The organism is Lentzea aerocolonigenes (assembly GCF_000955955.1).
Taxonomy (GTDB): domain Bacteria; phylum Actinomycetota; class Actinomycetes; order Mycobacteriales; family Pseudonocardiaceae; genus Lentzea; species Lentzea aerocolonigenes_A.
This window is the reverse complement of record NZ_JYJG01000029.1, coordinates 1-57671: the sequence shown is the minus strand read 5'-3', so window position 1 is coordinate 57671 and position 57671 is coordinate 1. Positions and strand designations below refer to the sequence as shown.

At 66.4% G+C, this 57671-nt stretch carries 46 protein-coding genes and 1 tRNA gene (1 of these 47 running past the window's edge); 27 read left to right on the top strand and 20 right to left on the bottom strand.

Annotated elements, in window-relative coordinates; genetic code table 11:
• The 5 genes from UK23_RS06020 to UK23_RS05990 form a co-directional block, all read left to right on the top strand.
• On the top strand, nucleotides 1-2573 hold the 3' portion of the coding sequence (locus UK23_RS06020; RefSeq protein WP_045310355.1) for a DUF1156 domain-containing protein. It extends 148 nt beyond the left edge of the window; the window shows 2573 of its 2721 coding nt (coding positions 149-2721); its start codon lies off the left edge, out of view; it ends in the stop codon at nucleotides 2571-2573.
• A gap of 80 nt (nucleotides 2574-2653) precedes the next feature.
• Nucleotides 2654-5599 (top strand): DUF499 domain-containing protein, encoded by a 2946-nt coding sequence (locus UK23_RS06015; RefSeq protein ID WP_196777628.1) that lies wholly within the window; start codon nucleotides 2654-2656, stop codon nucleotides 5597-5599.
• A 985-nt stretch (nucleotides 5600-6584) separates the two neighbouring features.
• Nucleotides 6585-7496, top strand: coding sequence for a S1C family serine protease (locus UK23_RS06010; RefSeq protein ID WP_045310353.1), 912 nt, complete (start codon nucleotides 6585-6587; stop codon nucleotides 7494-7496).
• A 944-nt stretch (nucleotides 7497-8440) separates the two neighbouring features.
• The gene (locus UK23_RS48295; protein ID WP_052684397.1) at nucleotides 8441-9052 is read left to right on the top strand and encodes a restriction endonuclease subunit S; all 612 of its coding nucleotides are present in this window, start codon (nucleotides 8441-8443) and stop codon (nucleotides 9050-9052) included.
• Entirely contained in the window at nucleotides 9049-10998 is a 1950-nt protein-coding gene (locus UK23_RS05990) for an N-6 DNA methylase (protein WP_052684396.1), read from the top strand. The genes UK23_RS48295 and UK23_RS05990 overlap by 4 nt, the downstream gene beginning before the upstream one ends.
• A gap of 78 nt (nucleotides 10999-11076) precedes the next feature.
• Here UK23_RS05990 and UK23_RS05985 read toward each other — a convergent pair whose 3' ends face one another.
• Both UK23_RS05985 and UK23_RS05980 read right to left on the bottom strand, forming a co-directional pair.
• Complete coding sequence (locus tag UK23_RS05985; RefSeq protein ID WP_045310350.1) at nucleotides 11077-13677, bottom strand: hypothetical protein; 2601 nt, start codon at nucleotides 13675-13677, stop codon at nucleotides 11077-11079.
• Nucleotides 13674-15188, bottom strand: a complete 1515-nt coding sequence (locus UK23_RS05980) for a hypothetical protein (RefSeq protein WP_052684395.1) — start codon at nucleotides 15186-15188, stop codon at nucleotides 13674-13676. Before UK23_RS05980 ends, UK23_RS05985 begins: the two co-directional genes overlap by 4 nt.
• A gap of 200 nt (nucleotides 15189-15388) precedes the next feature.
• Here UK23_RS05980 and UK23_RS51285 point away from each other — a divergent pair, with 200 nt between their 5' ends.
• Together UK23_RS51285 and UK23_RS48290 are read left to right on the top strand one after the other, a co-directional pair.
• On the top strand, nucleotides 15389-15598 hold the full coding sequence (locus UK23_RS51285) for a hypothetical protein (RefSeq protein ID WP_156212837.1): 210 nt from the start codon (nucleotides 15389-15391) through the stop codon (nucleotides 15596-15598).
• A 266-nt stretch (nucleotides 15599-15864) separates the two neighbouring features.
• Nucleotides 15865-16494, top strand: coding sequence for a hypothetical protein (locus tag UK23_RS48290; RefSeq protein ID WP_156212834.1), 630 nt, complete (start codon nucleotides 15865-15867; stop codon nucleotides 16492-16494).
• Here UK23_RS48290 and UK23_RS05970 read toward each other — a convergent pair.
• From UK23_RS05970 to UK23_RS05955, 4 genes are all read right to left on the bottom strand, one after another.
• On the bottom strand, nucleotides 16485-17672 hold the full coding sequence (locus UK23_RS05970; RefSeq protein WP_045310349.1) for a hypothetical protein: 1188 nt from the start codon (nucleotides 17670-17672) through the stop codon (nucleotides 16485-16487). The genes UK23_RS48290 and UK23_RS05970 overlap by 10 nt on opposite strands.
• Nucleotides 17665-18759: a helix-turn-helix domain-containing protein gene (locus UK23_RS05965; RefSeq protein ID WP_052684393.1), complete on the bottom strand. Its 1095-nt coding sequence runs from the start codon at nucleotides 18757-18759 to the stop codon at nucleotides 17665-17667. The genes UK23_RS05970 and UK23_RS05965 overlap by 8 nt, the downstream gene beginning before the upstream one ends.
• A 191-nt stretch (nucleotides 18760-18950) precedes the next feature.
• A complete protein-coding gene (locus UK23_RS05960) occupies nucleotides 18951-20720 on the bottom strand; it encodes an ATP-dependent helicase (protein ID WP_082114439.1) in 1770 nt (589 codons plus the stop codon).
• Nucleotides 20717-22588, bottom strand: coding sequence for an ATP-dependent nuclease (locus UK23_RS05955; RefSeq protein WP_196777627.1), 1872 nt, complete (start codon nucleotides 22586-22588; stop codon nucleotides 20717-20719). The genes UK23_RS05960 and UK23_RS05955 overlap by 4 nt, the downstream gene beginning before the upstream one ends.
• Nucleotides 22589-22856: 268 nt before the next feature.
• Between UK23_RS05955 and UK23_RS05950 the strand changes: the two genes are divergently transcribed.
• The 8 genes from UK23_RS05950 to UK23_RS05915 all read left to right on the top strand — a co-directional run bounded on the left by UK23_RS05950 (nucleotide 22857) and on the right by UK23_RS05915 (nucleotide 34594).
• Nucleotides 22857-24245, top strand: coding sequence for a Wadjet anti-phage system protein JetD domain-containing protein (locus UK23_RS05950; protein WP_052684392.1), 1389 nt, complete (start codon nucleotides 22857-22859; stop codon nucleotides 24243-24245).
• Nucleotides 24246-24257: 12 nt separating this feature from the next.
• Nucleotides 24258-25595, top strand: a complete 1338-nt coding sequence (locus UK23_RS05945) for a hypothetical protein (protein WP_156212832.1) — start codon at nucleotides 24258-24260, stop codon at nucleotides 25593-25595.
• Complete coding sequence (locus UK23_RS05940) at nucleotides 25592-26140, top strand: hypothetical protein (protein WP_045310345.1); 549 nt, start codon at nucleotides 25592-25594, stop codon at nucleotides 26138-26140. The genes UK23_RS05945 and UK23_RS05940 overlap by 4 nt, the downstream gene beginning before the upstream one ends.
• Nucleotides 26141-26404: 264 nt before the next feature.
• On the top strand, nucleotides 26405-26881 hold the full coding sequence (locus tag UK23_RS05935; RefSeq protein WP_156212830.1) for a hypothetical protein: 477 nt from the start codon (nucleotides 26405-26407) through the stop codon (nucleotides 26879-26881).
• Complete coding sequence (locus tag UK23_RS05930; RefSeq protein ID WP_045310344.1) at nucleotides 26878-30054, top strand: hypothetical protein; 3177 nt, start codon at nucleotides 26878-26880, stop codon at nucleotides 30052-30054. The genes UK23_RS05935 and UK23_RS05930 overlap by 4 nt, the downstream gene beginning before the upstream one ends.
• A 184-nt stretch (nucleotides 30055-30238) precedes the next feature.
• Complete coding sequence (locus UK23_RS05925; protein ID WP_045310343.1) at nucleotides 30239-31066, top strand: hypothetical protein; 828 nt, start codon at nucleotides 30239-30241, stop codon at nucleotides 31064-31066.
• Between the two features lie 122 nt (nucleotides 31067-31188).
• A complete protein-coding gene (locus UK23_RS05920) occupies nucleotides 31189-33288 on the top strand; it encodes a UvrD-helicase domain-containing protein (RefSeq protein WP_196777626.1) in 2100 nt (699 codons plus the stop codon).
• A 133-nt stretch (nucleotides 33289-33421) separates the two neighbouring features.
• On the top strand, nucleotides 33422-34594 hold the full coding sequence (locus tag UK23_RS05915; RefSeq protein ID WP_082114438.1) for a site-specific integrase: 1173 nt from the start codon (nucleotides 33422-33424) through the stop codon (nucleotides 34592-34594).
• A gap of 81 nt (nucleotides 34595-34675) precedes the next feature.
• On the opposite strand, the gene UK23_RS05910 is transcribed toward UK23_RS05915, so the two are convergent.
• The 4 genes from UK23_RS05910 to UK23_RS54775 all read right to left on the bottom strand — a co-directional run bounded on the left by UK23_RS05910 (nucleotide 34676) and on the right by UK23_RS54775 (nucleotide 37203).
• Nucleotides 34676-34749, bottom strand: a tRNA-Pro gene (locus tag UK23_RS05910).
• 182 nt (nucleotides 34750-34931) lie between these two features.
• Nucleotides 34932-36047 (bottom strand): sensor histidine kinase, encoded by a 1116-nt coding sequence (locus UK23_RS05905; RefSeq protein WP_063778046.1) that lies wholly within the window; start codon nucleotides 36045-36047, stop codon nucleotides 34932-34934.
• On the bottom strand, nucleotides 36044-36676 hold the full coding sequence (locus tag UK23_RS05900; RefSeq protein WP_045310397.1) for a response regulator: 633 nt from the start codon (nucleotides 36674-36676) through the stop codon (nucleotides 36044-36046). Before UK23_RS05900 ends, UK23_RS05905 begins: the two co-directional genes overlap by 4 nt.
• A 35-nt stretch (nucleotides 36677-36711) precedes the next feature.
• Nucleotides 36712-37203 (bottom strand): helix-turn-helix domain-containing protein, encoded by a 492-nt coding sequence (locus tag UK23_RS54775; RefSeq protein ID WP_082114444.1) that lies wholly within the window; start codon nucleotides 37201-37203, stop codon nucleotides 36712-36714.
• A 134-nt stretch (nucleotides 37204-37337) separates the two neighbouring features.
• Between UK23_RS54775 and UK23_RS05890 the strand changes: the two genes are divergently transcribed.
• The 4 genes from UK23_RS05890 to UK23_RS05875 are packed head-to-tail and all read left to right on the top strand — an operon-like array spanning nucleotide 37338 to nucleotide 41204.
• Nucleotides 37338-37598, top strand: a complete 261-nt coding sequence (locus UK23_RS05890) for an acyl carrier protein (RefSeq protein WP_045310340.1) — start codon at nucleotides 37338-37340, stop codon at nucleotides 37596-37598.
• Between the two features lie 5 nt (nucleotides 37599-37603).
• Nucleotides 37604-38671 (top strand): acyl-CoA dehydrogenase family protein, encoded by a 1068-nt coding sequence (locus UK23_RS05885; RefSeq protein WP_045310339.1) that lies wholly within the window; start codon nucleotides 37604-37606, stop codon nucleotides 38669-38671.
• Nucleotides 38668-40029, top strand: coding sequence for an AMP-binding protein (locus UK23_RS05880; protein ID WP_052684390.1), 1362 nt, complete (start codon nucleotides 38668-38670; stop codon nucleotides 40027-40029). Before UK23_RS05885 ends, UK23_RS05880 begins: the two co-directional genes overlap by 4 nt.
• A complete protein-coding gene (locus UK23_RS05875; RefSeq protein WP_045310338.1) occupies nucleotides 40026-41204 on the top strand; it encodes an aminotransferase class I/II-fold pyridoxal phosphate-dependent enzyme in 1179 nt (392 codons plus the stop codon). Before UK23_RS05880 ends, UK23_RS05875 begins: the two co-directional genes overlap by 4 nt.
• A 3-nt stretch (nucleotides 41205-41207) precedes the next feature.
• On the opposite strand, the gene der is transcribed toward UK23_RS05875, so the two are convergent.
• The 5 genes from der to UK23_RS05850 all read right to left on the bottom strand — a co-directional run bounded on the left by der (nucleotide 41208) and on the right by UK23_RS05850 (nucleotide 45641).
• Nucleotides 41208-42626, bottom strand: a complete 1419-nt coding sequence (gene der, locus UK23_RS05870; protein WP_045310337.1) for a ribosome biogenesis GTPase Der — start codon at nucleotides 42624-42626, stop codon at nucleotides 41208-41210.
• A complete protein-coding gene (locus tag UK23_RS05865) occupies nucleotides 42623-43255 on the bottom strand; it encodes a lysophospholipid acyltransferase family protein (RefSeq protein ID WP_045310336.1) in 633 nt (210 codons plus the stop codon). Before UK23_RS05865 ends, der begins: the two co-directional genes overlap by 4 nt.
• Nucleotides 43252-43938: a (d)CMP kinase gene (gene cmk / locus UK23_RS05860; RefSeq protein WP_045310395.1), complete on the bottom strand. Its 687-nt coding sequence runs from the start codon at nucleotides 43936-43938 to the stop codon at nucleotides 43252-43254. The genes UK23_RS05865 and cmk overlap by 4 nt, the downstream gene beginning before the upstream one ends.
• Nucleotides 43939-44031: 93 nt before the next feature.
• A complete protein-coding gene (locus tag UK23_RS05855) occupies nucleotides 44032-44922 on the bottom strand; it encodes a hypothetical protein (RefSeq protein WP_052684389.1) in 891 nt (296 codons plus the stop codon).
• Nucleotides 44919-45641 carry an NUDIX hydrolase gene (locus UK23_RS05850; RefSeq protein ID WP_045310335.1) on the bottom strand — a complete coding sequence of 241 codons (723 nt, stop codon included), beginning with the start codon at nucleotides 45639-45641 and terminating at the stop codon, nucleotides 44919-44921. The genes UK23_RS05855 and UK23_RS05850 overlap by 4 nt, the downstream gene beginning before the upstream one ends.
• Nucleotides 45642-45735: 94 nt before the next feature.
• On the opposite strand from UK23_RS05850, the gene UK23_RS05845 reads away from it, so the two are divergent.
• Genes UK23_RS05845 through UK23_RS05835 form a run of 3 tightly spaced genes read left to right on the top strand, consistent with a single transcriptional unit; the run spans nucleotide 45736 to nucleotide 50281 of the window.
• The gene (locus tag UK23_RS05845; RefSeq protein WP_045310334.1) at nucleotides 45736-46767 is read left to right on the top strand and encodes a 5'-methylthioadenosine/S-adenosylhomocysteine nucleosidase; all 1032 of its coding nucleotides are present in this window, start codon (nucleotides 45736-45738) and stop codon (nucleotides 46765-46767) included.
• Nucleotides 46764-48917, top strand: coding sequence for a hypothetical protein (locus UK23_RS48285; RefSeq protein ID WP_052684388.1), 2154 nt, complete (start codon nucleotides 46764-46766; stop codon nucleotides 48915-48917). Before UK23_RS05845 ends, UK23_RS48285 begins: the two co-directional genes overlap by 4 nt.
• Nucleotides 48914-50281, top strand: a complete 1368-nt coding sequence (locus UK23_RS05835) for a hypothetical protein (protein WP_045310333.1) — start codon at nucleotides 48914-48916, stop codon at nucleotides 50279-50281. The genes UK23_RS48285 and UK23_RS05835 overlap by 4 nt, the downstream gene beginning before the upstream one ends.
• Before the next feature lie 3 nt (nucleotides 50282-50284).
• Here UK23_RS05835 and aroH read toward each other — a convergent pair whose 3' ends face one another.
• From aroH to UK23_RS05810, 5 genes are all read right to left on the bottom strand, one after another.
• Complete coding sequence (aroH, locus tag UK23_RS05830) at nucleotides 50285-50647, bottom strand: chorismate mutase (protein ID WP_045310332.1); 363 nt, start codon at nucleotides 50645-50647, stop codon at nucleotides 50285-50287.
• Nucleotides 50648-50728: 81 nt separating this feature from the next.
• Nucleotides 50729-51049 (bottom strand): STAS domain-containing protein, encoded by a 321-nt coding sequence (locus tag UK23_RS05825; protein WP_045310331.1) that lies wholly within the window; start codon nucleotides 51047-51049, stop codon nucleotides 50729-50731.
• 10 nt (nucleotides 51050-51059) lie between these two features.
• On the bottom strand, nucleotides 51060-51806 hold the full coding sequence (locus tag UK23_RS05820) for an ATP-binding protein (RefSeq protein WP_045310330.1): 747 nt from the start codon (nucleotides 51804-51806) through the stop codon (nucleotides 51060-51062).
• Entirely contained in the window at nucleotides 51806-52765 is a 960-nt protein-coding gene (locus tag UK23_RS05815) for a hypothetical protein (protein ID WP_231114392.1), read from the bottom strand. The genes UK23_RS05820 and UK23_RS05815 overlap by 1 nt, the downstream gene beginning before the upstream one ends.
• 49 nt (nucleotides 52766-52814) lie before the next feature.
• Nucleotides 52815-53930, bottom strand: a complete 1116-nt coding sequence (locus UK23_RS05810; RefSeq protein WP_045310329.1) for a DUF1015 family protein — start codon at nucleotides 53928-53930, stop codon at nucleotides 52815-52817.
• An 18-nt stretch (nucleotides 53931-53948) separates the two neighbouring features.
• Between UK23_RS05810 and UK23_RS05805 the strand changes: the two genes are divergently transcribed.
• From UK23_RS05805 to UK23_RS05785, 5 genes are all read left to right on the top strand, one after another.
• A complete protein-coding gene (locus UK23_RS05805; RefSeq protein WP_045310328.1) occupies nucleotides 53949-54422 on the top strand; it encodes a cation:proton antiporter regulatory subunit in 474 nt (157 codons plus the stop codon).
• A gap of 26 nt (nucleotides 54423-54448) precedes the next feature.
• On the top strand, nucleotides 54449-55600 hold the full coding sequence (locus tag UK23_RS05800; protein ID WP_045310327.1) for a cation:proton antiporter: 1152 nt from the start codon (nucleotides 54449-54451) through the stop codon (nucleotides 55598-55600).
• 58 nt (nucleotides 55601-55658) lie between these two features.
• The gene (locus UK23_RS05795; protein ID WP_045310326.1) at nucleotides 55659-56816 is read left to right on the top strand and encodes a S8 family peptidase; all 1158 of its coding nucleotides are present in this window, start codon (nucleotides 55659-55661) and stop codon (nucleotides 56814-56816) included.
• Nucleotides 56813-57034 (top strand): hypothetical protein, encoded by a 222-nt coding sequence (locus UK23_RS05790; RefSeq protein WP_231114391.1) that lies wholly within the window; start codon nucleotides 56813-56815, stop codon nucleotides 57032-57034. The genes UK23_RS05795 and UK23_RS05790 overlap by 4 nt, the downstream gene beginning before the upstream one ends.
• Before the next feature lie 92 nt (nucleotides 57035-57126).
• Entirely contained in the window at nucleotides 57127-57558 is a 432-nt protein-coding gene (locus UK23_RS05785) for a DUF6319 family protein (protein WP_045310325.1), read from the top strand.
• The last annotated feature ends 113 nt before the right edge of the window (nucleotides 57559-57671 follow it).

Here is a 57671-nt window from a genome sequence, read left to right as displayed (position 1 = left end):
CGTTGCTTCCATGGCCCGATGACGTCGCTGAGCAGGAACGGCTCCAGGAACTGGTGCGCTCGGCTATGACGGGCCGATACGCTGCATGGACCGAACTACGCGCCGAAATCGCCAAATCCAACCCCGAAGGAGCGACCACTCTCGATCCATTCTCGGGCCGAGGTATGATACCGCTGGAGTCCGCGCGCCTGGAAGTCCAGGCTTCAGCCATGGACTACAGCCCTGTAGCTGTATTGGCCAGCCATCTGCTCACCTCTGCCCCATTCGAGGACTGGAACGACGAACCGGAACTGCCGTTCGCGCCAGTCACCGAATACTTGGTGACGGCCGGCGCCGATAGATTGTTGAGCGACCTCAATACTTTGTTTGCGGAGATTAAGAATCGCTACATCGCCGCGATGAGCGAGTTCTACCCGCGCAGCGGTGGCGAGTTTCCTTGGGGTTATTTGTGGGCTGTCACCATTCCCTGTCAGGAGTGTGGCCTGCGATTCCCGCTGATCGGTTCTTACGAACTCATGCCTGCCCGAGGGCAAAGAGGCGCAGTGTCGTTCTATATCGCCGCTGATCGCAGTACGGGAACGTGGGAAGCTGTGGTCACTCCGGCCCGATCAGCCAAAGCACCCACCTTGACCAACGCTGTGGTGAATGGCAAGAAGGTAGCAGGAAAGAGTGCTATCTGCGTGTTCTGCGGACATGTCCACCCTCTGGCGATGCATCGACGGCTTCTGCAGGAAGGAGAAGGCAAGGACGCCATGGTCTTGGCAGCCGATATCGACTCCCGTAGCCAGAAGACCTTCCGCCAGCCGACTAGCGATGAACGGCAGGCCGCCGACGCCGCTTCAAGAGCCCTCGCCGACGAGCCGGCTTTCAGCCCTTTCCTGCCCGCTGTGCCCGACGAGAACATCGCTGCTGGCAACAACAATATTATCGGCCCTAGTATCTACGGGGCTAGGAACTACGGCGATTTCATGGTCGCCCGTCAGACCCTGTCTTATGTCCGCCTGGCACGTATCATTAACGATATTGGGACCGAGCTAGGCACCGCTGGCCTCTCAGCGAGCTACATCCGGGCACTGACCGGCTATGCGGCTGCAGTCGTAGCTAAGAAGTTGCGTCGTTCAACCCGTGGTGCCCGTTTCCAGAGCAAGGGAGGTGCACAAGTAGGTGATTTGTTCATGAACGAAGGGTCGATCACCTTCTCTCACGACTACTTCGAAGCTGGTCTTGGAGACGGGCCTGGCACGCTGAAGTCAATCTCTGATAACGTCCTTGCAGCCTGCCGCAACCTCTTCACCAATCGGCGAGGGACGGCGGCCTCCGTGCAGCGGGGAACAGCCACATTGTTGCCCTACCCGCCGAATACCTTCACCGCGGTGGTCACCGATCCCCCGTACGACCAGATGATCGCCTACGCCGATGCCTCCGACCTATTTTATGTGTGGGTAAAACGATGTCTCCACAACACTTGGCCTGAGCTCGCTATCACCTCAGACCCCGATGGTTGTCAGGAAAAGGCCCAAGAGATAATCGTGAAGCGGGTGCGCGGGGAAGCCCCGCACGAACACCGCACACGCAAGCACTACGACACCCTGATCGCTGAAGCCTTCGCGCAGATGCGACAGGTAGTCCGGGATGACGGGGTAGTCACGATCGTCTTCGGTCACGGCGAACCGGAGGTCTGGCAACGACTACTGCATTCGATAGAGCGCGCGGGCCTAGTCATGACTGGATCCTGGCCAGCCAATACAGAGTCCGGCGGACAGCAGGGCAAAGCAAACATTGAGACCACACTAACGATGGCCTGCCGCCCCGCACCGGGCGGGCGACCTCCGGGCCGCAAGGGTGCGGTTGAGGCTGAGATCAGAGCTGAGATCAAACTGCGGTACCCCGATTGGGAGCGGTGGGGACTGGCGCCTGCTGACATGCTGATGGCCGCAGCAGGTCCCGCTATGGAGGTCGTCGGCCGCTATAGCGAGGTACGCGACGCCAAGGGCGACCCTGTCGACATCTACACATTTCTCCCGCTCGCTCGCGCCGCCGTCCAGGATGCCATGGCGGTGGAGATCAACCACCAACCGCTGGAGGCATTCGACGCACGCACCCGTTTCGCACTCTGGTGGGTCAGACTTTATGGTCGCCAAGCCCAGGCTAAGTCCGAACTGCGCTGGCAAGCACTAGCTTCTTCGCTCGACCTGGCGGCGATCCGAGACTTGGTGCCCGATGCGGACAAGGGCGTTCGATTCATCACCGCACGCGACTACAAGGCCGACATCGATGCTGATTCCGCGGTCATCGATGTCGCTCTAGCCCTGGCCGCTGCGTCCGAGGAAGGTCTCCAGGCAATGGGGCAGGTGCTTTTGGCCTCCGAACGCTCCACTGATGACTCCTACCTTTGGGCCGCTATTCAGTTCCTCGCGGACAGACTTCCCGACAATGACCCGGACGCGATCGCTTTCACACGCGTTATGCGCACCAAGGTCGGGATCGGCAACGCCGCTCAGACAGTCGCGGCGAACAATCACGCGACGGCACGGCGTGAGCAAAACAACGACGATCAGTTGAGGCTGATCTGATGAGCAACGCTCAACGAGCGAGCGGACAAGAACCGGCCAGGAGGACGGCAGTGGCAAGCGTAACGCCGTGGTGGAATGCGTTGAAGATCCGCCAGGAGATTCTCAATGCGTCCGGACAGATCGACGACGTTCAGATGTCGCTGTTTCGCGCCGTCCACGGCACAGGCGCTGACCGGCCGCCGTATGCCGACGCTGGCTACTACGGCGACATCACCCATCCCACCGAGCGGCTTATCGACCTGCTCACGGAGATCGCGATCCGCATCGGTGGTGACCAGGACTATCTGAAAGCCCGCGCCGTCACTCGCCTCGACCAGGGCATGGGCGGCGGTAAGTCACACGCCTGCATCGGGGCGTACCACTTGGCGGCGCATCCGGAAACGCTACTGACTACTGAAGTCGGACAGCGGGTCATCGAACGGGCACAGGCCAGGACAGGTAGGAAACTCGCTGCCGACCTCGGTCATCCCCATGTCGTAGTGCTCTCCTGCGACAACATGACACCCGGTGCTGGAGTTCGCGAACTCGACGGCCCCGCGATCAGCCTGTACGAGCGGTTTCTGTGGCGACTGTTCTCCAAGGACTATGCGCTCTTCGAGCGCTATCAGCCGTTCTGGAGCGACAAGCACAAGATCGCTGAGGCCATTACCGCAGTGCAGCGGCCTCTGCTGATCGTCATCGACGAGCTGCTCGACTACGTCGGTAACGGATTGGACGGATCGAACAAGCCCGACCTTGCAGCGCAGGACATGGCGTTCCTGCGGGCACTGCTCGATGTCGTCAACGATGTCCCGCATGTGGCGATGGTCGTGGTCATGATCGCCTCCGATGCCGACAAGACCGCATTGTCGCCTGCCGCGCAGGGACGGCGTGATGACCTCAACAGCCTCCTCGAACGCAACGGCACTCCCGCCACGGTTACCGAAGTTGGCGACTTCGCCGACATTCTCCGCCGACGACTCTTCGACATTGAGCCCTCAGCGGACGTCCTCACCGGCACTGCCGCGCTGTACGAACCGGTGCTAGCGGACAAGTCCTGGGCCAAACATGTGTGGGAGGCCATCGGTGCCGACTGGCGCCGCCGATGGACCGAAGAAGTAGCAGCCTGCTACCCATTCCATCCGATGCTCATGAGCTTGGCGAAGGAGGAGTGGAGCAAGGTCACCGGCTTCCAACGAGTCCGGTCGACCATTCGAATCTTCGCTGCCACGGTTTACGCTCAGCAACAGCGTGGCATCGCAGGACAGTGGGTGCCAGCACTGATCGGGCCAGGTGATCTACCGCTGTCAGACAGTGCGGTGCGCGAGGCGATTCTGGGCAGCGGCTTGGTAGAAGACGAGCGCACCATCGCCAACTACCGGAGCCTCGCCGAGATCGAGGTCATCAACCACACCGGCAGCTCCGGCATGGCCCGCCGACAAGACCTCGAGCGGCCCACGACTCCCTGGGCCAACGCCAACCCACAAGCGTCCGAGCGCGCGGCCACCTTCATTTTCCTTGCCAGCATCGTCGGAACTTTGCGCCCAGGCCGCGGCCGTGGGGCGAGCGCACCCGAGGTCAAAGCTGCGACCAGTGTTCCCGACCTCAGCTACACGATCACCGACGCGGACAGTGTCGTCGACGAGCTGGTTAACCCAGACCGCGGAATCAGCGCACTCGACATTATCCCGGGGCAGGGTAACAACAAGCCAGCACGGTATTTCCTATCCACGCGACTCACGCACCGGATGCTAGTGAACAACATCCGACGCACTATCACTGACGCTGAGCGTGACCAGGTTTTCGCCGAGTTCGCTCAGAAGCTTGCCAGCAACGGCCCGTTTCGTGAACTGCGTTTCGTCGCTGCGGATCTTCGGCGGAACGCGATCGATGTGCTGATCACCAGCGGTCTCGATATCGCCCACACGACACGGCTTGTCGTGCTCGACGCAGCCCAGTATAGCCTGCGCAACGGCATGGAGAAGCCCACCATCGAGGCGTTGAATGTCGCTATGGGACTCGGCGACGGCGCTCAGCAACTCCCCATCCAGTGGGCTAGCAGTGCTGTGTTCGCTGTGGCGAATACACAACGACGCGGACTAGCACGAGGGGTCGCCGCGGAGTATCTGGCACGCCAGCGAGCTCTCGCCGCACCCGAGGTGCAAAACGACGACGAACTCAAGGCCACAGGAACCAGGGAACTCACCGCAGCCCGCGCGCAGCTGGAGAAAGCACTCAAACGGGCCTACCAGCACGTCGTTTACCTTGCGCAACCTGACCCTGACGGTGAGCGGCGTCTGGATCAGATCACGTTCGATGATGACAACCTCACAGCTCTCGACGGAACAAGCGTCTGGAAGGGTCTGGCCGCCAAGGACAAGGTCTTCGACGCAGGTCAGTTCGGCGTCAAGGCATTGCTGCACAACCTGCGAGACCAGGACTATGGAAAAACCCTGTCCGACATTCGCGCTGCTTTCTACAGCACGCCACGACTTCCCCTGCTCTACGGAGGCGATTCAGACCTTCGGCAGGTCATTTACGACGCTGTGAACGAAGGCCTGCTCAGCGTGGTCGACGGAGCCGGCACAGAGGTCGCTGTGACAGCTCCCGGTCAGGTAAACCTAACGAGCACGGGCCTCCGCCTGGCCAGACCACAGCCAGTATCATGCTCGTCTTGTGGTCAACCCGCTCATGACGGCGCCTGTGCCCCTAGCGGTGGTGGCGACGATACGGTTGCCGCTGGTACACAACTCACTCAGGGCAAGGGTGAGGGGATGACAACCAGTACCGCGAGCGGTGTCGGCACTACAGCCTCAGCCGTAAAGGACCGACAAGCGTCCTTTGCGTTCACCAGCAACCTGCTTGCAAGTGCCGACAGTGCAGACAAATTCGCCGCACTATTCAGGAGTGTCTACATGGCGCTGGACGAAAGGCAGATCAGTTACCTGCAGGGCACAATCCAACTAGTACTCCAAGCCGAGGCCGCCGAGAACATCCAGCAACGGCTTCAGGAACTCGGAATCGTGGTCAACTTGAAGGAGATCTAAGGCTGTCAGCACCACACATCGCTGGCGCAGATGTGGCGAGAGTCATCAGCTACGAGGACGACTATCCGAAAAGTGGCCGCCGCTGGAGCTGGAGGGTGGACGATGTTGCTCCAGCCAATCGGCTCTGGCTGGAACACTACTTCGACCACCGGTTCAGCCACATACGATCATCCGGGACCGAGGTCCCGCACACACTTGCCGCGGAGGTTGACGCGGACTGCACCTGGGATGCACGCCAGATCTGGCTCACGGCACTGGCAGCCGCCTGGCGAGGCGAACCGTCGTAGTAGCAGCCCTCCGAACAGCGAGTTGGGGACCACACATGCGCGAATCGTCGGCCCTGGTGCGCAGCGCAAGCTGGTCACTGAACGACGTGTGAGCGCGGTACTGAATGTGCACGAAGAACGCACATGGGGCTATCGCGGCGGCCGCCTGACCGAGGCGCCAGCCGCCGCGCGCCGGGCAGATCTAGCTTGAAATTCGCGCCCACGACGCTGGCCGGGATAGACCTCTTGACTCCTGCCGCAGAGCCGGTCAAGGGGCCGGGGTGCACTTCTCAGACCGAACGACGCCAGGTTGTGCAGACTGAGCCCGTGCGAACAGTACGGCGCAACTACCAGAGTAAAGGGGTCGATGAGCGACGTGCTCGACCCGGCAGAACTCGGCAAGATCACAAAAGAGGGCCTCCGCGCTGCCTGAGCTGCGAAGACCCCTTTGGCCGTCGGGACGACAGGATTTGAACCTGCGACCCCTTGACCCTAGATCAGCGTTCACAGGCCGCTGACTTGCAAAAACAGGCACGTTGGACGCAGTTCGGCGCACTTGACGAACGGTCAAGTACGTTGCCATCTGTCCTCACAATCTCCCAAGATCGACTCCTTCAGCCCGAGCAGCGCTGAGCACGGACGCCCGGCAACGCCGTCACAGTGCTCCTGCCCGCCGCTACTACAGGCTCCTGACGTGGGAGTACGCGTAACTTGGATGCATGTCCGAAGACGCATTGGACGCGTACTCCCGCATCGTGAGCTCGGTGGCGCGGACCGTGACGCCACACGTCGCCAGCGTCCGCACGCAGAACGGCGGTGGGTCGGGCGTGGTCTTCACCGACGACCTGCTGTTGACCAACGCGCACGTCATCGGCCCGGTCCGCAGTGGCAGGCTGACGTTCTCCGATGGCGCCGAGACGGAGTTCTCCGTCGTCGGCACGGATCCGCTGTCGGACCTCGCGGTGCTGCGCGCACACGACGAGGCGCCGTCGCCCGCCGACCTGGGTGACGCGGACCGGCTCGTCGTCGGGCAGCTCGTCGTCGCGGTCGGCAGCCCACTCGGGCTCGCCGGGTCCGTCACCGCAGGCGTCGTCAGCGGGTTGGGGCGAGCCTTTCCCACCGGCCGCGGGCGCAACGTCCGGATGATCGAGGACGTCATCCAGACCGACGCCGCGCTCAACCCCGGCAACTCCGGCGGCGCGCTGGCCGACTCAGCCGGGCAGGTCGTCGGCATCAACACCGCGGTCGCCGGCATCGGCGTCGGGCTCGCGGTGCCGGTGAACAGCACGACGCGGCAGATCATCAAGGCGCTGCGCACCGACGGCCGGGTGCGCCGCGCATACCTCGGGATCGTGGTTTTGCCCGCGCCGCTGCCCGACCCCACGGCCGCGCGAACCGGGCAGAAGGCCGGAGTGCGGCTGGTCGAGGTGATCGCCGGCGGGCCGGCGGACCGCGCCGGGTTGCACGCGCGCGACCTCGTGCTGACCGTCGGGCGCCAGGCGGTGACCGACGCGCAGGGCATCCAGCGGCAGATGCTCGCCGAGGCGATCGGGGTACCGCTGCCAGTGACCGTCCTGCGGCACGGTGCCATGGTCGACGTCTTCGCCGTGCCCACCGAACTGCGTCCCTGAACCATCCCAGCGCCATACCAGAAGGCGGAAACCTGCGGTTTCTCCGGCCTGGAGCGGTACACCGTCGACCATCAGCACGTAGACAGCCGGGCTGACCTCGGCCGCTCGTGGTGGTGGGAAGACGCACTTGACTACCAATCAAGTGCTGTTGCCGTTCGTCAGCTGCCCACCAGTGATCGACTCCTTCGCCTGCCGGCGGCTTGCGGCCCACATCAGGGTGCTTCCCGGCGACAAGACGCTCGTCACATTGCGCCACGTCGTTGACGACAAGGACACGAGGACGTCCGCTTCACCGCGGGCATCAAGGCCCTGGAGATCCACAAGGAGCACGGGAACCGGGCTCCGCAGGACCTGGTCGAGGACCGCGCTAGATCCCCTTGCGTACTTGCGAGAGGATTCGCAGTTCCTGGGTCGCTAAGGTCGCACCTTGGCGAACCCGGAGCTCAGCCCACAGCAGCCTAACTTGCAGGTCAGACCATGCGGCCGACTTTTGACACCCCACCGCTAGCCATCACAAGGCGGTTGCGGAGTAACATTCGCACTGCGCGGAGTCGACTTCGCACTCCACCTTGAGGTAGAGTCACGCACAACAAACAAATAAGTAAGTGCCTCATCGCCCCGCAGGCGCCAACCAGGACGGGGCAATGAGGCTTACAGAAGGAGTGATAACTCGTGTCGAGCACCAGTCCCAACTGGCCATATTACCTGCCGAAGCCCTGGTGGCGGGTCGTCGTGATCGTGCTGATCATCGTCTTAGGCGGCACGACCATCGCGTACGCGATGGGTCACGGCGCAGAAGCGGTAGCAGCGGTCGCGATCGCCGCAGTCAGCGCGGCGACGACCCAAGGAGTCCGGGCCTTGCTCCGGGCACGGCCCCGCCGGGCCTGAACGAGCGGGCGTGGTAGCAATGCCACGCCCGCACCCTCGCCAACAGGAGACGATCCATGTTCGAGTCCGAAGTGGCCCAGGTCCTGCTCCACGACCTGGTGGAGATCACTCCTGGGCCCTCCGGTTCTCTGCTCGATCGCCTCGGCGACCACCCGGACGGTGTCCCGGTGGTGTCTCCCTCGGACATCACAGATCGCCACCAAGTGACCCCCCAGAACCTGCGCAGGTTGCCCCGGACGGACGCGGAGAAGCTCCGCCGTTACCTCCTGCGCGTAGGCGACATCGTTGTGGTACGGCAAGGCGCGCTCGGGCGGCTCGCCCACATCGAACACAGCCAGGAGATGTGGCTCTACAGCTCCTCCTGCATTCGTCTTCGCCCGGTCGACCAAAGGGTTCTACCCGAGTACCTGACGTTGTACCTCACGTTTCCTCCGGTGCAGGAGCTCCTACTCAGCCGCGCGGTTCCTGGCACGGTCCAATCCTTGAACTCCGAACTCCTCGGCGAGCTTCCCGTCGCGCTCCCATCACGTAGTCGTCAACGACAACTGGCAGAGGTAGCTGCGAACATAGATGAGCTCGCCGAAGCACACCGAAGGACCTTGGAACGCTTGGAACTGCTGAGAACCTCGGTCATCAGCGACTTCCTCGGGACGGAGACGAGGACATGAAGCCGCTGACCGCCGCAGAGTTGACGAAGTACCTCATCGACGCCGACCGGATCATCGGCCTGACACACGTGCGAACCGGTCGTCTGGACATCTTGTCCGCCATATTGCTCCTCAAGTGGGCATCGGATCAGCCCGGTCGGCTCGACGTACCAGAACACGCGCGCTGGAGTGCCATCGCGGAGGGCAACTACCGACCCAGCGAAACGCTGACCAAGGCGCTGGCCTCGTTGGTAGATGCCAACGATGAAGTTCTTGAGCGACTGTTCTGGAAGATCGACTTCACGAATTCGCTCAGCGAGCACCAGACGATGGATCTCATCGGGCACTTCAGCCGGATCTCACTCCGCGCGGAAGAACTCCAGTTCCACGACACCGTCGCGACGGCCTTCGACGCCCTTCTCGACGAGACCGCTGACGCGGCAGGTAAGAAAGGTGGGGAGTTCCGGACACCTCGATCAGTGATCGACCTGATGGTCCGTCTCGCGCGGCCGAAACCTGGCCAGTCCGTCTGTGATCCGTTCGCCGGCAGCGGCGGCATGCTCGCAGGCGCGGAGAAGTTCGCAACCGAACGCAGCGGCAAGCACGGAACACTCAAGCTCTTCGCTCAGGACCTGAATATCGCGCAATGCCGTACCACCCAGCTCAACCTCTTGCTGCACGACGCTTTCCGCCCAGCGATCCGCAATGGCGACACTCTGACGAATCCGCTCCACCTCACCGCTGATGGCAGTTGGCAACGCTTCGACCGCGTGCTAGCCAACCCACCGTTCTCGGTGGGCTACCAAAGCAGAGACGTCCGCTTCCCCGAGCGCATGCGCTACGGCTGGACCCCGGAAACCGGAAAGCGTGCGGACCTGATGTTCGTGCAGCACGTGCTCGCCTCGTTGACACAAGACGGTGTCGGCGTGGTTGTAAGCCCGCAGGGCGTGTTGTTCCGCGCCGGTGCTGAGGGGGAGATTCGACGAGGCATCGTCTCTGACGGCAGGCTGGCAGCCGTCATCGGGATCGGCCCCAACGTCTTCTACGGAACGGGCATCCCAGCCTGTGTACTCGTGCTGACGGGCAATGCCGGATCTCTGCCCGGACGACGCGGAGTCTTCTTCATCAATGCGGAACATGAAATCAGCACAGGACGCTCACTCAACCACCTCGACCCGCGCCATGTGGAGAAGATCACCGATGTCTTTCATGAGCGGCGGGAAATCCCACACTTCTCCAGGTTTGTCTCCATCAGCGAGATAGCAGACAACAACTTCAACCTGAATGTCCGCAGGTACATCAGCCAACCTCCCGCTGTTCAGACAAAACTCGACACGCAAGCCCTGGTCACGGGCGGGGTGCCACGAGCAGAGATCGAAGCACAGCGCGGACGCTTCAACGCCTTCGGCATCGACCTCCTGGATCTCTTCCAACCAGGCGAGTGGGGAACAATGGAGTTCCTCCGTCATGGCCTCCCGACCGTCGCCGACAGGGTGTTGGAGAAGGCCAGCCACCGCGAGAACACGTTCCTGCGCGAGCTGGACCTCTGGCTGACTGACGAAGTACGCGGACTCGTCGGCAACGACCACACGTTGCCGGTGCTTCGCGACAATCTCATCAGGTCGTTTCACCGTGCAATGGCGCCACTTCGGATCCTGGACGAGTTCCAGCTCTCCGGGCTCTTCGCAGACTGGTGGGCCGCCCGGTACGACGATCTGAGGGAAATCGTTCGCAGCGACGGCCGCCTAGCGATCATCGACAAGCTGCAGGCCGATCTCAACGACCGCGCGAAACGGCTCACCGCGAAGCAGCGCCAGGACATGATGAACATCTACCGCACGTGGGTCGCTCAGTACGGCACCTCGCTCGCGGAACTCGATGAGGACCGAGCGAGGTCCGCTGCCAAGCTGCGGGAGAAGTTGGCAGATTTGGGCGTGCCATGGCCAGAAAGCCACAACCGATGGTAGGCCTGTGGAGCACCAGATCTGATCAACGGCCACTCACCTGCAGCCACCGCCCTGTACCTGGGTGCCAAACGTCGTCGATCACCGAGCTCGAACAGCGGCGATGAGCTCGGCCAAGTTGACCTCAGCGTCGTCTGCCAGCTCAAGGACCCTTGTCGGCACCGGCTCGAGCGGGTATTGCGTTGCGCTGCTGGGAAGTCCTTCCGAACCACCGAGAAGGGATAGCGGCGTACTCATTGTCGGTAGTTGATAGACCCGCCAGCGCGGCGCGGCCGACTCCGTGATCGCCAAGGTTGCACCGTGACGGACAACCACGGTGGCTCTGGTGGCGTTGCGGGCGAGTACCACACACCGGGCACCCGCCAAGGTCGCCACCTGCGCCGCGATGCGACGAGGGTTTCGAAACTCGCCGTCGACAACCCAGACACCACGAATCTTCCTTGCTGGCAGACCTTCGCGCTCGAAAGCGTCGCGGAGTGCGGCGTCAGGATCGTCGATCACAGCTGTGGCTAGATCGATCACCGCGGTCACCTCGGCCGCGCTCGCCACCCGTGCATAGGGCTGATCGGGCACGTAGAGGTATTCCTCGACGAGTTCCGGTTCCGCATAGGCGGCCCAATCTCCTGCGGCGTCCCAGGCGGATCTGGCTATCACGTCGTGTTCGCTGCCGCCGTGCAGGCTGGCGTCCTGCAACAACAACCCCAAACACACCGCGATCATCGATGATTGGTAGCCGAGCAGCTGGCCAGGCGATTCACGTTCCTCGTCGTCGCTGGGGACGAGGGCACACACCAGATCTCGCAGTTCAGCGCGCCAGCTCTCGTCGGTGCCCCACACGCCCGCGGCGAGCATCGTCAGGTGGACGCGGGCCACGGCCATGCGCAGTGCTGGCCACAGCCGTGGGGGTGCGGACATGGCATTGACCCAGCGCCGTGCCCAGGTTCGACACCTTTGCCGTTGCGTCGGGGACATGGGCACACGGGTGGTAGCGGTGGGCAGCCACTCGGCGACTTCATCGTCCTCGTCGTCGGTGAGCGCCGACTCGTCTATCTCGCCGCTCACCGACCAGCCGCTCGGGCCACTCCCAGGCAGGGCGAGTGCACCGGGAAAGGTCAGACTGGTCAAGGATGGCCCGAGGGTGCTTTCCACCTTCCGCAACCATGCGCCCCAGCGATCGTCCGCCGACACGGCGTCCACTGTGGAATTGCTGATGCGCAAGGGCGTTGCAGGCGCAGCTTGATGTTCGCGAACCTCGCTCAGCAGCCGGAGGAAGTCGGCGTGGAACCGTGCGGCCAACGTGGCATCGGTGAACACGTCGTCCAGCTCGTAGTCGCGCACCAGACGAGGGCGGTCCGCCACGTCGTCGTTCCTGGGGAGGCAGCGGACCGTGTCGGTGAGGAACACCTCTCGCGAAATGATCGGCTCGCCGTCGATCTCAACCCGCGCGCGGACGGCCCCACCGACCTGTTCGGGGACCCGGAACTGGAGCGTCGAGCGCAGATCGGTGTCGGCGGTCCACATCAGGCCGGTCATCCAGGTGCCTGGTGTGCCGTCGGGTGAGGTCTCGATGGCAATCGGCACGCGGATGTTCGTAACCAGCTCGACCACGATCACGTCGTCGCGGCGACGTGCGCCCAGCAGGTCCAGGGATTCCGGGCGCCGCAGTCCGTCATCCTTCGGGATGGTGTTCTGAGCCTGGATCACATGGTGTGCGGCCGACTCTTCCCTGGGCAGCAGGCTGTTGGCCACGGGATAGGAGGCGACCAGCTCGCAGTTCCCGCCGACTGTGGTGGAGTTGAGCATAGCCGCGGCGCTGAGGTTCGCACTTCCGACCAACGCCGTGGTGCTGCCGTCGAGAGTCCACTCGACGAGCTTTCCGTGGCTCGTACGTTCCTCGCCGAGATGCCAGAACTCCATGTGCGGCACAGTCGACGTAACGTCGGTCAACGACTTGCCGTTGTATTGCGAAAGCGTTGGCTGCACGGCGATGTCGACCCGGCCGGGAAGGAGCCTGGCGATCAGGTTTCGCACTGCTCGCGACTTAGCGTCGAAGAACGGCGCCGTGAGCCCCAGCGCCTCTACCGGCGCCTCGGTGAGCTGCTCCAGGATCGGTTGCCGCAGATTGCCGAAGATCCGCAAGTCCGCAAACGAGTGGTCGATCTCGGCGGGAGTGATCGAAGCGGCGACGTGGGCGGTTGTCTCGGCAATCCACGTCGGCATCACCACCACGGCCGGCAGGTCGACCAGCCACGCGGCGAGGTCATGCAGCGCTGCCGGACCGGCCTGGCGAGTCGACCGGACCACGAGCCACAGTTCGCGGTTGTGCCCCCACCCCGACATCGTCGGGTTGCCGGAGCCGATCGCGACCCAGACATCCTCGTCTCCCACCAGAACCGCCAGTTTCGGGTGGAATGCGCCCGCGCAGACGACGTGGCCGTGCTGGTAGGCGCGACCCGCGTGCCGTACGTCGACGGGCTCGTGCGTGCTTTGACCCGCATCACCGAGCACGGTGATGCGCGCGCCCAACGCACGCGCGGCCGACACGCAGTGCCGCTCGAAGAACACCAGGTCCAGCGTGTATCCGGTGACGAGGAACTCGCGCAGGCGCGCACCGTCGCCGCGATCACGCCATTCGTACAGCAGCGTTAGCGGGGAGTGGAACGCATGCGTCACGTCGCTCATGTGGGCAGCTCCAGCAACGCAGTGCCCAGCGCTGTGACACCGGAGCTCGGCGTGCTACCGCCGAACAAGCCCAACTGGTGCGACATGGTCCCTAGCTGCGCGAGCCGCAGGCCCACGTTCCCCGCGCCCTCGGGCACATCAGCGAAGTAGCGGCCGTTCCGTTCGTGCAGCTTCGTGAACAGCGTCATGCTCCCCCGCTCGTCGACTTGGAGCTTGCGCAGCGAGACGCGGCGAGACTGCGCGAGCATGTCATCGACGAACGCACGAGCCAGCTCTCCCAGCGGGCGATCCTCGTGTTCGCGCTGGCGATGGCCGACCCAGCTGGGGTCGAGAAACTGCCCGCGTCCCTGTGACCGACGGCCCAGGAACGCCGACAGGCTCTTGCCGGTCAACTGGTCCAGCCGTCGCGCTCCGAGCAGCAGCACTGCCAGATCGATCTCGACCCCGCCCGTCCCCTCCTGTTCAACCTGTTCCTCCGCGGGCAGGGGATGGCCGTCTCCATCCATTGTGGATGGACATCCACGCAGGAAGTGGCGCACCGTCATCGACGGCACCTCACCACTGATCCAGTCGTGCAGGTCAGCGCGGGTGGCCGAACCCGCCGCGGATATCACGACGTCGACCAACTCAGCCCACAAGCGGCGCCACGCACCCACCGACAAGCGTCTGAGCAACACTCCACGCCAAGCGTGCGCACGCTCCTCGGTGCGTAGCAACGGGTCCGTTTCGACAGTGGCCCCGTAAGCGACGCACGTCCTCATCGCACTCGTCCAGTCCGGGGCGTCGGAGTGGAGTTGGACAGATCTCGCCAGTACCCGCAGCGTGGAACGGCGGGTGCGGTCGTCTCCGTTCCACTCGTCCTGCTCCCCGCGGTGACGGCGCATCGCCGTGAACAGCTCGCTCAATGGCTCGAGATCCGCCGTCGCCGGTACGTCCAGCGCCAGCGCTCCGAACTTCGCGACATCGCTCGCGGCAAACGGTCGCCGAGAGACTAGGTCGAACAACGGCTGATACATCCGCCGCACCGGTTCGGGACAGATGTGCCTGCCGGTACTCAACGCTCCGCCGTTGAGCCGGACCGTTCCCATCGTGACGCTCGGCCCGCCGTACTGCGACCAGAACCCCCACAGTCGCGGCGAGTACGAGCCCCTGCCGACCTCCGCCATCGCCTCAACTCTGCCCTTGTCCCGCAACGACTTGACCCGATCTGCACCGTGAGCGAGAGGCGGTTGGTCGTGCTCCAGAGACACCCACGCCAACCCGACCTCGGCCCGGCGCAGCACTGTTCGGCATTCAGTGGCATCGAGCCCGCTGTCATCAGCATGTGCCGCCAGCGCCCAGTACAGCGAGTAGAACCGCGCCAGCCGGGTCAGGGTCGAAACGCCAGGCACCAGCGTGTCCACCATCGCCATCACCGGCGCTTCGACCGCGAGCGGGTACCGGCCACTCCGCGACTCGAGTCCCGGTTCGCACCACGCGGGTTCGGCGACTTCGACTCGAAGTGCCGTCACCAGCTCATCCCTCGGCAGTGTTCAAACATGGCCACACCATGATCTCGCGCGTCAGTGCCCCTTCGTTTCAGATCTCCAGTAACGCCTTGCCACCACCGGCGCGATCAAACGTCTACAGAAGCGTGACTGCGTACGGCGACATGGCTACGCCACGACGAACGCGACAGCGAACTCCGTCGACGAAGCAGCAGGTAAGAATCATGAGCCGCCTCATGAACGACATCCGCAGCGCCGCCCGACGAGGCGACCTGCCCGCGCGATTCCGGCCCGCAGACGTCCGCGCAGCTTGCCCCGGCTGGGCTGAGCAAACCTACGGGGTGTTCCTGCCGAAGCACCGTCGAGGCAATCCCGGCGGATATACCGCGTACTTCGAACGCAATGAGGACGGCACCTACAGCCTCATCAACTAGCTACGCCCCAGCAGGTCGTTGCGCTGACGGCGGTCACCCAAACCGAGCCCAGGCCCCGAAAGGCGCCGTGGGAGCGTCTGGACGATCTGGTTGCGACTGGCATCCGGCGAGTGCGCCTGACGACGTATTGCAACTCTCTTCGAACGGGTGTTCGATTACGTCGTACGACCCAGGTCATAGAGCATTCCGTCCCCTGAGCGGGCGAGGCCGTAGCCGATGAGGAAGGATCACGCCGTGCGAACCGCCCCCCACCTCACCCTCGCTGCATGGAGCCTGTCGCGATGACGTCTCCGCTGGCGAACACGGTGCAGGTGAAATCGGGCACGGCGCTCAACCTGCAGGACGCGCATTCGGCGCGGGTGCGGATCTTCGGAACGACTGCGACCGTCGTCCATCGCCGTGACGAGGCCGAGCACGAGCGGCGGCGCCGCTCTGGCTTGGCGGACATCAACTCGATGGAGTTGCTCGACGTACTGCTGGACCTCCCCCACGAGATCGCGGTACCTAGGTCGTCGCTGAGCTCAGCAGTTCTTCGCGTGCTTCAGCGAGCCCCTGCCGGCGTCGTGCAGATCGACAGTGCCTCGGTCACCCGTCTGACTTCGCCAGCCGTCACGCCAGTTCTCGCGGTGGTGTACGCGTCGAAATGGCGTGACGGTCTGGAACGCGCTTCAGAGTTCGCGTCCTACATCCCGCGGATGTTCGTCGTGCCGGAAGTGCCCTCGAACTCGGAGGAAGCGCTGGCCGAGGCGTCCTGGTATGGCGTCGGCGTGGCGGTTGGTCCGCGGGCAGCACCGACGATGGTGCTCGAACCGGAGCCCCTGGCCGACTGGCAACCTACGACCGGGTGGTGGTGGTTCTGCGAGCAGGTCTACCGACACACGGTCGATCAGGTCTGATCGGTCAGCCACAACGGCAGGTTCGCCCACACCTTGAGCGACTCCTGGGGTTTGATCGGCTTCGCCCGCCGGAGCTGCTTGGTGAACATCTCGTGGTAGCCGACCGCGTTGCGGCAGATGTTCTGCCAGTACTGCGCGCGCAGCCGCATTGTTGGCGCGTCGAGCATGTCAGCGGCGTACTGCGACCATGTGGCCACCGCATGCGCCATCGCCTCGTTCGAGTCGGTCCTCCGCTGGAAGCGGGACAGCCGCCTTCCGCCGCACACCGCGCAGGGACATATCGGCACCAGGTTCTGCCGGGCACCGAAGATCTTCATCAGCTTGCTGCCCTTCCACCAGCACATCAGCTCCGGGATCAGCACGCTCGGCGAGGGATCGAGCATGATCGCCTTCGACGGGTTCGGCGGCTCGACGGTGTGGCGAACCGCGCCGCCAGTGCCGATCGCCCCCGCGAACGCCCCGTGCGCCACAAGATCGAACGCGTTGAAGTCGGTCCGCATGGGAAAGAGCTCGACTGAGGCCGCGAGCATCCGCAGGTTCTGGATAATCCGGTTCGCCGCCTGCTTCAGTGGGTCCAGCTGCTTGCCCAGCACCAGACCGATCGGGCACCCCACGTCGGCGAGAATCGTCGTCACCTGGCGGATGTGCCTGCGGTCGAGCAACGAGACATCAAGCGGTGCCGCGAAAATGACGTCGTTGCGCCCCAGTTCCTTCACCTGGCGGGCCGCTGCCCTCAGCGAGTCGGTGTCACCCGCCTGCACGAACTTGGTCGGCGTGATCGCCGCGCTGGCCCCGGCCATCAGCTGCTGGTTGAGCATGTCTTCCAGCGTCATGGGCAGGAGCTGGTCCTCGGGCGACCAGAACGGCGCGTCAGGAGTGGCGAGGTGCTTCTCGTAGGCGGCCGGGTCCACGAGCACGATGCCGTTGTAGCCCGAGTCTTCGAGCAACCTCATGCGGCCGTTCGTGTTCGCGCCCGCGAGGACGAATCCGCTGCGGGCCAAGCTGACGTGCGGCTCGATGTTCGGCACCTGGTTCGGGCGCGCGTAGACCAACATGCGGTTGAGCAGGACGCCGACGCTGCCTGCTGGGCGTTGTGGCGCGGGACGGTCAGCGAGTTGCGCCAGCGCTCCCCGCGCGTCATCGCTCGGCGAGGTGCTGATGCCTTCCAGGTCAGTCATCGAGAACCCCCAGAAGCTGATCGCCCAGCATCGCGCGCAACTTGACGACCGTCGTACCAGCCAGGGCCGCGGCGGCCTCGACTCCACCTGCGGCGTCGACCGCAGCCCTCAGCAAGGTGGGTACAGCCGTCGCGGCCTCGTGCGGAAGCGGCTCGGGTTCTGCCGTCTTCCAGCCCAAGGCGGACATCTGCGTGTTGAGCGTGCGGTAGCGCGAGTCCGTGACCACGCCGAGGTCGAGAGCCCTCCGCAATAGTGCCGCGGCGGAGATCCGCCACCGTGCCTTGAGCTGCAGGAGCCGTGCCGGGGTGATCGGAGCCGCCTGGAGGTCGGGTCGCACCTGTGCGGCGGGAGCGAGGAACTCGCTCGCGAAGGCCTGCGCCATCTCCTCGGCGTCGAGATCGAGCGCGGGCGCACACGCGATGTGTCCCAGCTCGTGCGCCTGCGTGAACCGCTGGCGGTCGGCCGGAGCATCCGTGTTGATCACGAACACCGGGGCCTCACCGGGCGGGTGCAGGCTGGTCGCGTCCACCTCTCGCCCTCCCAGCGACATCGGCACCACCAGCGCGCCGACCCGTTCCGCCACCTCGGTCACGGATTCGATCGGCCCCTCGGGGAGTTCGAGCTCACGACGGAGCGCTCGGGCCGCATCCTCAGGGCCATCCAGACCCCCGACCTGCATCGGCACAAGATTGAACTCCCGCAAGGTCACGGTAGAGCCAGCCGCAAGCCTGCGCAGGAAAAGACGTAGGAGGTTGACCTGCGCGTGCAGCGCGCGCAGGGTCGAGGCCTTCGTCGACTTGCGGTTGCGGTGGTAGACGCACCCGTCGCCGAGTGACCACAGCTTCCCCTCGCCGGCCAGGAAGTCCGGGGTCACCTCCAGCGCCGCGCTGAACAGCTCGAGACGGTCGCCGGAGACCGACAGCGAGCCCTTTTCCACTCTGGAGACGTAGCCTTGGCTGATCTCGGGATCAGCTTTGGACAGGAGGGTCAGCTGTTCGGCGAGCTGTTTCTGGGTCCATCCGAGTGCTTCACGCGCGGCGACCAGGAGTTCGGGGTTGCCGTCTCCGGTCACGAGGTGAGCCGTCATGCCGGAAAAGATACGCAGAAATATTCTGCCTGTCCACAGGCGGTTACGAGCGGATAGTGGCCACGGCACGCCGAAGCATCGAACACGCGGCGGCTCAGTACCGCAGCACCTCACCCTCGTGTAGCGGCGCTGCACATCACAAACGACACTTGCCGCCCGCTCGAACGACGCCGCGTTTCACGACCATGCCGTTAGCGGTGCAGCAGGCCTATCTCGTAGAGGAACCGGCTCGGCTCAGCGGGCTTTGCCCGCCCGGCGGAGGTGGCCACCGAACGCGAGTAGAAAATCTTCACGGTGCTGCGCGCACGCGTGACCGAGACGTAGAACTTCCTGCGATCCTCTTCAAGCTTGGCCGGATCGTTGGCCGAACTCCAGTAGGGCATCAGCCCCTCGTCCGCGCCGAGGAGCAATACGACCTCGAACTCCAGCCCCTTGCTGGACGACATGGTCGTGACGTTCACCCGGTCGCGCCTCATAGCCCGGCTGGCCAGATCCACGACAGTCGCGTCCGCCAACGCTCCGAGTTCCACCGCGTGCTGCATCCGGTCCAGCGCATTGGCGTTGTCGGACTGGGCAGGGCGTGCCATGGCTCGACGCAGCCCCATGCCGAGGAGGTCCGCGAGCATCCTGCGGGCGTAGGTGACGGGTTTGTCGCGGTAACCGACCAACAGCTCGGTCAACCGCACGTCCGTGTCGCGTGTCCACGTCGGACCGAGCAACCTCCGCCATCGCCGGTGGATGGCGCCGAGCCGGTGGCCACTCTGCTCACGCCCGAGCATCGCCCACGCCGCACACGACTCGACGAACAACGTGACCGGAGCACGCGGGTACTCGACTCCTGGCACGGCAACGGCCAGGCCGGCACCGCGGAACACCTCCGCGACCTCGCGGCACTGAGCGTTCATCGAACAGATCACCGCGATCTCGTGCAGCGGCACCCCGCGCCTGTGCGCCAGTCCGACCGCAGCAGCGGCTTGGCGGCACTGCTCGGTGAAGCCCGCAGGGCAGAAGACAGCCAGCACCTCGCCGCCACCGCGGACGGCCGTGACCTTCCGCCCGACGCGCTCGACCCGCGTCGACACCCGGATGATCTCCTCGCCACACCGGTAGTTGTGCTCCAGGTGCACGGCGCTCACACCGGGAAGCGAGCTCAGTTCGCTGATCAGCTCCGGCCGCGCGCCGTTCCAGCTGAAGATCGCCTGCCCTGGGTCCCCGACGGCCAGTAGCTCGACGTCCGAGTCGGGCCGAAGACAGAGAGCTCGCACCAGTCGATCGAGCCCCGGCGCGAGGTCCTGGTACTCGTCAACGTACAGGCGACGATATCGCGCCGAGAGCACCCGCCGCACAACCTCGTGCTGTTCGACGAGATCCACGGCGGCAGCCACCGCCCCCTCGAAGTCAATCAGCCCGTCACCGCGCAGCAACGACTCGTAGCTCGAGCAGGCCTCCAGAAGTCCTTCTCCGCCGCGGTTCCATTCCTCCACAGTGGACAGGCGACGCCGGTGGAACTCGATCTGCTTGCGCTTCTCCTTCCAGTTGCACGACGATCCGAACCGCGAGCCGACCGCGAGCCGGTAGGCCTCCTCCTGCTGCTCGTCGCTCGCGATCGACGCCTTGACCAGCTCGGGCTTGCCGAGCAGGGCGGCAAAGGGGCCGATGATCCGGTTGATGGCGAAGCTGTGCACCGTTCCCACGAAGAGCGTCGGCCGCGCGGAGACCCCCAATGACGCCAAGCGCCTGCGCAACTCCTCGGCCGCGGCCGTGGTGTAGGTGATGCATGCCGCGCCATGAGGTTCGGGAATCCTGTTGAACAGGTCGTAGGCAAGACAGGTGACCAGCAACTTGGTCTTGCCGCTGCCCGGCGGGGCATGGACGACGCAATGGCCTTGCCGGTTCAGCACTTGCCACTGGCGTTCGTTCGCCGACAGCTCCCCGATCGACTGGGTAAGCGGGCCCATCATCCCGCCAGGTACCTCAAGGCACTGTGGACATAGTCCGGCGGCCAGATCTGTTGTGACGCAAGACGCTGAGCGAACCGTCCCTTGCCACCCGCCTTGTCGATCGTGGTCAGGTAGGTTCCGATCTCGGGCCACTGCGAAACCCATGTCTCCATGGTGGCCCGCGCCCGATCGGCGCTCAGCTCCCAGAGGGTGCCGAAACAAGGTTTGACGTTGCTGGGGTGCGCGTGCAGCAGGTCGTACTCGAACGTGGACGTTCCGACGAAGATGCCGTGCTCCCCCGGATCTCCGTTCAAGGACAGCGCGGCGAGCAAGCGGCCAGCACGTGCCGGTCCCGCGTCGCCGTCGCCATCCGTGATCACCGCCCACCGGATACCGAGTGCCTCGCAGAACCGGGCATACGACGTGAAGTGGGTGCCGTGCACGACGCACACGGTGATGCCGAGCTTGTCGAGGTCCATCCCCACGGCCGCGGCCATCGATGGCAGCAAGGCTTGCTCGGCATACCCCTCGACGAGCAGAACACGACGCGCGAACACCAGTTCCGCTCTGGTGGCGTCGAGGTATCGCGCGATGTCGTCCCACTCGGCGTCGGTCAGTGCCGCGTCGCTAGCCGCAGCCGCTTCAGTTCTCCCGCCCGCGTCACGAAGCACCACCAGGCTGCGAGGGGAAGCAACGCTGGCGATGTGAGGTGAATGCGTAGTCACGAGAATCGAACGGTTCGTGCGGTGATCAGCCAGCAGCCGCCGGAACGCGAGCCTCTGCATGTGGGGATGCAGATGTGCTTCCGGCTCCTCGATCGTCATCACCACGTGCGCGATGTCCTGCTCCGCAAGGCGTTCCTCCAGCCCGAGCTCGAGCAGCGCGAGGTACAGCACGTTCAGGGTGCCGAGGCTCGTCGTGCTCAGATGCCGGCGCGCGGCGCCATCGACGAACAGCTTCATGGTGCGGATCAATCTCAGCGGATCCTCCGCCGCTACAGCCAGTTCGGTCTCCAGCGCCTGGTTCGCACCGAGGATCTCCATCATGCGGTCGCTGATGCTCGTGCCGACCCGTTTGATCTCCGCCAGATCGTTGAGCTGCGCGTTCGCCTCTCTCATCGCCGAGCGTACGCGGCTGAGATCGTCGTCGCCGATAGCTTTGGCTGCAGCCGTCAGCAGAACTCGCAACGGGGAGCGCCGCCACGTGGAGAGGTCCGCGTCCACGTCGCGCAGCGCACCGAGAAACGCGAAGTACAGGTAGCCGCGCAGATCGGCGTCGATCTGGTTCCCTTCGTCGTCGCCTCCGAAGATGGTCCATCTATATTTGACCTTCGCTCCCGGCCCGGCGACACCGGTATCCAGCGGTGCGAACCGGTAGGTCAGTCGCGCGCGGAGGGGATCCGACTGCACCAACGCATCGCTCAATGTGCTCAACACGGTGTTGTCGTCCTCGAAGTCGGCCAGATCCACGGAGATCTCGATGACCTCGCGCGCATCCATGGGATCCCAGTCGTCGCTGCCGTCCGACAGACCGTCCCAGAAGTCCTCTCGCCCGAGGTGTCGGTCGGACGGTGACAGTGTGGGATCCAGAACGAGCCGCAACGCGTACAACAGATTGCTCTTGCCCGCGCGGTTCTCACCAACGATGACAGTGCCCGGCTGGATCGCCACGCACAGGTCCGCGAGGTTCCGGAAGTTGGTCACCCGGATGCACTCGATACGCACCGACTTTCTCCAAACACTATGAACCGCAAAGAGACAGCACCGCATGTTCGTGACGCGCGCTTTCACGCCGCGCCCCGTGGAATTTCTCGCCGTTCGACCAGCCAGTGTTACAGGCAAGCGGGGCCGAACTCTGCTCCTCACGACGGAATTGGTCCAGACAATCAAGCCGCCCCGATCTCACCCCGAACAACGACGCCACCCCTTCGTCTTCGAACAACCTCAACCCGCTAAAGCGGAGCATCCCGACCTGTTACCCCAGGTCAGATAGCCGAGCTGAGCTTGAGCCGATCTTGCTCGATGCCCTCGCAGCCCGCGGCCAGTCCATTGTCCAGTTATTGACACGTTTTTAGCCGCCTCTCTCTGTTATCTTTCAAATCCCCTGGGCGAAGATCCCAAGCGTCCTCAATCGACCTCGAGAAACAAGAAGTAATCCGTGTACGAGAACTACCTCCCCTTGCTCGGCGGCATGGCGGGAAGGACCCCGCTCGCGCTCAACGGTGTTCCCGAGGGGCTGGGCGTCGTCACCGTTCCCGTGCGCAGGCAAGGCGAGACCCGCGTACCCCGAGACACCCGGCGACGGACCCGCACCTCGCAGGCCGACGTGCACACGACCGCGAGGACCTCGCTCTTCGCGCCACCGAACGGAATGTCCACAAGAGACCTGGCTTGGGTGCTCGACCGGCCGAAGCGCCGATGGTCCACGGTGGTCAGGAAGTTCGGCTCGCGTGCGGAGTACGTCACCGACGAACTGATCCGCGCTGGCGGCGTGGTGCTGAGGTGCGAAGTCGACGAGGATCGGATGAAGTTGGGGCAACCCAGGGAGTGGCGCCTGTCCAGCGCGTGGCTGGAGCAGGCGCCTGACGTCCTCGCCGAGCTGCGTCCACGCCGGGAACCGGATGTAGTGCGCGCCGAACTGGTCTCGCTGCTGGCGGGGTTGACGCAACCTCGGTTGGTTGCCGAACGGGAAGCGCTCCTACGCGTACCTTCTGGCACCGGTTTCGTGGTGCCGGACGGAACCGCGACCACGGCGAAGAGCTGGCCCACCTATGAGGCTGCGATACGAGCAGCATGCGCGTGGAGCCGTATGAAGTACGTCCCTGGCGCGGCGGCGCTGGCGGGCCACGCGTGGGGAGACACGCACATCGAGTGGTCGGAGGCCAGGATCCTGGTGTTCAGCCAACTCGTGGGCGAGGACTTTGCTCTCGCCGTGGACAGGTCGGATGTGGAGGTCCGGTTGCGAGGCCCGCTCGTGTGGCGGCATGGCAGCGCGATCGCGGACGCGTCCAGGGCGGACCCGTGGATCGGACTGCCGAAGGACGGCATGCGGCTACTCGGTGATATCGACAGCTCGGCCACCGGCGTGCTCGTGCTGGAGAACGCGGAGACCTTCGAGGCCGTCAGCGCGATACCCGAGATCACGAAGTCCTGGCTCTGTGTGTGGGGCAAGGGGAAGGCGGTGGTGAACACGGCTGGCCTCATCGACCACCTCGACGTCGGGAAAGTGGCGGCCTGGATGGATCTCGACGCCGCCGGCCTCGAGATCTTCACCATGCTCGCGGACAGGATCGGCACGCCGTTGCGACCGGTCGCGATGACCCTCGACCTGCTGGCGACCAGTCCCGCCCGGAACAGGGCCAACCGGGAGCTGCAAGCCAAGGCGGAGCAGGCGGACAGGCTGCTGGCGGCGAAGATCGAACCGAAGCTCACCGGCGAGCTGGCCGAGGTGGCGCGCCACATCAAGGAAACGGGGAGAGCGGTCGAGCAGCAGGTGTTGCACGAGCGTGTCCTTCCCCAGCTCTTGGACCTTCTCGAGTCGCTCTGAGCGGAGGCCTGGATGGACACACCTGGGGAGAGATCCGGTCATCAGGACGCGTTGTTCCCGCTACCACCTCCGGAGCACACGGGAGCGGACCGCGGGGTGCCGTCCGACGAGATCGTGCTCAAACGCCTGCGGTCGTTCTTCGCGTCCGTCGCGAGCGACGCGTCGGCGGTCACCGACGACCCGCGTGCCCTTCAACTGGCGCGCGACCTCTCCGAGGTGTTCGCCGACCACGCCGGGCTGACGGGACTGACCAAGGCCGAGGCAGAGCAGGCACTCGCCCGGTATGGCCGCTACGACAAGGCCTACTTCGAGTCGCGGTTCGAGCTGTTCATCAAGATGGAGCTGATAAGCCCGTTCCTCGCGAAGAAACACCAGCAACGTTACGTCCTCGACCCGTCCGGTCTCGTGGGCGTGCTTGTGTTCGAACGCTTAGGCACACGCGGCGGTGTCGACGAGATGCTGCTGCTCCTCGACCGCACGCGCTGGATGCTCGAGCGCGGCGAAATCAGCCGTGCCGACCTCGTCCGCTATCTCAAGAGATGCCGTCAGCTGCTGACCGTGTACGCGGCGAAGCTGGCCCGACTGGTCGGCACCGCCTCGATCACCCTGCTCATCGAGGAGCACCACAACCACAACGCGGCGCGGGTCCAGCAGGACGTGCACTCGATGAACAAGCTCGTCAGCGACGGGTTCCCCGGCGACCACGAGCTGGGCGACCTCGCCTTCCGGCTGGTCGAGGCCGAGCTGCTCTACCGGGAGCAGGTGATCGCCGCGGTCAGCCGCGTGCTCGATCAGGGCGGGGCCACCCTTGACTTCAGCGTGCTGTCCGCCGAGCAGTACCGCACCGCGGCCCAGGAATGCTCGCTCGAGGAGCTCGCCTCGATGGGAACGAGCCTCGTCGTCGATCCGCCACAACCGTGGATCGATCCTGGTTCCCTTCTGGACGCGATCGAGGAGTACCAGCCGCGAGGTCGTATATCCGTCCGTCCCCCGGCTCCCACCGCGAAGGCGGAGGACGACCCGATCGGCGCCATGAGGGCAAGATACGAGCGCAGGGCATACCAACGCGCGCGTCAGGTGGAGGACTACCTCCAGGGCGAGCAGGCGGTCGAGCTCACGCTCGCGTTGCGCGCACTCGGCTGGCCCGAAGCAGGTGAGCAGCTGATGGAACTGCTCGCGGTCTCCGCCGATCCAGACCAGCCGTTCAGCGTCGAGCTCGGGCAGATGCTCCTCCTCGAGTCCAAGGGCGCGGTCACGTACATGCACCCGGTGTTCCTCCTGCGACACCGGCAACCGAGCCCGCTCACAGCGGAACAGGCGATGTCCGAGGAACAGGAGGTGGCCAGATGAGATCGTCGCGCGACCCCGCCGTGTTGCTCGCGGCCATCCGCGCCACAGGTGCGCTGCCGATGACCGACATCACCCAGGCCGAGCTGGACACGATGCGTCGCCGGACGAAGAGCGCCGGACGCGCGCTGCTGCGGTGCGCACCGGCAGCGGGTACAGCAAACCTGCGACGCTCCGGAGTCGTGACCCTGGGATGGTCGCCGCACACGACACCGTCACCGGAGGACAGCAACGCCTACCCGGTCCGGCGGCTCGCACCGACGACACGACTCACCTGGGCCTGCTGTCTCGGACTCGCCTGGCCGGACCGGACCGCAGATCCCTTTCCCGGCGAGCCGTTCACAACCTCGCTCGTGGTCGACGTGGCTGCGGAGCTGGGCCTGGCGGCCTCCTGGGTCAACAGTGCTCTGAAGCACGAGCTGATCCCCGCGCTGCTCGTGGAAGTGTCTCAGGGGACGACACTGCGGCTCGGTCCGGCGGCAGCGGCGATCCCGCCGGCGTTCGTCGACTCCAATCAGGCGGTTCCACCACCAACTTCCCCGGCCTGACGGACCACCCGCGTCCGCCTCTCCGCCCTCGGAAATGGACGACCCCGAACCGCAGCTCTTCACTCCGCCAGCGGTGTCACCGGAGGAGCATTGGGAATGGTAAGGGACGTCCGTCCTCTGTCTGTTGAGGACGAAGCACTCGTGCACGACGCTTGCTGTGCATTGGAGATCGCGGAGAGCGTTGTCCCGGAGTCGGCGTTGCTTGCGTTAGCCGATCCGGCTCTACGCGCTGCGGTGGACCACCGGCTGCGACAGTGCGGCCGGGTGCTCAACCAAGTGGGCAACGGCTGGACAAGCGGTTACGACGACGAAGTGGCCGACGCGCTGGTGCAGCAGGGCCGAGGCGTCATCAGCCCCCAAGACCGGGCTGTGCTGGCTCTCGTGTTGCTGCGCTGCGTCGCTATTCCTCGCGCTCACGGAGCGATCACCGGCACCACGTGGGCCGACGCCAACGGGTCGCGTTCGACCACGGTCGACGAGCTGGCGCTGAACAAGCACCTGTCCAAGAAGGCGATCAAGGAGTCCTTACAGCGGTTGCAGACCGCCGCGCTGATCAGGAGAAGTCCCCGCAACGGCATCACTCCAGGCCCCGCGCTGCACCGGCTGACTCCTCAGCGCACCACCACGCTCTGGGAGGACCTGGTGATCCTCGCGGCACCCGACTCCACCTATGCCCGCGTGTTGCGTGAACGTCGGGCAGCCAGCACGCGACCCGAATCGTCCGCAAAGGATCAGACATGATCGGCGCGACCCTCTTCGACAATTCAGGCCAAGCAGGCCTCGACCACGACGGTGTCCTCGGCATCATCGGCGAACGCCAGCTCGTTGCGGTGCAGCTGTTCGAAATTGCGCGGCACACCAGTCACCCGGTCGCGATCACACCGTCGTCGTTCGTCGCCGTGACCGGACGCGGCCCGAGGGACTCGAACGAGTCCGGCAAGACGAGCTTCAACGCCGCAGTCTCTCTGCTGCTCGGCGATCCCGAGTGGCGGATGACAGGCGGAGGTGTCGCCGCCGTTGCCCAACTTCTATTCGAACCGGACACCGCAGGGGTGACCGCCACCCACCGTTCCGCTCCGCAGGAAGGATTCATAGTCGGCGTCTTCGCTGATCCGGACAACGTCGCGAGGTCGGCGCACACGGTGTGGCTTCGGATCTCGTCGAACCCGAAGTACCTGAGGGTCCGCCACCAACCAGGCGTGCACCTCGTCGAGGCGGACACCGACTCCGAGCGCCACCGCAAAGCCCCGTCGGTCTGGAAGTCGTTGCCGAACAACGAATTCGGCGCAGGGTCCTATGTGGAGAAGCTGTACGGCCGCAGTCCCCGGTGTCTGGCTTACGTGGCCGCCAGGGGAAAGCAGCGCAGCGGGCCGTCCCTGCTGAAGATGGACACCGGCGCGTTCACCCCGGAGAACATCGGCGCGGCACTGATCCGGTTGACCGGTCGCGCTGAGGCCCTGGAGCTGGAGAAGGAACAACGCCGGAAGCTGGCGGACGAGACCAGGAAAGTGGAGGACAAGCAACGTGCCGGCGAGCGGGCGTGGGACGACGAGGAGAAAACGCTCGAGGCCGTGCGGACGCGAGCGGGCATCCGAACCTTGCTCGCGGACGGCGACATCCTGTGGCGCAAACACCTCGCCCGCGGCCTGCTGGATACCGTCGCCCACACCGACTGGCTGACCACAGTTATCGAGGGGTACGAAGCAGACCGGAAGCGCGAACGTAAACGCCTGTCTGGACTCAAGGAAACGGAGAAACGACTCAGCGACTTCGGCACCTTAAAAGCCGAGGCGCAAGCGGCTGAGCAGGCGTACAAGACCGCTGATGACAAGCACCAGGAGGCACTGCGCCAAAACAGCGAACTGACCGCCGAGGCCAACTCGCACCGCGACCGCATGAAGGCGCTGGAGTCGCAGGGCGCTCTCGACACCCGACTGACCGTCGAGGAAGCAGAAGCCCGGCTCGTGAGCCGGCGCGAGGCACGGGCGATCGCCATGTCCAAGGCACAACAAGCGGACGACAGGGTCACCGCGCTGACCGAGGAACTCGATCTCGCCGAGCGCGGCGCTTCGGGAGCGGCCGCACGCGCCCTCGCCGCACTCGCGGAGTACGAGGTGGCGGCCACGGGACTGATGGACGCGGTCGAGATCGCCGATGACCACCGCTCCGAGTGGGAACCGCGGCTGCACCCCTGGCGCGCGGCGGTGTGCGTCGACGAAGAACAAGGCCCTGCAGCACTGGGCATCCTCTCCGGGGTACCCGGTGCCATCCTGATCACCGGCAGGTCGTTGGCGCCCGGTCCCCTGCCCACCGGAGTGCTCGGCGCGCCGGCTGCCGCGTTCGCGTTCCTGCACGAACTCGGTGCACGAATGCAGCCTCTGCATGACCCGGCCGTTCAAGCGGTGTCCGATGCCGCGCTCGGCCTCACTGTGGTGGCCGGATTCCCACACCCGACCACAGGGCGCGGCAACATCATCGCGTCGCTCCGTGAACAGCTCGCCGTGGCGGTGGACGACCAGGCCCGGCGACGGACTGCCGCGGAGACGGCTGAGAAGCGAGAGCGCGACGCCGAGAAGGACCTCGCGACCTCCCGCGCCGCAGCCGAGCACCGCGACCTAGTCGTCAGGATTCGCACGATCGAGTCCGACCGGCTTCCTCCCGTGCTGCTGCTTCTGGGAGAACGGTCGGAGATCAGAGAAACGAGTCTGACCGCACACGCCACGGCGCAGGCGAACCTGAGCAACGCCGAGAGCAGCTTGGCTCGCGCATCCGCCGCCAGGAAGGAGTGCGATGACCGTCTCGCTGAGTTGGACATCGACCTGAGTCGAACACAACGTTCACTCGACTCCACCGGCCTGCTCTACTGGCGGACCGAATTCGGTGGCGACGAAAAAGCCGCACGCGTGCTACTCAACTGGTCAGACGGGCAACTCGACTACGACAGCTCGGACAACGTCTGCCGCCCGGCAGGACCGAGAGACCCTGCCACACCGGTGGAGCGACGCAAGCAGGACACGTTGAGCATGAAGGCCAACGAGGTCCTCATGGAGATCCTCTTCCACCTCAAGGTGGACCGCGACACCGGAGCCGGAGCACCCGACCAGGCCATCGCCGAGGCCCTGCGGCGTAAGGAGATCCTGGTCCGCAGCGGGACGTCGGGGCGTGACACCGGCTATGGGGGCGTGGCGACGGCTCTGCGTGACTGGCTCACTCAGTTCGAGGAGCGGGACGAGCACGCGACCGAGCAGATCACTACGGCCCGCGCGCTGCGGGAGAAGGAGATGCGCTACGCGAAGGACACCCTGGACGGCTTGCAGGCGACCGTCACCAACGTCCAGGACAATCTCGAGCGCCGCATCGAGTCGAATCTCGAGGCGATCAGCGCGGCACTGGACACTCTCAACAGGTCAGCTCCTGACGGCTACGGCGCCAAGCTCGACCACAAGGTCCAACGGCCGGTCGAACCGGACGACTCGTGGATCTGGTCCGTCGTGCCCATGTGGCGCCGCTCCCCCGGAGGCCGCCTGCTGCCGTACGACAACGCCACCAACTCCGCACAGGAGAAGCTCTTCAGCATCCACCTGGTCCTCGCCGCCCTGCTCGCGAGCCCTCATCCAAGGGGGCGCGTCCTGATCCTCGACGAGCTAGGCGACTCCCTCGGCGAAGAGCACCGCCGTGACGTGCTGTCCGCTGTCGCCCGCGTCGCCCAGGAATACGGCCTCACGGTGCTCGGCACCTGCCAGGACGCGGTCATGCCAGACGCCTCTTCGTTCTGCAGCGAGATCCTCTACTTCTGCTACCCGTCGAAGGCCGAGGCGCTGAACCTGCCCACGCGGATGTTCGGTTTCGACGACAACGGGGAACGAGTGGAACTCACCGCCTCCGCGATCCTCAGCGGCCGGCCGCTTACATGAACGACCCGTTGGCTTTTCGGCGATGCCCTGGGCGGGCTCGCTGCTCACGTCATAGCCCCGCGTAACGGTCGGCCGCCCTCAAGCGAAATGGGCGACGTGCCGAACACGTGCCAATAAGCGACGCCGTGCCGCCTGAGCCGACACCACGATCAGCGGCCGGCATCTCCGACCGCCGGAGGACCAGATGACCGTCTCGTTCGCGGAGTACCAGGACACCAGCGTCGTCGATCCGCTCAGGCAGGGTGACGTGCTCGAAGCCGCCGATCCCGCGGCATCGCTCTGGCAAAGGCACCTCGTCGTGCTCACAGCCGACTGTGACCTGGCGCGGGCGAAGCATCACGGGCGCGTGACATGCGTTCCAGTGCTCACCGAGCACGAGTACCTGCTGGAGATGCAGATCCCCGGCCTTCGCGACAAGGCCATGAACAAGTTTGTCGACGAACTGCGCAAGGCGCTACCGCCTGCGGCCCCGAAGATAACCGACGAGCGGCTCAGAGCATGGCCCTGCGAAGAAGAACCCGATGAGATCGTCGCGGCGCTTGGGCTGAGTGGCCGGCGCGCAGACGACGTCAAGGCTGCTTGCGAGTCCATCCGCCTGCTCAGCCGGAAGCCGGAGACCCTGGACGACGCGGTCAAGCTCCTGATCGATTCGCAAGTCGGTGCCCCCAACCCGCAGAAGCGGGACAAGATCGTCGACGGGATCGTCAACAAGTTCAGAAACGCCTACTCGAACCCTCCGGGGGACGCGTTGTTCCTCTCGTCGATCGCTCCCCGCAACAGCCTCGGATACTTCGCCTACCTACGTCACCTGGAACAGGTTCCGGAGGCCGAGATCGCGCTCGGCCCAGACAGGAGCGCGTTAAGGTATCGGCGCATCTCCCGCCTGCAGGACCGGTACACCCACGCGTTGGTGGAGCGGTTCGCGCACGTGTTCATGTCGATCGGTCTCCCCTCGGCGTACGAGGACGTGCGGGACCTCCACTCCGAGTACCTGGGGGCGATGTACAAGTGAAGCCGCTCGTCACAACGGTAGAAGCGCTCAAGGAACTGGCCACAGGGTTGTCACCTGAGGCCATCCCTTCGTCTCCGCGGATGTTCGAGCATTCCGGGGACGCTGCCGATGTCCTGCTGAGCGTGGACGACAAGTCTGACGAGCAGCGGATCATCGTGCTGCGGAGTTCGGACACAAGAGCCTGCATCACGCCTGACAGGATCACGGATCTGACGGCCGACGTGCTCAGCCGAGCGGCGTCGTTCGCCGAGCGCGCTCGCACCACAGGGTCGCTGACACTGCCCCGCAGTTGGCACCAGTACAAGCACAAGAACCTGGTCGCCTTCTTTACAACCCCGCGTGACAACCCCGAAGCTTCGCGGTGGATCGCGGAACTGCTGCCGGGCGAGCCCCCCGATATCGTCCTCTGGGGCATGACGTCGTCCGATCGGACAACGACGCTGGAGCAGTTTGAGTCGGGCAAGCCCACCCTTCCCCTTGACTGGGAAAAGGACTGGGACGCGGCTGTCGCAGCTTGCGCCGAACGGGTCGAGCAAACTAAGCGCATGCGGCCGGCCGATGTCGAGATCGAGCTGACGCCCCTGGAACAGTCAACGACGAAAGGCTGGTCGTACGACCAGTGGATGGGGAAGATCTCCGACGATCAACGCTCCTTCGTGGAAGCTCCTGCTACCAAGTCGATCCGGCTACGTGGACCGGCGGGTTCCGGCAAGACGCTGGCTCTCACGCTCAAGGCGATGAGAGAAGTCCTGAGCGCAAGGGAAGCGGGTATCGAGCCGCGTGTTCTGATGGTGACCCACAGCTGGTCGCTAGCGACAGAGATCGCCGACTCGCTCGACTCCATGGGCATGGGGCTGTTGCAGGAGATCGACGTGTTCCCGTTGCTCGAGATCGCGACCACCATCTCGCCGCAATATGCCAAGGACGACTCCGGGTTCAGCCTGGCTGGCGACGACAGTTTCAGCGGCAAGAGGGCTCAGCTGGACGAGATCCTGGAGGTGTTGCGCGACTTCGTCGCCGGTGACTGGATCACCTACCGCGCAGGCGTCACAGAAAGCCTGCGCGCCAGGTTCGACTCTTCGGACGACGACGATCGCAACGCGTTGGCCTGGGATCTTCTTGTGGAGTTCGGATCCGTCATCGGCGCCGCCGCGATCTTCCCCGGCGCCGGCGCGGAGTCGAAGTACTTCCAGCAGGCTAGGGCGACGTGGATGCTTCCGTTGCAGAGCCGCAACGATATGCGAGTCGTCTTCGCCGTCTACACCATGTACATGGAGAGCCTCGAAGCACGGTCGACGCTGACGTCAGACCAGGTGCTGGCCGACCTGTTGAGCCACCTGGAGACACACGCGTGGAACCGAGCCCGCAAGACCCAGGGCTACGACCTGATCTTCGTGGACGAGTTCCACATGTTCAGCCCACTGGAACGGCAGGTGCTCCACTACCTGTCGCGAGACGTCAGCGTCTACCCGCGGGTGTTCATGGCGGTCGATCCTCGCCAGTCTCCGTCCGAGGCGTTCATTGGCTTCGCGGCCGATGACACCCGATCTTCCTCGTCCTCGTTCGAGGACGAGATCGGCGACGTCACCAACCTCGAATTGACCACGGTGCACCGGTTCACGCCCCAGATCCTGGAATTGATCAAGCACGTCCACCACGAGTTCCCTACGCTGGACCTCGGCAAGGACTGGCAGATCAACATCAGCGCGGTGGAGTCCGCGCGGGAGCCAGGACCGCTCCCTCTCCTCAGCGTCGCCGCCACACGTGCCGCCGAGGAGAACGACATCGTCAAGGCGATGCATAGCCTGTACTCCCGCGGCCGCATCGCACTCGCCGTCGTGGACAACCGGCAGTGGAGCCGCTTCAGCGAGCTCGCGTCCCGTCTCAGCACGTCGGGGAGGTTCCACGTCTCGACGATCACCGGGAGGTCTGACGTCGAAGGGTTCCGCTACCGCAAACGGGGCCTCGTCGTCGGCCCCGCCGAGTACCTGGCGGGCCTTCAGTTCGACGCCGTCTTGGTCGCGGGCGTCCCGGACATGGAGCCCACCAGAACCACCCCGAGCGAGCGCACCCGGCTCCTCTCCCTGTTGTACCTCGCGCTCAGCCGCGCTGAACTGGAGGCGCGCGTCTATGTGAACGAGGACGACGGCGGAATCGCTGAGGTGCTGAGCAGAGCGGTCACCAATGGCCTCATGAAGCAGGAGCGCGGCAGCCTGGCTTGACATGGTCACAAGTGACATCGGCCGGACCAGCGACGATGCGGCCTGTGGTCGCGCTGTGGTCGCACCCGACTCATGCTCCGGTCCTGCGCTGCTCACCAGGAGCAGCCGAGAGGGAAAACCGGAGAACGTAGTCATGAAAAATCCGAACCGTGGTCGCGTCTATCGCCGTTGCGCCTGCCGTGGTGCCGACGATCGCCAGCTCGGCGCCCGCTGCCCGAAGCTGACCAATCGCAAGCACGGAATCTGGACCTACGCAGTCGATCTACCAACGCTCGACGGGAAGCGGCGGACACGACGCCGCAGTGGTTTCCCGACGAAGGCAGACGCTCAAGTCGCACTGAGCAAAGTGCTGGAGTACGAACGCACCGGCATCGTCATCGACGACCGACAGACAGTCGCCGACTACCTCGCAAGTTGGTTGCGAACCAAGGCGTTGACACTCAAGCCCACGACGATGGCGAACTACCACGCATATGTCCACAAAGATCTGATCCCGCACATCGGGTTAATCAGACTCGAAGACCTGTCCCACCAACACGTCGTGCTCTACATCCGCAACCAGCTGGAGGCCGGCCGCGGCCACACGACCCTGCGTCGTTGCCTCGCAACGTTGTCCAGCGCACTCGGCGACGCCGTGCGGCAACACCGTTTGCCGTACAACGCGGCCAGATACGTCTCGGTCACCCGACCCACGAAGTACGAGCCGGTGTGCTGGTCGCCAGCCGAGGCAGCGCTGTTCCTCAAGCACTGCGCCGATCACCACGAACCGTTGACCAACCTCTTCGAATTAATCATCGGCACCGGCATGCGCAAGGGTGAGGCGCTCGCACTGCATTGGGCCGACGTCCATCTCGAAGAACACGTGCTCTTCGTGCGTCAGACGTTGTCCAACATCAACAACTCCACGCCGGTCTTCACGACGCCCAAGACCAAGAGCAGCCTCGCTTGGGTTGGACTCTCCAACCGAGTTGCCGCAGCACTCCAGAACCAAGCCGAGCGCCAGCCCGACCGCGCGATGGTGTTCACCCGACGCGGAGGACAACCACTACGGCCTGAGTACGTCCTACATCGGTTCCATCAACTCACGGAGCAGGCGGGACTGCCCAGGATCCGCGTGCACGACCTGCGTCACTTCGCCGCGACCACGATGCTCAGCTCGCAAGTTCCGCTGGCCATGGCATCCAAGACGCTGCGTCACACGACCTTGTCGACAACAACGGAGATCTACGGCCACCTGCTCCGCCACGTCGCACTCGACGCGGTGAAAGCGATCGAGACGGCGCTGAAAGAAGCCGAGGCGGCGTAGCGCGACCACTTTGCGACCACAATCGGGCAAAACGACACCAGCGGGTCTACCTCGAAGGGTAAACCCGCTGGTCATTGGCCGTCGGGACGACAGGATTTGAACCTGCGACCCCTTGACCCCCAGTCAAGTGCGCTACCAAACTGCGCCACGTCCCGGCCACACCACCGGTTTCCCGGCGTGCAGGAAGAATCCTACAACACCCTGAACAGAGATCAAAAACGGCCCCCAGCACAGGCCCGGAGCTGCGCAAACGCCAGAAATACAGCGGGGACCCGGCGTACGGGTCCCCGCGTCCCTCGGTCCGACCGATCCCCCGATCCTCGACCGACACTCAGAACTATGCGTTGGCCGAGGAGCGTGCACCACCGCCGAAAGTCGAGTCTTGTCCGTCAACCTTCGACTTACCGGGCGGTAGGACGGCCGCGACGCTGAAGCCGCCGTCGGCGCGATAGGACGTGGTCAGGGTGCCTCCGGCTAGCCGCACGCGCTCGGACAAGCCGTGCAGGCCGGCACCGCCGCCGTCGCCCAGAGACGGCAGCGAGCCAGGACCGTTCACGACGGACACGCGCACCGGCGAGGAACGATCGACGGTCACCGTCACGGCAGCGCCCGGCGCGTGTTTCGTCACGTTGGTCAGGGCTTCTTGAACCACTCGGAAGAGTGCTCGTGAGACGGCTGGCGACAGCGCCGCCTCACCTGACTCGGACAGCGTCACGGACACGCCCGCCACCCGCGCGCGATCGATCAACTCCGCCAGTGACGGGTACGACGTGTCAGAGGAGTTCAACAGGCCGAGTGCCGCGCGCATCTCGGACAGGGATTCCTTTGCCAGAGCACGCAAACGCAAGGCGGTCTCGCGCACGGCAGGATCGGCGGCGGTAGCGGCGAGCGCAGCGGACTCCACGGCGATCAAGGTGGCGTGATGGCCTACCGCGTCGTGGATTTCGCGGGCGATTCGGGCGCGCTCGGCGGCGCGGGCGGAGGTTTCCTGGGCCTCCAGTTCGGCGGCACGGGCGCGGCGGGTTTCGTACAAGGACTGGGTCAGGTCCTTGCGGGTTGTCACCAGGGCGCCCAACGCGGTGGGGGCGCCGGCCAGGCCGAACGCGAAGGCGGTGGCCAGCAGCAAGGAGCCGAGCGGGATGGTCTCGGTCAGGAGAACCGGGGCGATGGCGGCGACGGTCAGCAGGCTCACCCAGAACACCTGCACCGGGATCGACTTCTCCTTGCGGCCCAAGCGGAACTGGGCCACCAGAGCCGGCGCCCAGCCTAGGCCACCGGCTACTGCGGGGACGCACAGCAAAGAGGCCAGCCACGGCCAGCGCAGGCGCAACGGCAGCAGCAGAGATCCGCCCACGGCCGTCCACAGCGACCACGGGAACGGGCGGTCCTGGGTCAGCAGCACGACTCCCGTGGTGATGCCCACGGTGAGGACCTCGCGCACGAAAGGCTTCACCACACACCGACCTGGTGCGCGACGAGAGCCGCCTGCACCCGGTTCTCCACGCCCAGCTTGGTCAGCACGGTCGAGACGTAGCTCTTCACGGTCGCCTCGGACAGACAGAGCTCATCGGCGATCGAGTGGTTCGAGCGGCCGCCGGCCAGCAGTTCCAGGACCTGACGTTCGCGTGCCGACAGCGAGTCCAGCGAACGATTCGCGCGGAAACCACGCAGCCGGGGCAGCAGACGAGCCGTGATGCGCGGGTCCAGCACCGCCCCGCCGGCGGCGAGATCCACGACAGCGCGAACGAGAGCCTCTGGCTCGGCGTCCTTGAGCAAGAAACCCTGCGCGCCGAGATCCAGAGCTGTCGCCACGTAGTCGTCGAGGTCGAACGTGGTCAGCACGGCGATCGCGGGCGGGGTGGCCCACGTTCGCAGACGGCGGACCGCTTCCAGGCCGTCCACGCCCGGCATCTGGACGTCCACCAGCACCACGTCCGGCAAATGCGCCAGCACGACGTCGACGAGTTCGGCGCCGTCGGCGGCCTCGCCGACCACCTCGACCCGCCCGTCGGCTTCCAGGAGGACCTTCAGGCCCCGCCGCAGCAGGGCCTCGTCGTCGGCTAGGACTACTCGTACGGCCACGAAACCAACCAACCGCACCCCATGCGAAAGGGCAACTAGATCACCCAAGTCGTCACCACGCCGTCTGCGTGCACTCCGATCACGTGGGTGTCGTCGGAGGTGAAGACCAACGCGCGCAACGGCGGCCCTAGCAGCGGTAGCACGGTCACGACGCGTTGGTCCGGGATGTGCCACAGGACGACGCCGGACTTCGCAACAGTCGCGAGCATCGTGGCCTCGGCGTTGAACGCGTGCACCTGCGACACACGGCTAGAACGGTCAGTGGGTTGCGCGGCCAGCGAGGACCAGCGGCGTTCCCACGACGGTTCGTCGCCGCCGCATGCGCGCACGTACGACAACGTCACGTCGAGCGTCGGTAGTTTGCGGCCGCCCGCGGCGTCGGACAGCGTCGCGGGCGAGTAGTGCGTCAACGCCCCGAGCTGGCGGTACGTCGGCATGCCCGCGGCACGGCGCAGTGCGCGCAGGTCCGCGGCGAATCGGAGTAGCGGGCTGTCCCCTTCGTCGAGCGGGCGCTCTTGACGAGCCATGGTCACCTCCCCCGCCTCCCATTTTGTTCAGGCTTCGTCGTACAAGTCCAGGCTCGTTCCACCGAACAATGCGTTTCGGCAGTACAAAGGCGGAGAAGGCACCGAAGAACCCGCCGACGTGGAATAGGGGAACCATGTCCGACGAGTACCACCGCGACGTGCTGGACAAGCTCACCGAACTGGTGCGCGACGAGTTCCTGGAGGGGAACGACGAGGAGCTCACGGCCACGACACCGCTGATGGAGTGGGGGATCCTCAAGTCGATCGAGACCACTCGACTGGTCACATACGTGCGCACCGAATTCGGCGTACGGGTACCTCCGGCGCAAGTCACCACCGAGAACTTCCGGGACCTGGAAAGCATCGCCGGGCTCGTCACGGCATTGCGCGGGTGAGCCCGATGGAGTTCGGCACCAAAGACCGGTACCAGACAATTCGCGACGCCGGTGAATACGACTGGCAACGGCTCGGCGAACTCGGCGTGCTCGGCGCCGCGATTCCGGAAGAACACGGCGGGCTGGGCCTCGGCGCACTCGACACGGCGCTCGTGTTCGAAGCCGCCGGGTACGGCTGCAAGAACACCGGGCTGATCTTCGCGGCCGGCGCGCACCTGTTCGCCACCGCGCTGCCCATCGCCGAGTTCGGCAGCGACAGCCAGAAGAAGAAGCTGCCCCGAATGTGCGACGGCACGCTCATCGGCGCCAACGCCATGACCGAACCGGACGCGGGCTCCGACATCAGCGCGTTGAAGACCACGGCCACGCCCAAGGACCGCGGATACGTGCTCAACGGCGTGAAGAGCTTCGTCAGCAACGGACCTACCGCCGACATCATCGTCACCTACGCCGTCACGGACCCCGCGAAGGGTCACCTCGGCACCACCGGTTTCGTGGTCGACGCGGACACACCCGGTGTGATGAAAAGCGAACCGTTCAGCAAGCTCGGCATGAACGGCTGCGCGGCCGGCACCGTCGAGTTCCGCGACTGCGCGATTCCAGAAGAAGCCGTGCTGGGCAACGGAAGCGTCGTCTTCCAGCACGGCATGCTGTGGGAACGCGCGTGCCTCTTCGCGATCTACCTCGGCGTCCAGGACCGGCTGCTCGAACGCTGTCTCAAGCACGTCAAGCAGCGCAAGCAGTTCGGCAGGCGCATCAAGGAATTCCAGTCCGTCAGCAACCGCATCGTGGACATGAAGCTGCGGCTGGAAAGCGCCCGTCTGCTGCTCTACAAGGCGTGCTGGGCCATCGACACGAACGAAGACGCGGTGCTGCCCGCCGCCCTGTCCAAGCTCGCCGTCTCGCAAACGGCAGTCCAGAACGCGTTGGACGCCATCGAACTCTTCGGCGGCCGCGGCTACCAGACGGACGAAGGCATCGAGGAGCACCTCAGGGACGCCGTCGGCGGCCTGATCTTCTCCGGCACCTCGGACGTCCAACGCCAGCTCGCAGCACTGGAGCTGGGCCTGTGACCGCACTGCACCGTCTCGTAACCCAAGCCGCCCAACGCACGCCAAACGCACCCGCGATCCACGACGGCGCAACGACAACCACCTACTACGAGCTAGACGAACGCGCGAACCGCATCGCCGCAGGCCTACAAGCCCAAGGCATCACCAAAGGCGACCGCATCGTCATCCACGCCGAGAAGAGCGCGGACACCATCGCACTCATGCAAGCCGCCCTCAGAGTCGGCGCGATCTACGTCCCGGTCGCACCGAGCAACCCACCCGCACGCGTCGAAAAGATCATCAAGAGCGCACAACCGAAACTGGTCGTCACCGCCCCGCACACCGCACCAACAGCAAACAGACAACCAGAAATCCACAGCCCGCACCCGGACGACCCCGCCTACGTCCTCTACACGTCCGGATCAACGGGCGAACCCAAGGGCGTCTGCATCAGCCACCGCAACGCGCAGGCGTTCGTCACCTGGGCGGCCCAGGAAACCGGGCTGCACCAAGCCGATCGGCTCAGCAACCACGCCCCGTTCAACTTCGACCTGAGCGTGTTCGACCTCTACGGCGCCTTCCACGCGGGCGCCGCGGTCGACCTCGTCCCGAGCGACCTCGCCTACCGCCCGGCCGAGCTCACCGACTTCCTCACCACGCGCGGCATCACGGTCTGGTACTCCGTGCCATCCGCACTGCTGCTGATGATGCGCCAAGGCCTGCTCAACCGCGACAACACCCTGCGCGTCTGCATCTTCGCCGGCGAACCGTTCCCGCCGGACCAGGTGCTCGAACTCCGCAAAGCATGGCCGAACACCAGGCTGTTCAACTGGTACGGCCCGACGGAGACGAACGTCTGCACGTCGCACGAGGTGCACGACGTCGACCCGAGCCGCCCGCTGCCCATCGGAACTCCCAGCTGTGGCAACGAAGTAGAGCTCCACAACAACGAGATCGTCGTCACCGGCCCGACGGTGATGCTCGGCTACTGGGGAGAGCAACCGCAACAGGGTCCACACCGCACCGGCGACCTCGGCAGACGAACGAACGGCGTCCTCGAATACACCGGCCGCAAGGACGCGATGATCAAAATCCGCGGCCACCGGGTCGAACTCGGCGAAATCGAGACCGCACTGGCCGGCCACCCGCAGGTGAGCGCCGTGGCAGTCACCGTCAAAGGCACCGGCCTCGAAGCGAAGCTGCACGCAACAGTGGTGCCCCGCAACGACGAACGCCCGGGTCTCATCGGCCTGAAGCGGCACTGCGCCGAACGCCTGCCCAGCTACATGATCATCGATTCGCTCGCCGTGGTCGACGAACTACCGCGCACGGCGAACGGCAAGACCGACCGCAACGCACTCTCCAGGGGGACCCAGTGACGTTCTTCGGCAAGTCGACCGCCCTGTACGACGAGTGGGAGGACGAGGGCGTCTCACCGTTCTTCCCGGTGATCGAGACCAACCGCGACCACCACGTCACCACCGCCAAGCACGGTGACCTGCTCATGTTCGGCTCCTGCGACTACCTCGGCCTCTCCCAGCATCCGACCCTCAAGCAAGCCGCCATCGACGCGATCCGTGAATTCGGCACGAACACGTACGGCGCACAACTGCTCTGCGGCCGCACCAGGCTCCACGACGGCATCGAACGAACGCTCACCACGTTGTCCGGCAAGGAATCCGCGATCCTCTTCCCGTCCGGCATGGCTGCGAACCAAGCGGTGATCTCCACGATGGCAGGCGACGAGGACGTCATCCTCTGCGACCGCACCGCCCACATCTCGATCTACATGGGCAGCTGGCTGTCCGGCGCCGAGCTCAGGACCTTCCCGCACAACAACGTGAAGAAGCTGGAAACGCTGCTGCGCAAGGAGAAGGACAAGCGCCGGAGGGTCATCCTGGTCGACGGCCTCTACAGCGCCGACGGAGACTTCGCACCACTGAAGGAGATCACCGAGCTGGCCCAAGAACACAACGCACAGGTCGTCGTCGACGAAGCACACTCGTTCGGCGCGATCGGACCGAACGGCCTGGGCGTGGCCGACCACTTCGGCGTGCTGGACAAGATCGACGCCCTGGTGGGCACGATGAGCAAGGCACTCGGCAGCGTCGGCGGTTTCGTGCTCACGAACCAGGAAACCGAACGGCAGCTGCGCTACCTCGCCCCGAGCTACACCAGCTCACGCGGCAGCGCCCCCGGCGTCGCGGCAGCCAGCCTCGCGTCGCTCGAGCTGATCACCGAACAAGGCGCGCAGCTGAGGAAACAGCTCGACGACAACGTCAAGCACATCATCGACGGCCTGACCGGCGCCGGACTGAACCTGATGCGCACGACCAGCCACATCGTCCCGGTGCAGATCGGCGACGAGCACAAGACCGTGGCCGTCTCGAACTGGCTGATGGACCACGGCATCTTCGTCGGCACGTTCGTCCACCCGCACGTGCCGGCCGGGGAAGGCAGGCTGCGCATCGGCGTGACCAGCACGCACACTCAGAACGAATGCGCGCTGCTGGTCGAACGCCTCACCGAAGCGAAGAACAAGTTCTCGCTGTAGGAACTACTTCTTGCCCGAACCGGCCTTCTTCTTCTCGCGCACGCGCACGGAGATCCGGACCGGGCTGCCCTCGAACCCGAACTCCTCACGCAGCCTGCGCTCGATGAACCGCCGGTACGACGCCTCCAGGAACCCGGTCGTGAACAGCACGAACGTCGGCGGCCGGGTCGAGGCCTGCGTCGCGAACAGCACCTTCGGCTGCTTGCCACCACGCACCGGCGGCGGCGTCGCGGCGATCAGGTCCGACAGCCACTGGTTCAGGCGACCGGTCGGCACGCGGGTGTCCCACGAGTTCAACGCGGTGCGCAAGGCGGGCGCCAGCTTGTGGACGGCGCGGCCGGTCAGGGCCGAGATGTTGACCTTGTCGGCCCACGGCACGCGCACGAGGCCGCGTTCGAGCTCGCGGACCATCTCGTTGCGGCGGTCCTCGTCGACCAGGTCCCACTTGTTGAACGCGAGCACGCACGCGCGGCCCGACTCGACGACCATCGTCAGCACGCGCAGGTCCTGCTCGGACAACGGCTCGTGCGCGTCCAGCAGCACGACCGCGACCTCGGCGGTCTCGATCGCGGACTTGGTGCGCAGCGAGGCGTAGTACTCGGCGCCGCTCTCGAACTTCACCCGCTTGCGCAGGCCCGCGGTGTCGACGAAGCGCCAGATCTCGCCGTCCAGCTCGACCAGCGAGTCGACCGGGTCAACGGTCGTGCCGGCGACCGAGTCGACGACCGAGCGGTTCTCGCCGGTCAGGCGGTTCAGCAGCGACGACTTGCCCACGTTGGGCTTGCCCACCAACGCCACTCGCCGCGGGCCACCGGCACCGCCGCGGAAGTCGTCGCGCGGGGTCTCCGGCAGCTTCGCCAGGATCGTGTCGAGCAGGTCACCCGAGCCGCGGCCGTGCAGACCGGACACCGGGTACGGCTCGCCGAGACCCAGCGACCACAGCGACGCGATGTCGGCCATCAGGCGGTCGTCGTCCACCTTGGACGCGCACAGGATCACCGGCTTCTTCGACCGGCGCAGCACCTTCGCGACGGCCTCCTCGGTGGTCGTCGCGCCGACTGTCGCGTCCACGACCACGAGGATCACGTCCGCGGTCGCCATCGCGAGCTCGGCCTGCGCGGCCACAGAGGCCTGCAGACCCTGCGCGTCCGGCTCCCAGCCGCCCGTGTCGACCACGGTGAACTTGCGGCCGTTCCACAGCGCGTCGTACGCGACTCGGTCACGCGTCACGCCAGGCACGTCCTGCACCACGGCCTCACGACGGCCGATGATGCGGTTGACCAGCGTGGACTTGCCGACGTTCGGCCGCCCGACCACCGCGAGCACCGGTTGTGGCGGCGCGGCCTCCTCGCCGTCCTCCGAAAGGTCGTCGAAGGCTGACCAGTCGGCCTCGTCCTCCCAGGTGCCGTCCAGGTCCGTCATCGTCTTCCCTCACTCACACGAAGTCCATCTAGTTCGGCGACCAGTGTCGCCAGGCGGTCGCGCACCTGCTCGGTGGCAACGCCGAGTGCGGCCTTCCCCTTCCCCTCGGGAAGGTGGAACGGCTCACCTATCAGCACGTCGACCTCGGGCCGCCAGCCCTTGGCCTCGAAAGTCCCGCGGCACGCGACCGGCAGCACCACCGCGCCGCCGACCCGCGCCAGCCACGCCGCGCCGTTCTGCGCCGAGGCCACGTCGCCCTCGCCGCGCGTGCCCTCGGGAAAGATCCCGATCACGCCACCGGCCTTGAGCACGGCCAACGCGCTGGTCAGCGCAGTGCGATCGGCTTCTCCCCGCTTGACGGGGATCTGTCCGATCTTGAGAAGCAGGTAGCCCACGAGGCCTTTGAACATCTCCTGCTTGATCAGAAACGTCACGCGCCGGGGCACGACACCGAACAGGATCGGTCCATCAGCCATCGAGCTGTGGTTGGCGACGACGACCACGCCGCCGCTCAAGGGTACGCGGTCGCGGCCGTGCACCCGAATCCGGAACTGCCACGCGTACGGCACGCGCGCGATCCAGCGTCCGAAGTCGAAGAGCCACCCCAGACTCCCGGAGGGAACGCTCACCCGGTCACCCTCAGCCCGCGCCGTTCCACGAGGTCGAGCAGCGCGCCGATGGTCCCGGCGAGATCGAGCTCGGTGTTGTCGAGCACGACCGCGTCCGAAGCGGCCTTCAACGGCGACACCGCGCGCGACGAGTCGTAGTTGTCGCGCCGCTGCACGTCCTTCAGCACGGCGTCCAAAGTGGACGCACGGCCGGCCGCGTTGTCCTGCTTGGTCCGCCGCGAGGCCCGCGCGTCCTCGGAAGCCGTCAGGTACACCTTCAGCGGCGCGTCCGGCGACACGACCGTGCCGATGTCCCGTCCCTCGACGACGATGCCCCCGACGTGGTCCACGGCGTCCGCGATGATCGCCCGCTGCTGCGCCACGAGCAGCTCCCGCACGTGCGCGGTGGCCGACACCGGCGACACGGCCAGCGTCACCTCGGGCCCGCGGATCTCGACCGACACGTCGTCGCCGTCCAGCGTGATCCCGGGCTTCGCGGGATCGATGCCCACGACGAGCTTCGCGCCATCGGCCACGGCGACGACCGCGGCCTCGTCCGTCGGGTCGACCCCGGCCCGCAGCACCGCCACCGTGATCGCCCGGTACATCGAGCCGGTGTCGAGGTAGCGCGCGTCCAGCGCCATCGCGAGGCGCTTCGCGACGGTGGACTTGCCGGTGCCGGACGGTCCGTCGAGTGCCACCACACCGCGCAACTGACCCTGGCCCACCACAGCTCCCTCCGAGACGCCCACGACCCACATTGTGCCTGGTGCGGACGCTCACACCGGCAGCGGGAGTCAGAGCAGCCCCAGCAGCTCCGGATGATCGGCCAGCAACTCCCGCAGGACCTGCCGCGGCCGGGGGTCGTGCAACGCCATCATCACCCGCGCGTACGTGACCTCGTCCACCACTCCGGACCGCGCCGCCGCCGTCACCGCCGCCGCGAAGTCGTCGTGTTCCCGGTGCACGATCACGTCCCCGTGCACCGCCCCGGTCTGCAGCACCACGCCGTTGACGTCGCCCGACACGACGTTGTGGATCTGGCCGGTACGGCCATCCGACGACGGCAGCGCGGCGACCACCGCGAGTGCGAACGCCGCTGCCGGATCAGCGGTGCCGATGCCTCGCACCACAAGAGTGGGCGTCGCGTCGTGCAGGTGACCCGCGCCGGCCAGGCCCGCGCTCTCCATGTCGACGGCCACGGCGTCGTTGTAGACAGTATGCAGTCGACTCTCGAGTGCCGCGCCGGGCGCGAGCAGGACCTCCCCCGCCGCGATCGGCTGGAACTGCACCCGTGCGCCGGTGAACGACCTGGCGACGTGCCGGGCCAGCTGTTCGAGGCGGTGCGGCGCCTCCCAGGCACGCGGCCGGGCCTGGAACCCCGACGCGTCCTCCCGGCCGCCCTCGTAGGCGTAGATCCGGGTCGCGACGACCACGTCGCCCGGCTCCAGCCACGACCGCAACGGGCCCGCCTCGCCCACGAAGAACACGGCGGCAGGGGCGAACTCCGTGATCGCCCGCTCGGTCACCGCCGCGACGGCGTGGTTCCCCGTGCCCGTCAGCCCCAGCGCGACCGAACCGGACACCTCGAACAACGTGCCCGCCGGACCCGAGTGCAGCTCCAAATCCGGCAGCAGCGCGCGCACTGCGCCGTACGCGGCCTCTGTCGCCGTCAGCACGACGATCACGCGGTCACCTCCAAAGAAGATGCCCGAGAACGCAGCAGCGCCGGGTGCAACAAGGACGCGGGCCCGCGCCGGTACAGCTCCGCCGGACGGCCTCCCTGCCGCAGCGTCTTCTCCCCCGTCGGCACCAGGAACCCGTCCGCCCCGGTCACCTTCCGGTGGAAGTTGCGCGGTTCGAGCTGCTCACCCCACACGATCTCGTACACCCGCCGCAGCTCCGTGACGGTGAACTCGGCCGGGCAGAACGCGGTGGCCAACGTCGTGTATTCGAGCTTGCCGCGCGCCCGTTCCACCGCGTCCGAGATGATCCGCGAGTGGTCGAACGCGAGCGGACCATCCAAAGCCTCCGCGACCGGCACCCACCGCGCTACGTCCGCGTCGCCACCCGCCCGCGGCACGGGCAGGTTCGGCACCACGGCCAGGTAGCAGACCGTGATCACGCGGCGGCGGGGATCGCGGTCCGGGGTGCCGTAGGTGCGCAGCTGTTCGAGATGAAGATCCTCAGCGGCTAAACCGGTCTCCTCCGCGAGCTCCCTGACCGCCGCGCCGTCGATGTCCTCGCGCGCCGACGCGAGGAAGCCACCCGGCAGCGCCAGCGCTCCCCGGAACGGCTCTATCCCGCGCTCCACCAGCAGGATCTGCAGCTGCTCCGCGCGGACGGTGAGCACTGCGAGATCAACGGCCACGGCCACGTCCGGGATCGTCCACTCCTCCTCGGTCATCCTCCGAGACTAACCCACTATCCGTCAGATTGACGGAAACTCGTACCGTCGGCTACCTTCTTCGCACTCGGATCCAAACGAGCGGAGCCCGCCCATGATCGTGATGCTCACCGCGCTCGAAGTGGAGTACGCCGCAGTGCGCGCGCACCTGTCCGGCATCACCACTCACCACCACGCGTCCGGCACGTTGTTCGAGATCGGCCACGCGGGCGGCTGCGAGGTCGCCCTCGCACTGACCGGCATGGGCAACACCGGCGCCGCCACCCTCACCGAGCGCGCGATCACCGAGTTCGAACCGGACGTCGTCATGTTCGTCGGCGTCGCCGGCGGGCTGGCCACCTGGCTGGAGCTCGGTGACGTCGTGGTCGCCACGCGCGTCTACGGCTACCACGGCGGGCGGGAGACCGCGGAGGAGTTCCGGGCGCGGCCGCGTGCCTGGGAGCTCCAGCACCACGTGGAGCAGCTCGCCCGGCACGTCGCCCGGTCGTTTTCCGGCCCTCGCGTGGAATTCCAGCCGATCGCGGCCGGCGAGGTGGTGCTCAACTCGACCAGCGCGCCGCTCGCCAGGCAGATCAACCGCCACTACGACGACGCCGTCGCGGTCGAGATGGAGAGCGCCGGTGTCGCCAATGCCGCACACCTGAACATGGCGACCCCGACGGTCACCGTGCGCGGCATCAGCGATCTCGTCGACGGCAAGGACGCCTCAGATCGGCAGGGCTGGCAACCGATCGCGGCCGCCAACGCCGCGAAGTTCGCCGTCGCGCTCGCCGGAGCACTGAGTACACCTCGGACGGAATCCCGCCGCAGCAAGGGAAAGGCACAACCCGTGGGTGACACGGTCTTCAACAACTACGGCAGCGTCGGCAACCAGGTCGGTACGAACAACGGCACGATCAACGTGTCACAGAATCAAGCCCGCGAGCGATTGAACGACCTGACAACGGTCGTAGTGCGCGCGCATCAGGCCGACCAGCTCGACCAGGACCTGTTCACGGCCGCCATGGTGGCCCTCGACGAAGCCCGCAACACCACCGGACCGCTCGACCTCCGCCGCATCAAGGCGCTGCTCGGCGGGATCCCCGCCGTGCGCCCGGTGCTCGACTCCATTGTGGACTCTTTATGACCCCGCCGCACAGCACCACCATGAACAACGAGGGCGACGTCGAGACGCAGGTCGGCGTCAACAACGGCGTAATCCACAAAACGTCCATCTACAACAACAACACCGGCGAACCGCCCGAGACGAAGTTCGAGAACGCGCTCACCTACCTGCGGGGCGGCCAGCCGCGCGAGGCGGAGGGCCTGCTCGAACAGGTGCGGCAGGCAGGCCTGGTGTCCGCGCGCTTCTACTACTACTTCGTGCTCACGATCCTGAGCGACCGCACGCTGAACGAGCTGCCGCCGCGTGAGTTCAACAAGATCGTCTCGGCGTTGTCGGCGGCCTCCGTGCAGCCGGAGGAACCGGGCGGCTACCGCGAGGCGCTGCAGGTGATCGAGCGCCTGATGACCTACATCGAACGGCAGGACCGCGCGGCCGAGCCGAGCGATGCCGAGCTCGACGGTGCGGCCGCGGACTTCCGCGACCTCCCGGAGGCGCGCCAGGACGAGATCGCCCGGCACCTCGACATGATCCTCGACGGCGCGGTGCAGGACGAGCTCGACGCCTCGATCGCGGCCATCGCCTCGCGCCGCCGGATGGACAACCGCCGGGAGAACCGGGTGTGGCTGTACTTCCAGCCCGACCCGGCCCCGCCGCTGCTCGCCGAGCCGTCGAAGCAGAAGATCGACTTCCGGAACTGGGCGATGTTCGTGCTGGGCGGGCTCGCCGCGTTGTGGGGCCTGGTGGAGGTGATCGGGTTCGCCACCGGGCCAACGCCCGTCGAGTCCGTCGCGGCGCTGTGGATCTCGCTGCTCCTGGTACTGGGCGGCGGTTTCCTGTTCGTCTGGTTCCGCATCCAGGCGAAGTCCTTCGACCTGCGCCGCGGCGTGCGCGAGGCCCGTTTCCTCGGCAGGCACGACGGCCCGCCCCGCGGCGTCGCGGTGGGGAAGATCGAGGACATCACGTGGCAGGTCCACGCGAAGTTCGCGGACGAGCGGCCACCCAAGCGCAAGACCAACCGTTACGAGAACAACGGCCACGACGACCCGAACCGGCCGGACTGGGACCGTGACACCGCGGGCCTGATGGAGTCGATGATCGACTGGTTCGTCCGGATCTACGGCCCCACGAAGACCACGCCGGCCGGGCTCACCTGGCTGATCGGCTGGCACGTCCGCCGGGTCAAGGACGACTGGGAGGCGGGCAAGCTCACCGACTTCCGCACCGAGCTGAAAACTCCGTGGTACGCCAAGGTTCTGGCACCGATCGGCGTCGTGCTCGTGGTGCTGCTCACCCTGTCGCTCGCCGGACAGGGTGCGGCGGGGGCGGCGATCCTGCTCGGCGGAGGGATCATCGTCGGCGGCATCGGCGCGATCCAGGTGCTGTCGCTGCTGCAGGTGCGCGCGAAGCTGCGGACCGAGTACGCCGCGCTGCTGCACGAGGAGGAGCAGGCCTACCAGGGCTGGCTCGACCTGCTGCGCGACCGCCCGCTGGACGACGAGATCGCCTACTGGCTGCGGTACGACGTGCTGCACCTCAAGTCACGGGCGATGCGCCGGACCCAGTTGTCCAGCAAGGACATCATCTGCCACGTCGAGCTGACGGAGGGCGCGCCCGGTGCGCTGCGGGCGCGCGACCGGATGGCGCCGGTCCGCTACTCGAAGTACTACGTCAAGATCTTCCTGCTGACCGACGGCGGCGTGAACGAGACCGAGTACGAGCTGGACTTCTACAACGGCACCGTGCGCGACCCGCTCGACACGTCGTTCCGCTACGACGCGGTGGCCTCGGCCCGGCTGGCCGAGGTGAGCGTCCAGTTCGCCGGCAACCGCAGGCACATCGCGTTGCTGGACAACAGCGTGCGGTACGGCGACCAGTTCGTCTTCCAGCAGTCGCTGCGACTGTCCCTCATGGACGGTCAGGTGATCGACGTGCTGGTCGAGGACTTCAAGGGCATGACCGACGACTCCGAGGACACGACGAAGCTGCGCGAGATCGCCCAGGCGGCCTCCGGTGTGCAGAGCGCGTTGCACATCCTCCAGGCCGTCGCGCGCGAGGGCAGGGAGTGGATCCAGCGGCAGCGTGACCGGCGCCGGCGCTGGTGGGACGATTACCACGAGAAGGCCGCGCGCGAGATCGAGAGCGGCTGGCAGCGTCGCAAGGAGATCGGGTGATCGATCCGCGCAAGCTCGTGAAGCGGCTGCCGGTCGCCGACACGCTGCTCGACCGCCGGGCTTATGCCGGCGCGGGCGGCGACCGGCGGGCGGCACTGCTGAACGCCTTGGTGCCGCTGGAGTCCCTCGGCTCGTCGCTGACGTTCGCGGTGACTCCAGCACATCCGGCAGTCCTGTCGTGGCCGGTCAGACTGCCGCCCCTGACCGCGTTGCTGGCGCCCGGCACGCCGCTGACGGGCGCGCAGGTCGTCGTGCACACCGAACCGTCCGCGGCGAACAGGTGGACCTGGATCTCGGTCAGCTCACCGGACCTCGCCACCGCCTCCGGGTGGACTCGCGACGTACTGGCGCAGCACGGGTTCACGGCTGTGCAACTCGATCGGGACGGGGTGCTCGACGCGGTCGCCCTGATCGCCGGGCTGGACGGCGGCACGGCCTCGACAAAGCTGATCGAACGCGGTTTCGACTCGTGCACCATGGGTTCCGGTGTGCACGCGTGCTTCACCTGGTCTTCGGCACCTGTCCTGGAAGCCCTCACCCAGTTGCCCTCGGTGCGGGCCACCGTCGGCGTCCGGCTGGCTCGGGCAGGCGGCGAGTTCGTGGCGGAACGGGTGCTCAAGCTCAGCGCACCAGACCCCAAGTCGCTGCTCTCCGCCGGGACGTGGCTCGCCCAGGTGCCGTTGACCCGCCTGAACGGCCACCACGCCTCCGCCGCCGCCACCACCGTGCCGGTCTGCGTGCCGCCGGTCTGGCCGTCTCAACGCGCCTGGACTCACATCGAACCCGCGGCTGTGGCCGGGCAGTCGGCCGCGTGGACCGGCAGCGCGGGGATCGTGCTCGGCTGGGACGTGGTCCGGCAGACACACGCGCCGCTGCGCCTGTTCCAGGAGCGCCCGGTGACCGGCGTCGTCAGCAGTCCCCGCCTGGCCCACCTGATCGCGGCCCGTGCGGTGAGCTGCGGCGCCGCGGTCACCGTGCAGGGTCCGCACCCGTGGCGCGGCCCGTTCGGTCACGCCGCGCCCGGCCCGCCGGCCCTGGCCTCGGGCACGCCACGGCAACCGCATCTGCTGGTCGTCGACCGTCCCTCCGCCCTGCCTTCCTTCGAGGGCATTTCGGGGTCGCACCACGCGGTGCTGGTGGTGGCCGATCCGCTCGGGCCGGAGCACGTGCCGTTGCTCGACGTGGCCGATCTCGTGGTCGTGGGTGAGCTGTCCACTCCTCAGCAGGCGTTGCTGCGGGGTGTGTTCAGCGGGTGGCTGGACGAGCTGTCGCCGGTGCCGGGTGAGGTGACGGTGCTCAGTCACGGGGTGGCGGCGCGGGTCGGGATCACGCTCACCGGGCCGGAACAACACCTGCTGAGCTGAGCGTCAGTGGTTGAGATCGGTCCTGAGCGCCGCCGCCCCGCGCAGGTAGACGTGCTTCACCGACGACCGCGGCAGGTCCGTCTCCACGTGCGCGAGCAGCCTGATCACGCGCGGCATCGCACCGGGCACCGCGATCTCCGTGGCCGACAGCAGCGGCACGTCCGAAAGCCCCGCCTGGCGTGCCGCGTAGGCGGGGAACTCGGACGTCAGGTCGGGTGTGGCGGTGAGCACGACGCTGATCAGGTCCTCGGCTGTCAGGCTGTTGCGCGAGAGCACCTCTCGCACCAGCTCCGCCGTCGCTTCCAGCACCAGGTCGCGCGAGTCCGCGTCGATCTGCGTGGCACCCCTGATCGCTCGTACCGCCATGCAACCGACCCTAGCGCGATGAAGCCGCGGGTGCGCGGACCACTGACTGCCCCCCAATCGTCCTCATAGGACCGGGAAGCATCACGTGTCGACCACGATGTTGGGATACTGCAGGGTGAGACCGAGCAGGTTCACGACGTACACGGCCCACCCTCCGCCGAGCAGCACCAGCCGGCGCTCCCTCAGTCCGGTCGCGGTCTCGATCAGCACGTGCAGCCCGGTCGACCCGATGAACGTCAGGTCGGTGAAGTCGATCACGACATCACCCAGACCGTCCCCGAACGCGCAGGCCAGAGCGAGCTCTGACCGCAGCAGATCGCTGGTGTTCAGGTCGACCTCGCCGAGCAGCGTCACCACCGCGCCGCGGCGACGCACCTCCAGCAGGACTGGTTCGGATTCCATCGTGTGTGCCTCAAGAGTCGGGAGACAGCAGGTCGCGCACCGCCGCGAGCACGCGCAGTGGATGCGCCGGTTTCGGTAAGTAAGCATCGGCAACGTGAGTGGCCGGCTCGATCGCCGAAACGGCTACAACCGGCACTCCGAACGTCCGTGCGACGGCTGCGAACCGCGTCCCCTCACCATGAGACGTCAGCAGGTCCACGATCGCCAGTGCCGGAGGACTCTCCAGCACCGACTCCGCGGCGGCGACGGAGGCCACGAGCGTCACGTCGTAGCCCTCGGCGTGCAGGAACGCGGCCAGCGACTGGCCGGAGAACCTGTCGCCGTCCACGAGCAGCACGCGCGGGCGTCCCGATGGCGCGGGCAGGTCCGGGACGCCCGCACGTGACCAGACCCGGACGAGCGCTCGCACGACCGTTCCGGGCCAGGTGGGTTTGCCGGGCCGCACCTGCACCTCGTCGGCGATGCCGAACAGCAGCCGCAGCCCCAGCGGCCGGGCAGAGGACCCGGCTTCGAGGTCGAACACCCCGTCGTCCTCGATGGTCAGCAACACCGCGTGATCACGCGGCTCCCACGTCACCCCGACGATGGACGCCCCGCCGCGTTGCACCGCGTTGTCCGCCGCCTCGGACACCGCCAGCAGCACATCGCGCGCGTCGTCCCCGTTCAGCCCCGACTCACCGGCGAGATCGCGCACGAAGGCCCGGATCTCCGGCAACGACCCCGGAACCGCCGGAAACCACCGGGACTGCGCGCTCATCACGCGGCATACAACGGAGCCGCCAGCAACGGCGTGATCAGCTCCCTCAGTCTCGTAGCGCGACGTCTGTCCGCTTCCTCGTGCAACGGCTCCAGCTTCTTGCGCATCCGTGCCGACAGAACATCCCCGGACTGCATGACGGCCAGTGCCGCGACCGCCGCCGCCTCGTCCGCATCTCCCTCCACGAGATGGTTGAGCGACAACGCGATGAGAGCGAACGCCCTGCTGCGCGCCATGTCGTCGCGATATCCCTGCACAGCCTGCCCCAACGACGTGATGGCCGGCCGCGCGAAACTTCCGTCCACCGTCCGTCCGAGCGTCGTGTACACAGCACCCGTGATGCCCGCGAGGTCGTGCACGTCGAAGAACGCCGCCCACGGCGCCGCACCGTCCACATCCGCGCGTGCGAACTCGTCGTGCGCACGGCCCAGCATCGCCAGCGCGGGCACTCGCTGCCCCAACTCCGCGTAGCACCAGGCCTGGTTCGCGGCCAGGATCGCGTTCGTGTGATGACTGTTCGCGACGAGTCCGGCCAGCCGGAACATGCCGAGCGCCTCGGCGGGTCCACCGTGGTGCAGGTGGACCCGCCCCATCCGATAGCGGGTGTTCGCCACCAGATCACCGTCCTGGGCGAAGTTCAGGGCGAGATGGAAGTGGCGGTGCGCGGACCCACCGAGCCCGGCGTCGAAGGCGGTCCAGCCCGCGAGGGCGTGCAGTTCCGCGATGGCATTGCTGAAATCGCGGCGTACCGCGGCACTGGCCGAGTGCGCGAACGCCTTGTCACACCACGACAACAGGGCCTGCACCTGGGTGCGGCACGACCCTCCGCCGTAGCGGTAGTCGACCGCGCGCAACGCCGCCGTCATCGCCCTCAGATGCCTGACGTGCACAAGTCCGATCTTGGAATGTGGCGGCGGCAACGAGGGTGACCCGTCATCGAGCATGAGCTGAAGTCTCATCGCGCCGTTGATCGCTCAACAGGGCCGAAGGAATCGGCCGGGCAGGGCCCTACGGTTGCAGGTCGGCCAACAGCAGCCCACTGCGCGGCTTCGGCGTGAAATACGTGCTCTTGCGCGGCATTTTGGTGCCTGCCAGCACTTCCGCGAGCGGTACCGGCGCGATCAGCAGCACCGCTTCGGCCTCCACCGAAGCGTCCACAACGGGCCGCACACAAGGACTTTCGGGGTCCAGCCCGAGTGCCGCGTCCAGCAGCAACGACTCCACCACGGCGTGGTCGATCCCTTGTCCCGCAGGAAGTTCGACCCGCAACACCTCGTCAGCGCACCGCACCACGACCACACCGGGCTCCGGCTCGACCACGTATGGCAACGATGACACCGTCAGCCCGACCCGTTCCCACGCCGTCACCAGATCGGACGCACCCAACCCGGTGCCGACGATGGCGCGGTGGATCGGCCCGACCCGCAGCCCCGGCCCGGACGTCACCAGCGCCAGCAACCCGGACAGCCCTGCCGACCGCGCCGCCGCCACCCGGTGGTTCCCGTCCGCCACGAGCAGCGGATGCGCACCGGCGGCCTCGAGGAACGCGTCCTGCAACGAACCCGGCCCCACGAGCCACACCCAGTGCCTGCGCCCACCGGAGTCCACAAGCGACACAGCGGGTTCGTCCGTCATGCCGAGCACCAGCGACGTCAGCCCGTCGCGCCCAAAGGAATTCAATCCAGTGATCGGAATGAGCATGGCCGCACTCGTCGCACACCCCAACGAAGCCAGCACCTGACCACGTTCGGCGACCACGTCCGGATAGACGTCCTCGGTGTGCGAAATCGCGTCCGGGTCGACGAGGCACAACAACCCGCACGCCGTGCCGTCCGGTCCGTCCACCCGGTACGGCGCGACCACGTCCGTCACCTCGCGGTACGCCCGCCGGATCAACGCCGCGAGCTCGGCCCTCGCGTGAGGCAGCGCGTCGAGCAGCCCCACCCCCGCGGCCAGCGCGGCCGGCGTGCGGTGAGGGTGCTGCACGGCCAGCAACGTGCCGTGCGGGGCTCTCGCGAGCGCGCCGATGACCTGTCCGGGTTCGGCGAACTCGTCGACGTCCGGGCCGGGCACGCGGTCGCGCACCACCCACCCTCGTCGCACTGGGCGTACTCGCAGAGTCATCCCAGTATCATGATCTGTGTGAACGTAGAGATCACGCCCCTTCCGGGTATCGGAACGCGCCAGGACTTCATGATCCGCGCCGGACGCCGCGTCGGCGTGATCACCTACCGGGACGGCCGGTTCGAGCTGATCCTCTCCAAAGCGAGCGATCCCGACTCCTGCGCCGCCTCGATACCCCTCTCACCGGAAGAGGCGAGCACGCTCGCGGGCCTGCTCGGCGCGCCGCAGCTCGTCGCCCACCTGCGCGAGGAGCACCGCGACATCGCGGGCATCACCACGCGTCAGCTGCCGGTCACCGCGTTCGCGAACCACTCCCTGGGCGAGACCGCTCTGCGCACGAGGACCGGTGTGTCCATCGTGGCCGTCGTGCGCTCGGGCAACGCGCATCCGTCACCCGGCCCCGACTTCCTCTTCGAGAACGGCGACCTCGCTGTCGTCGTCGGCACCGTGGACGGCCTCGACGCCGCCGCGCAGATCCTCCACGGCGGTTAAGCACAGTGCACGAGACAACTCTCGCCATGATCCAACTGGGTGGCGTGTTCTTCGGTCTTGGTCTTCTGGGTCGCGTCGCCCGCCGGATCGGCATCTCGCCGATCCCTCTCTACCTGATCGGCGGTCTCGCGTTCGGCTCCGGCGGTTTCGTGCCGTTACACGGAATCGACGAGTTCACGCACATCGCCAGCGAGATCGGCGTGGTGCTGCTGCTCCTGCTCCTCGGCCTGGAGTACTCGGCGTCCGAGCTCACCACGGGTCTGAAGCGCTCGTGGATGGCGGGCGTGCTCGACCTCGTCCTCAACTCCGCGCCGGGCGCGATCGCGGCGTTGCTGCTGGGCTGGGGCCCGATCGCGGCGCTGGCGATGGCCGGCGTCACCTACATCTCGTCGTCCGGCATCGTCGCGAAGGTGCTCGGCGACCTGGGTCGCCTCGGTAACCGCGAGACGCCGGTCGTGCTGTCCGTGCTCGTGTTCGAAGACCTCGCGATGGCCGTCTACCTGCCTGTGCTCACCGCGGTTCTGTCGGGCGTGAGCTTCCTCGGCGGGCTCACGTCGGTCGGCATCTCGCTGCTCGCCATCACGGTGGTCCTGGTGGTGGCGCTCAAGTACGGCCGGTTCATCTCGGCCATTGTGGACAGTCCGGACCACGAGGTCTTCCTGCTCAAGCTGCTCGGCTCAGCGCTGCTCGTCGCCGGCGTCGCCTCACAGTTGCAGGTGTCGGCGGCGGTCGGCGCGTTCCTGCTCGGCATCGCGATCTCCGGCTCGACGGCCGAGAACGCCACCCGCCTGCTCGAACCGCTCCGGGACCTGTTCGCCGCGATGTTCTTCGTCGTCTTCGGCCTCAACACCCACCCGAAGTCGATTCCACCTGTTCTTGGAATCGCACTGGCCCTCGCCGCCATCACGACCGTCACCAAGGTCATCACGGGCTGGTGGGCCGCCAGACGGCAGGGCATCGGCAAGCTGGGCCGCATGCGGGCGGGCGCGGCTCTCGTGGCGCGCGGCGAGTTCTCCATCGTCATCGCGGGCCTGGCCGTGGCGTCTGGTCAGGTGGACGAGCGGCTGGCCGCCCTGGCGACCGCCTACGTGCTGCTGATGGCCGTCCTGGGGCCGATCGCGGCCAAGTACGTTGAGCCAATCGGGGAATTCTTTCAGCGCAGACGCCAATTGGCCTGAAACAAGAGCCCCGAAGTGACGACTCTCTAGTGAGAGCTACGAGAGTGGGGCGAACGTCATGACCGATCCCGTGGAAGAGGAGTTCACCGGCCGTTTCCTGGTGCTGCTGCAGGAAGACGCCATCGATGAGGGGGTGGCCGAGCTCGGCGCGATCGCCGGGTTCGACCCGAACAGCGGCGACCTCGACCCGGACACCGTCCAGGTGTTCCCGGAACTGGGCGTCGCGGTGGTGTCCGCGGACCCGAACCTCCTGACCGAGCTGAACGGCGCCGCCGAGCGCCCCGGCCCGGTCCAGATCGTCGAACCGGAACGCGTCGTGCACCTCTTCGACGCCGCACGGGAGGAAGAAGAACCATCCGCCGAGGCCGACGAGTCCGTGCTGACCTGGGGCCTGCAGGCCGTGGGCGCCGACATCAGCACGGCCACCGGCAAGGGCGTGAAGATCGCCGTGCTGGACACCGGCTTCGAGAAGAACCACCCGGACTTCGCCGGCCGCACCATCACCACGAAGTCGTTCATCACGGGAGAGGACGTCCAGGACGGCCACGGCCACGGCACGCACTGCATCGGCACCTCCGCGGGCCCGCGCAAGCCCGCCACGGCGCCCGGCTACGGCATCGCCTACGAGGCCGAGATCTTCGCGGGCAAGGTCCTGTCCAACGCGGGCTCCGGCTCCGACGGCGGCATCCTCGCGGGCATCGACTGGGCGGTCTCCAACGGCGTCGCGGTCATCTCGATGTCCCTGGGCGCCGACGTCTCCCCCGGCACTCCCTATTCACAGATCTACGAGACCGTCGCCCAGCGCGCCATGGCCAAGGGCACGCTCATCGTCGCGGCGGCGGGCAACGCCTCCAGCCGCCCGGCGAAGGTCGCCCCGGTGGGCCACCCGGCCCGTTGCCCGTCCATCATCGCCGTGGCGGCGATCGACGTGAACCGCGCCATCGCGTTCTTCTCCTCCGGCACGGTCGACAAGATCGGCCAGATCGACGTGGCGGGCCCCGGCGTGGACGTCTACTCCTCCTTCAAGCTCCCGGAGAAGTACGCCCGCCTGCGCGGCACCTCCATGGCCACCCCGCACGCGGCGGGCGTGGCAGTCCTGATCGCCGAGAAGACGGGCGCCCGAGGCTTCGAACTCTGGGCCCGCCTGGCCCTCACCGCCCTGCGCCTGCCCCTCCCGTCCACCGACGTCGGCGGTGGGCTAGTCCAGGCGCCATGACCACTTCGGTGGACCAGGTGATGGTCTCCGTGACCGAAGGCAGCCTCCCGAAGGTCCTGGACGACCTGCGGGAGGCCGGCCTGGTCGTCGACACGGTCCTGGAGGCCCTGGGCGTGGTGACCGGCACGGTCGAGGTCCGCTCGATCCCCGCACTGCAGTCCGTGCCAGGCGTCATCGACGTAGAACGACAGTGGCGCGTGCAGCTCCCGCCGTACTAGCTAGGCTCTCCGTCGACCCCATTGCCGCCTGATCGAACAAGTGTTCTAGCATGTGCGGCGGGTCACGTCGTTGCGGAGAGAGGAACCTGATCGTGTCGGACACGCTCACCGAGGTCGAGGCAGTCGAGGAGACCGTCGTGGAGGAAACCCCCGCGCCGGCCCCCGAGGCCGAGGCTGCGAAGCCGGTAGAGGCTCCGGCTCCCAAGGCCGAGAAGCCGAAGCCCGCCGCCCGCGCCAAGAGCACGGCGAAGAAGACCCGCACCGTGGAGCTCACCCTCACGGTCACGGGCACCGCCGAGGGCGAATGGCAGGCCGACCTGGTCCACGGCACGCAGCGCGTCGTGTCGGGCCTGGTGATCCCGGCGATCGCCGTGGCCAAGGCAGCCAAGGAACTGCACGAGGACATCGCAGAGGGCATCGAGGGCGTCCTGGAGGCGGCCCGCGACCAGCACCGCACCCGCATGGAGGAGCTCGAGGCCGAGCTCGCCAAGGTGAAGGCGCAGCTGGCCGAGCTCTCCGAGTAACACCAGCACGGCAAAAGGGGCGGCCCGCCGAGTGCGGACCGCCCCTTTTGCCGTGCTGGAACGGCGTCTGCAAGTACCACCAACCGCGAGTTGGCAGTACTTGCAGGACTCTG

What these genes read in the sequence shown, in the direction of transcription:
- UK23_RS05925 (WP_045310343.1), top strand. Translation starts at nt 30,239, where the DNA reads ATGACCGTCTCGTTCGCGGAGTACCAGGACACCAGCGTCGTCGATCCG.
- UK23_RS05800 (WP_045310327.1), top strand. Translation starts at nt 54,449, where the DNA reads ATGATCCAACTGGGTGGCGTGTTCTTCGGTCTTGGTCTTCTGGGTCGC.
- UK23_RS48290 (WP_156212834.1), top strand. Translation starts at nt 15,865, where the DNA reads ATGGAGCCTGTCGCGATGACGTCTCCGCTGGCGAACACGGTGCAGGTG.
- UK23_RS05945 (WP_156212832.1), top strand. Translation starts at nt 24,258, where the DNA reads ATGGACACACCTGGGGAGAGATCCGGTCATCAGGACGCGTTGTTCCCG.
- UK23_RS48285 (WP_052684388.1), top strand. Translation starts at nt 46,764, where the DNA reads ATGACCCCGCCGCACAGCACCACCATGAACAACGAGGGCGACGTCGAG.
- UK23_RS05940 (WP_045310345.1), top strand. Translation starts at nt 25,592, where the DNA reads ATGAGATCGTCGCGCGACCCCGCCGTGTTGCTCGCGGCCATCCGCGCC.
- UK23_RS05885 (WP_045310339.1), top strand. Translation starts at nt 37,604, where the DNA reads ATGGAGTTCGGCACCAAAGACCGGTACCAGACAATTCGCGACGCCGGT.
- UK23_RS05795 (WP_045310326.1), top strand. Translation starts at nt 55,659, where the DNA reads ATGACCGATCCCGTGGAAGAGGAGTTCACCGGCCGTTTCCTGGTGCTG.
- UK23_RS05825 (WP_045310331.1), bottom strand. Translation starts at nt 51,049, where the DNA reads ATGGAATCCGAACCAGTCCTGCTGGAGGTGCGTCGCCGCGGCGCGGTG.
- UK23_RS05985 (WP_045310350.1), bottom strand. Translation starts at nt 13,677, where the DNA reads ATGAGCGACGTGACGCATGCGTTCCACTCCCCGCTAACGCTGCTGTAC.
- UK23_RS05815 (WP_231114392.1), bottom strand. Translation starts at nt 52,765, where the DNA reads ATGAGACTTCAGCTCATGCTCGATGACGGGTCACCCTCGTTGCCGCCG.
- UK23_RS05845 (WP_045310334.1), top strand. Translation starts at nt 45,736, where the DNA reads ATGATCGTGATGCTCACCGCGCTCGAAGTGGAGTACGCCGCAGTGCGC.
- UK23_RS05810 (WP_045310329.1), bottom strand. Translation starts at nt 53,930, where the DNA reads ATGACTCTGCGAGTACGCCCAGTGCGACGAGGGTGGGTGGTGCGCGAC.
- UK23_RS05970 (WP_045310349.1), bottom strand. Translation starts at nt 17,672, where the DNA reads ATGACTGACCTGGAAGGCATCAGCACCTCGCCGAGCGATGACGCGCGG.
- UK23_RS05820 (WP_045310330.1), bottom strand. Translation starts at nt 51,806, where the DNA reads ATGAGCGCGCAGTCCCGGTGGTTTCCGGCGGTTCCGGGGTCGTTGCCG.
- UK23_RS05790 (WP_231114391.1), top strand. Translation starts at nt 56,813, where the DNA reads ATGACCACTTCGGTGGACCAGGTGATGGTCTCCGTGACCGAAGGCAGC.
- UK23_RS48295 (WP_052684397.1), top strand. Translation starts at nt 8,441, where the DNA reads ATGTTCGAGTCCGAAGTGGCCCAGGTCCTGCTCCACGACCTGGTGGAG.
- UK23_RS05915 (WP_082114438.1), top strand. Translation starts at nt 33,422, where the DNA reads ATGAAAAATCCGAACCGTGGTCGCGTCTATCGCCGTTGCGCCTGCCGT.
- UK23_RS05930 (WP_045310344.1), top strand. Translation starts at nt 26,878, where the DNA reads ATGATCGGCGCGACCCTCTTCGACAATTCAGGCCAAGCAGGCCTCGAC.
- UK23_RS05960 (WP_082114439.1), bottom strand. Translation starts at nt 20,720, where the DNA reads ATGATGGGCCCGCTTACCCAGTCGATCGGGGAGCTGTCGGCGAACGAA.
- UK23_RS05965 (WP_052684393.1), bottom strand. Translation starts at nt 18,759, where the DNA reads ATGACGGCTCACCTCGTGACCGGAGACGGCAACCCCGAACTCCTGGTC.
- UK23_RS05850 (WP_045310335.1), bottom strand. Translation starts at nt 45,641, where the DNA reads ATGACCGAGGAGGAGTGGACGATCCCGGACGTGGCCGTGGCCGTTGAT.
- UK23_RS05990 (WP_052684396.1), top strand. Translation starts at nt 9,049, where the DNA reads ATGAAGCCGCTGACCGCCGCAGAGTTGACGAAGTACCTCATCGACGCC.
- UK23_RS54775 (WP_082114444.1), bottom strand. Translation starts at nt 37,203, where the DNA reads ATGGCTCGTCAAGAGCGCCCGCTCGACGAAGGGGACAGCCCGCTACTC.
- UK23_RS05890 (WP_045310340.1), top strand. Translation starts at nt 37,338, where the DNA reads ATGTCCGACGAGTACCACCGCGACGTGCTGGACAAGCTCACCGAACTG.
- UK23_RS06010 (WP_045310353.1), top strand. Translation starts at nt 6,585, where the DNA reads ATGTCCGAAGACGCATTGGACGCGTACTCCCGCATCGTGAGCTCGGTG.
- UK23_RS51285 (WP_156212837.1), top strand. Translation starts at nt 15,389, where the DNA reads ATGAGCCGCCTCATGAACGACATCCGCAGCGCCGCCCGACGAGGCGAC.
- der (WP_045310337.1), bottom strand. Translation starts at nt 42,626, where the DNA reads ATGACGGACCTGGACGGCACCTGGGAGGACGAGGCCGACTGGTCAGCC.
- aroH (WP_045310332.1), bottom strand. Translation starts at nt 50,647, where the DNA reads ATGGCGGTACGAGCGATCAGGGGTGCCACGCAGATCGACGCGGACTCG.